At 35.6% G+C, this 57,671-nt stretch carries 34 protein-coding genes (2 of these 34 cut by a window edge); 28 read left to right on the top strand and 6 right to left on the bottom strand.

Going from position 1 to position 57,671, the window contains the following annotated elements:
* From ACNRYB_RS18585 to nagB, 12 genes are all read left to right on the top strand, one after another.
* Window positions 1-564, top strand: partial view of a glycoside hydrolase family 95 protein gene (locus ACNRYB_RS18585; protein WP_473728289.1) — the 3' end only. 1,887 nt of this gene lie to the left of the window's left edge; 564 of the gene's 2,451 nt are visible here — the last part of the coding sequence; its start codon lies off the left edge, out of view; it ends in the stop codon at window positions 562-564.
* Between the two features lie 189 nt (window positions 565-753).
* Complete coding sequence (locus ACNRYB_RS18580; RefSeq protein ID WP_473728288.1) at window positions 754-2,322, top strand: MGH1-like glycoside hydrolase domain-containing protein; 1,569 nt, start codon at window positions 754-756, stop codon at window positions 2,320-2,322.
* 259 nt (window positions 2,323-2,581) lie between these two features.
* Window positions 2,582-5,332, top strand: coding sequence for a glycoside hydrolase family 78 protein (locus ACNRYB_RS18575; RefSeq protein ID WP_473728287.1), 2,751 nt, complete (start codon window positions 2,582-2,584; stop codon window positions 5,330-5,332).
* 143 nt (window positions 5,333-5,475) lie between these two features.
* On the top strand, window positions 5,476-6,621 hold the full coding sequence (locus tag ACNRYB_RS18570) for a sialidase family protein (RefSeq protein ID WP_473728286.1): 1,146 nt from the start codon (window positions 5,476-5,478) through the stop codon (window positions 6,619-6,621).
* A gap of 93 nt (window positions 6,622-6,714) precedes the next feature.
* Complete coding sequence (locus tag ACNRYB_RS18565) at window positions 6,715-7,599, top strand: sugar phosphate isomerase/epimerase family protein (RefSeq protein WP_129746957.1); 885 nt, start codon at window positions 6,715-6,717, stop codon at window positions 7,597-7,599.
* Between the two features lie 201 nt (window positions 7,600-7,800).
* Window positions 7,801-10,530 carry an alpha-d-galacturonidase gene (locus tag ACNRYB_RS18560; RefSeq protein ID WP_473728285.1) on the top strand — a complete coding sequence of 910 codons (2,730 nt, stop codon included), beginning with the start codon at window positions 7,801-7,803 and terminating at the stop codon, window positions 10,528-10,530.
* Window positions 10,531-10,882: 352 nt separating this feature from the next.
* Entirely contained in the window at window positions 10,883-14,404 is a 3,522-nt protein-coding gene (locus ACNRYB_RS18555) for a malectin domain-containing carbohydrate-binding protein (protein ID WP_473728284.1), read from the top strand.
* A gap of 319 nt (window positions 14,405-14,723) precedes the next feature.
* Entirely contained in the window at window positions 14,724-17,132 is a 2,409-nt protein-coding gene (locus ACNRYB_RS18550; protein ID WP_473728283.1) for a glycoside hydrolase family 2 TIM barrel-domain containing protein, read from the top strand.
* 52 nt (window positions 17,133-17,184) lie between these two features.
* Window positions 17,185-17,742, top strand: coding sequence for a YdeI/OmpD-associated family protein (locus tag ACNRYB_RS18545; protein ID WP_473728282.1), 558 nt, complete (start codon window positions 17,185-17,187; stop codon window positions 17,740-17,742).
* A gap of 47 nt (window positions 17,743-17,789) precedes the next feature.
* The gene (locus tag ACNRYB_RS18540) at window positions 17,790-18,434 is read left to right on the top strand and encodes a Pr6Pr family membrane protein (RefSeq protein WP_473728281.1); all 645 of its coding nucleotides are present in this window, start codon (window positions 17,790-17,792) and stop codon (window positions 18,432-18,434) included.
* Window positions 18,435-18,519: 85 nt separating this feature from the next.
* Window positions 18,520-20,613 carry an alpha-L-fucosidase gene (locus ACNRYB_RS18535; RefSeq protein WP_473728280.1) on the top strand — a complete coding sequence of 698 codons (2,094 nt, stop codon included), beginning with the start codon at window positions 18,520-18,522 and terminating at the stop codon, window positions 20,611-20,613.
* Window positions 20,614-21,012: 399 nt separating this feature from the next.
* Complete coding sequence (nagB, locus tag ACNRYB_RS18530) at window positions 21,013-22,926, top strand: glucosamine-6-phosphate deaminase (RefSeq protein ID WP_473728279.1); 1,914 nt, start codon at window positions 21,013-21,015, stop codon at window positions 22,924-22,926.
* Between the two features lie 352 nt (window positions 22,927-23,278).
* Here the strand turns inward: nagB and ACNRYB_RS18525 are convergent, their stop codons facing one another.
* Window positions 23,279-23,995 carry a LytR/AlgR family response regulator transcription factor gene (locus ACNRYB_RS18525; protein ID WP_473728278.1) on the bottom strand — a complete coding sequence of 239 codons (717 nt, stop codon included), beginning with the start codon at window positions 23,993-23,995 and terminating at the stop codon, window positions 23,279-23,281.
* A gap of 72 nt (window positions 23,996-24,067) precedes the next feature.
* Entirely contained in the window at window positions 24,068-25,126 is a 1,059-nt protein-coding gene (locus tag ACNRYB_RS18520; RefSeq protein WP_473728277.1) for a sensor histidine kinase, read from the bottom strand.
* A gap of 130 nt (window positions 25,127-25,256) precedes the next feature.
* Between ACNRYB_RS18520 and ACNRYB_RS18515 the strand changes: the two genes are divergently transcribed.
* From ACNRYB_RS18515 to ACNRYB_RS18445, 15 genes are all read left to right on the top strand, one after another.
* Window positions 25,257-27,497 carry a GH92 family glycosyl hydrolase gene (locus ACNRYB_RS18515; protein WP_473728276.1) on the top strand — a complete coding sequence of 747 codons (2,241 nt, stop codon included), beginning with the start codon at window positions 25,257-25,259 and terminating at the stop codon, window positions 27,495-27,497.
* A gap of 22 nt (window positions 27,498-27,519) precedes the next feature.
* The gene (locus ACNRYB_RS18510) at window positions 27,520-29,397 is read left to right on the top strand and encodes a sodium:solute symporter family protein (protein WP_473728275.1); all 1,878 of its coding nucleotides are present in this window, start codon (window positions 27,520-27,522) and stop codon (window positions 29,395-29,397) included.
* 238 nt (window positions 29,398-29,635) lie between these two features.
* Window positions 29,636-30,601: a glycoside hydrolase family 130 protein gene (locus ACNRYB_RS18505; protein WP_473728274.1), complete on the top strand. Its 966-nt coding sequence runs from the start codon at window positions 29,636-29,638 to the stop codon at window positions 30,599-30,601.
* A gap of 7 nt (window positions 30,602-30,608) precedes the next feature.
* Complete coding sequence (locus ACNRYB_RS18500) at window positions 30,609-31,676, top strand: carbohydrate-binding family 9-like protein (protein ID WP_473728273.1); 1,068 nt, start codon at window positions 30,609-30,611, stop codon at window positions 31,674-31,676.
* Window positions 31,651-32,769, top strand: coding sequence for a putative glycoside hydrolase (locus tag ACNRYB_RS18495; protein WP_473728272.1), 1,119 nt, complete (start codon window positions 31,651-31,653; stop codon window positions 32,767-32,769). Before ACNRYB_RS18500 ends, ACNRYB_RS18495 begins: the two co-directional genes overlap by 26 nt.
* Before the next feature lie 91 nt (window positions 32,770-32,860).
* On the top strand, window positions 32,861-33,883 hold the full coding sequence (locus tag ACNRYB_RS18490) for an isoaspartyl peptidase/L-asparaginase family protein (protein WP_473728271.1): 1,023 nt from the start codon (window positions 32,861-32,863) through the stop codon (window positions 33,881-33,883).
* Between the two features lie 242 nt (window positions 33,884-34,125).
* Window positions 34,126-36,444, top strand: coding sequence for a beta-N-acetylhexosaminidase (locus ACNRYB_RS18485; RefSeq protein WP_473728270.1), 2,319 nt, complete (start codon window positions 34,126-34,128; stop codon window positions 36,442-36,444).
* Between the two features lie 12 nt (window positions 36,445-36,456).
* Window positions 36,457-38,310, top strand: a complete 1,854-nt coding sequence (locus ACNRYB_RS18480) for a glycoside hydrolase family 35 protein (protein WP_473728269.1) — start codon at window positions 36,457-36,459, stop codon at window positions 38,308-38,310.
* A gap of 241 nt (window positions 38,311-38,551) precedes the next feature.
* On the top strand, window positions 38,552-40,036 hold the full coding sequence (locus ACNRYB_RS18475; RefSeq protein WP_343706843.1) for an alpha-L-fucosidase: 1,485 nt from the start codon (window positions 38,552-38,554) through the stop codon (window positions 40,034-40,036).
* 11 nt (window positions 40,037-40,047) lie between these two features.
* Complete coding sequence (locus ACNRYB_RS18470; protein WP_473728268.1) at window positions 40,048-42,288, top strand: GH92 family glycosyl hydrolase; 2,241 nt, start codon at window positions 40,048-40,050, stop codon at window positions 42,286-42,288.
* A gap of 13 nt (window positions 42,289-42,301) precedes the next feature.
* Window positions 42,302-44,962 (top strand): glycoside hydrolase family 3 protein, encoded by a 2,661-nt coding sequence (locus ACNRYB_RS18465; RefSeq protein WP_473728267.1) that lies wholly within the window; start codon window positions 42,302-42,304, stop codon window positions 44,960-44,962.
* Window positions 44,963-45,225: 263 nt separating this feature from the next.
* Complete coding sequence (locus ACNRYB_RS18460; protein ID WP_343706846.1) at window positions 45,226-48,312, top strand: SusC/RagA family TonB-linked outer membrane protein; 3,087 nt, start codon at window positions 45,226-45,228, stop codon at window positions 48,310-48,312.
* 16 nt (window positions 48,313-48,328) lie between these two features.
* Window positions 48,329-49,915 (top strand): SusD/RagB family nutrient-binding outer membrane lipoprotein, encoded by a 1,587-nt coding sequence (locus tag ACNRYB_RS18455; RefSeq protein ID WP_473728266.1) that lies wholly within the window; start codon window positions 48,329-48,331, stop codon window positions 49,913-49,915.
* 313 nt (window positions 49,916-50,228) lie between these two features.
* Window positions 50,229-51,275, top strand: coding sequence for a sialidase family protein (locus ACNRYB_RS18450; protein ID WP_473728265.1), 1,047 nt, complete (start codon window positions 50,229-50,231; stop codon window positions 51,273-51,275).
* A 150-nt stretch (window positions 51,276-51,425) separates the two neighbouring features.
* Complete coding sequence (locus ACNRYB_RS18445; RefSeq protein WP_473728264.1) at window positions 51,426-52,379, top strand: M20/M25/M40 family metallo-hydrolase; 954 nt, start codon at window positions 51,426-51,428, stop codon at window positions 52,377-52,379.
* A 113-nt stretch (window positions 52,380-52,492) separates the two neighbouring features.
* On the opposite strand, the gene ACNRYB_RS18440 is transcribed toward ACNRYB_RS18445, so the two are convergent.
* Window positions 52,493-52,858 carry a winged helix-turn-helix transcriptional regulator gene (locus ACNRYB_RS18440; protein WP_473728263.1) on the bottom strand — a complete coding sequence of 122 codons (366 nt, stop codon included), beginning with the start codon at window positions 52,856-52,858 and terminating at the stop codon, window positions 52,493-52,495.
* 81 nt (window positions 52,859-52,939) lie between these two features.
* On the opposite strand from ACNRYB_RS18440, the gene ACNRYB_RS18435 reads away from it, so the two are divergent.
* On the top strand, window positions 52,940-53,815 hold the full coding sequence (locus ACNRYB_RS18435) for an NmrA family NAD(P)-binding protein (protein ID WP_473728262.1): 876 nt from the start codon (window positions 52,940-52,942) through the stop codon (window positions 53,813-53,815).
* A gap of 170 nt (window positions 53,816-53,985) precedes the next feature.
* Here the strand turns inward: ACNRYB_RS18435 and ACNRYB_RS18430 are convergent, their stop codons facing one another.
* The 3 genes from ACNRYB_RS18430 to ACNRYB_RS18420 all read right to left on the bottom strand — a co-directional run.
* Entirely contained in the window at window positions 53,986-54,978 is a 993-nt protein-coding gene (locus ACNRYB_RS18430; protein WP_473728261.1) for an FAD:protein FMN transferase, read from the bottom strand.
* A gap of 102 nt (window positions 54,979-55,080) precedes the next feature.
* Complete coding sequence (locus ACNRYB_RS18425; protein WP_473728260.1) at window positions 55,081-57,264, bottom strand: PepSY domain-containing protein; 2,184 nt, start codon at window positions 57,262-57,264, stop codon at window positions 55,081-55,083.
* A gap of 131 nt (window positions 57,265-57,395) precedes the next feature.
* Window positions 57,396-57,671 carry the 3' portion of a DUF2271 domain-containing protein gene (locus tag ACNRYB_RS18420; RefSeq protein WP_473728259.1) on the bottom strand. Its footprint extends 207 nt past the window's final position, so 276 of the gene's 483 nt are visible here — the last part of the coding sequence; the start codon falls outside the window, past its right edge; it ends in the stop codon at window positions 57,396-57,398.

The following is a 57,671-nucleotide window of genomic DNA, read 5'->3' as shown; positions in this document are numbered from 1 at the left end:
GGCTGGAAAGTAAATTTATGGGCGAGATTATTAGACGGAAATCATGCTTATAAACTGATTCAAGATCAATTGCATTTGGTAACAGCAGATCAGAGAAAAGGTGGCGGAACGTATCCAAATATGTTAGATGCACATCAGCCATTCCAAATTGACGGTAATTTTGGTTGCACAGCCGGTTTTGCAGAAATGCTGATGCAGAGTCAGGAAGATGCGATTCAGTTATTGCCAGCTCTGCCAACGGTTTGGAAAGACGGAAGCATAAAAGGTTTAGTAGCAAGAGGCGGATTCGTAATCGATATGACCTGGAAAAACAATAAGGTTTCAACGCTTAAAATCTATTCTAAAATAGGAGGAAACTGCCGATTGAAAGTAGAAAATACATTAAGCGGTTCTTCAATCAAAAAAGCAAAAGGGAAAAATTCAAATCCGTTGTTTTATGATGTGGAAGTGAAGAAACCGATTATTTCTAATGAAGCAAAACTGCCTAAAGTTAAATTGCCGAATTACAATATTTATGATGTGAATATGAAAGCAGGGCAGACGTATACTTTTACTGGGAATTAAAATTTTTGAACCATATAAGTGATTTAAGAAAATATAATAGCACGCCATATTTGTCATTTCGACGAAGGAGAAATCTTCGTTAGAAATTCGACAAAGATTGGAGACTCACTTTACGGAGTTACTTGCGGAGATTTCTCCTTCGTCGAAATGACAAGATTGTGTGAAAAGAATAAAATAAAAAACAGAATAATGTTGACAAATTTCAAACATAAAATAATAACACTTTCAATAGTAATTGCTTGTATAAGTAGCGGTTGTAAATCGACTGCGAAGCATTCTCAAAGTAGAAAAGCAGTTATTTTAAAAGAAAAAAACTTCAAACATTATGTGGATTATTTCAACACGATGGAAGATGAAAATTTGAAGTTTGCAATTCCAAACGACAGTGCGTGGACTTGGATGGAAAAGAATATTCCGTTGTTTGAATGTCCACAGCAGAATTTCGAGGAAATTTATTATTTCAGATGGTGGAGCGTTCGTAAACATATTAAAAATACGCCGCAAGGATTTGCGATTACCGAGTTTTTGGTAGACCGTTCTTATGCCGACAAATACAATATGATCAGCTGTGCTTTGGGGCATCATATCAATGAATTCCGATGGGTTCATGATCCGAAATATATTGAGCAGGATGTGAAAATCTGGTATCGAGGAAATGATGGAAAACCGATGAATAAATTGTATAAGTTTAGCAGTTGGACAGCCGATGCTTTATACAATCGTTATTTGGTGAATAAAGATGAAAAGTTCTTATTGGATTTGTACCCGGACATGGTTGCCGATTATGCTGTTTGGGTAAAAGACCGTCAGCGTAAAGATGGTTTGTTTTGGCAACATGATGTAAAGGACGGAATGGAAGAATCCTTAAGTGGTGGACGAAAAGTGCAAAATGCAAGACCAACGATTAACAGTTATATGTACGGAAATGCTGTAGCGATTTCTAAAATGGCTGAAATGAAAGGCGATAAGGTTGCGGAAACCGTATATAAAGCTTTAGCTTCTGTTCTACAACAATCAATACAAACGAAATTATGGAATTCTAAAAGTGAGTTTTTTGAAACTTTAACAGAAAAAGATACATTAGCGCAAGTTCGCGAAGCCATCGGATTTATTCCATGGTATTTTAATCTTCCTGAAAAAGGAAAAGGTTTTGAAAAAGCTTGGGAGCAAATTAAAGATGAAAAAGGATTTTCGGCTCCGTTTGGATTAACAACGGCAGAAAGAAGAAGTCCGAGATTTAGAACACACGGAACAGGAACCTGTGAATGGGACGGTGCAATTTGGCCATTTGCGAGTTCGCAGACGTTAACCGCTTTGGCGAATGTTTTGAATAATTACAATCAGAATTATGTTGGTAAAACCGATTATTTCAAGCAGATGGAATTGTATGTTCAGTCGCAGTATTACAGAGGTAAACCTTATCTTGGCGAATATTTAGACGAAACAACAGGGTATTGGTTAATGGGCGATAGAGAAAGAAGCCGTTATTATAATCATTCGACTTTCAATGATTTGGTGATTACAGGTTTGGTTGGTTTACGTCCGAGAGCAGATGAAAAGATTGAAGTAAATCCGTTGATTCCACAAGAAAAATGGGATTGGTTTTGTTTGGATAATGTTCTGTATCACGGAAATATTATTACCATTCTTTGGGATAAAACAGGAGAAAAATATAAAAAAGGAAAAGGTTTTAGAATCTTTAAAAATGGAAAGGAAATTGCGTTTTCTGAGAAATTAGAGCGAGTTATTTCAGAATAAAATCAATGCTTAACCGTCTTGTTTGTCATTTCGACGTAAGGAGAAATCTCCGTTAGTAGCTCGACAAAGATTGTCGATTTTGATTGTGGAGTTTCTTGCGAAGATTTCTCCTTACGTCGAAATGACAAAAATGAGTACAGAATTTACTCTCGCAGATTTTGGTGATTGGGGAGATTTTAAATTAAAGCAAAAATAATCTGCTCAATCAGCAAAATCTGCGGGAGAAAAAAATAAAGCCAAAAGCTTAAAAAGTAATACCATGAAAAAGTTTTTTTTACATCTTACATTAATCATTTCACTTTTTACCATTTCGGCGAAAGCCCAAACCAAAATCATTGTAAGTGATTTAAAATGCGAAATGCTGACCAATCCGGAAGGAATTGATGTTTTACAGCCAAGATTAAGCTGGAAAATTAAAGCAGATATAAACCATGTAAAACAAACTTCATATCAGATTACTGCTTCATCAAGTTTAGAGAAATTAAATGCAGGAAACGGAGATTTATGGGACAGCGGAAAAGTACTAAGCAACGAATCTATAAATGTAATTTATAACGGAAAAAAGCTAAAAGACAGACAAGACGTTTATTGGAAAGTAACCGTTTTTACCAATAAAGGCGAAGCTCAATCAAAAGAAACAGCGCATTTCAGCATCGGGATTTTGACTTATGCCGATTGGAAATCGACACGATGGATTGGGTATGAAAAATTGTCGAAAGATGACAGCATTTCGCAGTATTCAAAATTGTCAGCACGTTATCTGCGAAAAGAAATCAACCTGAAAAAACAAGTCAAAAGCGCCAAAGTTTATATTATGGGAATGGGCTTGTACGAGTTGTACATTAATGGAAATAAAATTGGCGACCAGGTTTTAGCTCCCATTCCTACAGATTATACCAAAAATATAAAATACAATGTTTTTGACGTGACTTCGCAATTGAAAGAAGGTAAAAATATGCTGGGAACGATTTTAGGAAACGGACGTTTTTTTGCTATGCGCCAAGACTATAAACCCTATAAAATCAAGTCATTTGGTTTGCCGAAAATGGCTCTGCAATTATTTGTAGAATATACCGATGGAAGCAAAGACGTTATCAGAACTGACGATACCTGGAAACTAACAACCGACGGCCCGATTTTGGCTAACAATGAATACGACGGTGAAGAATACGACGCGCGTAAAGAAATGAAAGGCTGGAGCACGACCAATTTTGATGATAAAAACTGGATAAACGCCAGATACGTTCAGGAACCAGGCGGATTCTACGAAGGACAGATGTCGGCGAATATGAAGGTAAAACGTGAAGTAAAACCGATTTCGATCAAACAAACGCCAAAGGGAACTTATATCTTAGATATGGGACAAAATATGGTGGGCTGGTTACAGTTGAAAGTAAAAGGAAACGCTGGCGACAAAATCACAATGAAATTTGCAGAATCTTTACAGCCAGATGGTTCGTTGTATATTGCCAATCTTCGTGATGCGAAAACGACTGATATTTATACGTTAAAAGGAGAAGGCGAAGAAGTTTGGGAACCTCGTTTTATTTTTCACGGATTCAGATTTGTGGAAATCTCAGGATTTAAAACCAAACCAGCTTTAGAAAATTTTGTTGGAAAAGTCGTTTATGACGATATTCAGACCACAGGAACTTTCGATTCTTCAAACCCAATTATGAATCAGATTTTTAAGAATGCTTGGTGGGGAATTAGCGGAAATTATAAAGGAATGCCGATTGATTGTCCGCAAAGAAATGAACGTCAGCCTTGGTTGGGAGATAGAACAACGGGAGCTTACGGAGAAAGTTTCTTATTTGATAATCAGACTTTATATGCAAAATGGTTAGATGATATTAAAAACTCACAAACTATCGATGGTGGAATTCCAGATGTAGCACCAGCTTTCTGGCGTTATTACGGTGACAACGTGACTTGGCCGGGAACGTATATTACAGTTGCAGATATGCTGTATCAGCAATTTGGAGATGCAAAAGTGGTAGAAAAACAATATCCATACATGAAAAAATGGATGGATTATATGGAAGAAAATTATTTGGTTGATGATATTATGACCAAAGATAAATACGGCGATTGGTGTGTTCCTCCAGAATCGTTGGAATTAATTCGTTCGAAAGATCCTTCTCGTTTGACGGATGGCGAATTGATTTCGAGTGCGTTTTATTATCAGCTTTTAAATATCATGAAAAAGTTTGCAGTAATTGCTAATGCAGAAAATGATATTAAACATTATGATGAGTTAGCTTTAAGAATCAAAAAAGCATTCAACGCTAAATATTTCAATGCATCAAAAAATAATTATGCCAATAATACCGTAACAGCTAATTTACTGCCTTTGACTTTCGGAATGGTTCCAGAAGTATTAAAACAAAAGGTTTTCGAAAATCTTGTACATGAAGTAGAAGTTACTAAAAACGGTCATGTAAGTACAGGTGTTATCGGAACGCAGTTTTTAATGCGAACATTAACCAATTTTGGTCGTGGAGATTTGGCTTTCAAATTAGCATCAAACAAAACCTATCCAAGCTGGGGTTATATGGTTGAAAACGGCGCCACAACCATTTGGGAACTTTGGAACGGAAATACTGCAGACCCAGCAATGAATTCGCAAAACCACGTCATGCTTTTAGGTGATTTATTGATTTGGTATTACGAAAATATGGCAGGAATTAAAAGCAATCCTGAAACTCCCGGTTTCAAACAAATCATCATGAAACCAGATTTTAATGCAGGATTGACTTACGTAAATGCGTCATACGAATCAATTTACGGAACAATTAAAAGCGATTGGAAAAAAGATAAAAAAGTATTGGTTTGGAATATTACTATTCCGGCTAATACTTCTGCAATTGTGTATCTTCCTGCGACTAATGTTTCAGCCATTTCAATCAATAAAGAGAAGCTGGATAAGACTTCTTACACTTATTCGGTAGAAAAAAATAAAATAATTGTCACACTTTCGTCAGGAAATTTTGCGATTAACGTTAAATAAGTTGCATTTTAAATAATTCGGGACAGTACAGGATACATTGTTAATTTTTTGGTGTTATTTTTACACTTATTAAATATTTTTACCTAAAAAAATGTCAGGTATGTATTTATAGTCAGAAAAAATAATTCATAATCTAATTAAGAATGAAAATATCAAAATTAGCATTTTTCTTGTTTGGACTTTTCCTTTTAGGAAGTTGTAAATCGGCTTTAGAGAAAAAGACTTGGAAAGAAGGAATTTTAGTAGATCAGTTTATTTACGATAAAGCGCCTTATCCGTCTTGCCACGCCGTTACAATTGTTGAAGCTACAAATGGTGATTTAGTTGCGTCATGGTTTGGGGGAACACACGAAAGGCACCCTGACGTTTGCATTTATGTAGCCATCAAACCAAAAGGAAGCGACACTTGGAACGAAGGTGTAAAAGTTGCCGACGGTGTTATGAAAGACGGACCTAGATTACCAACTTGGAACCCGGTTTTATATCAGATTCCAGGTGGCGATTTAATGTTATTCTACAAAATAGGTCCAAAACCATCAGAATGGTGGGGCGTAATCAGAACTTCATCTGATGGCGGAAAAACTTGGTCTGAAGCAAAAAAAATGCCAGACGGTTTCTTAGGGCCAATCAAAAATAAACCTGTTTTATTAAGTAACGGAACATTATTATGTCCGTCAAGCATTGAAGGCGATGGATGGAGACTTCGTATGGAATCTACTCCAGATTTTGGAAAAACTTGGGTAATGGGCGATACGCTTCCAAGAGGGAAACAAAAAATTAATGCGATTCAGCCAAGTATTTTATTCCACAAAGATGGAAGTATTCAGGCTATCGGAAGAACCAGAAACAGAGCGATTTTCAGCACATTCTCAAAAGATAACGGAAAAACCTGGTCAGCTGTTGAGTTAATCGGACTTCCAAACAACAACTCTGGAACTGATGCTGTAACACTTAAAGACGGCAGACATTTGTTAGTTTACAATCACGTTTTACCTCCAGGAAAAGAAGCTAAAGGTCCAAGAACGCCTTTGAATGTTTCGGTTTCAAAAGACGGAATTCACTGGAATGCTGCTTTAGTTTTAGAAGATTCAAAAATCAGCCAATATTCTTATCCTTCAATGATTCAAAGTTCAGACGGTATGGTTCATATTGTTTACACTTGGAGAAGAGAAAAACTGAAATATGTGAAAATCGATCCAAGTAAATTAGTGGCACTTCCAATCAAAAATGGAATCTGGCCAGGTGAAGAAGGAAAGGTGGTAACGGCAGTAAAAGCGGAAGAAGAGTAAAATAAAGTTCGCCACGAATTTCACTAATTTTCACAAATTTTTTAAAAACTAATTCGTGGAAATTTGTGCAATTCGTGGCAAAAAAATATAACCATGAAATCTAAAAAACATTTATTAATTGCAATGCTTGTCGTTCTAGCAACGACATTCAACAGCTGTGCAACGGCTCAGTCTTCCAATAAAAAGCAAAAATATAAAGTAGCGGTTTGCGATTGGATGATTTTAAAAAGACAAAAATTGGGCGCTTTTGGTTTGGCTGCTGAAATTAAAGCAGACGGAATCGAACTGGATATGGGAGGTTTAGGAAACCGTCCAACTTTCGACAGTAAACTGGGAGATCCTGTAGAAAGACAAAAATTCCTAGACAAATCAAAAGAAACAGGAGTTGGAATTAGTTCGATTGCTATGTCTGGATTTTACGCACAGTCATTTGCCACAAGAGAAATCACGCCAATGATTACGGATTGTATTCAGGCGATGAAAAACATGAAAGTAAAAGTGGCGTATCTTCCATTAGGAACACAAACCGATTTAGTTAAAAATCCGGAATTGCGTCCAGAAGTAATTAAAAGATTGCAATGGGCAGGAAAAGAAGTGGGAAAAATAGGTGGTGTAATTGCGATTGAAACTTCGTTAAGTGCCACAGAAGAGAAAAAACTTTTAGATGAAGTGGGGTCAAAATACATAAAAAGCTCTTTCAATTTTGCGAATGCTTTAGATAATAAAAGAGATATTTCATCAGAATTGAAAATATTAGGAAAGAAATATGTAGCACAAATTCACGCTTCCAACACCGATCAGTTTTGGTTAGAAAATGACAAAGCGATCGACATGCCAAAAATCAAAGCGACATTAGATGAAATGAAATGGAGCGGATGGCTTATTGTAGAACGTTCTCGCGACGTGACACAAGTGCATAATGTAAAAGCCAATTACGGAGCAAATGTGGCTTACTTAAAAAAGATTTTTCAGAATTAATTTTTTTTTTAGCCACAGATTAAAAAGATTTCCACAGATTAAAAAATCATTTTAATCCTTTTAATCTGTGGCAAAAGAATAAAAATAAAATCTGCTTAAATCTGCCTAATCTGCGTGAAAAATTTTTGCACACAGATTTTATATAGATAAAGGAAGAGTTAGCAGATTATTTTTAGAATGAATACCCAAAAACAGCATACCATGAAATATTTACAATTACTCTTTTTATTTTTTTATATCACTTTCGCGACAGCGCAGAACATCACTGTTGTGAGTGATGCAAATTCGCCGAGAGCAAAATTTGGAGCAGAAAAATTATCTGAAACGCTTAAGTCAAAAGGCTTCAGCGTAACTTCTTCTGCTAAATTCAAAAAATCAAAAGATAAAGTAATTGTTATTGGAGAAAAAGGAACCGATTTCTGGAAACAAAATGCTAAAAGCGCTAAGATCAACGACAGCAAATTATCGAAGAAAGAAGGTTTTCAGATTCGTACTCAAAATAATGTAATTTATATTGAAGGAACAGATGCTTCAGGAACTTTATATGGAGCTTTGGAGTTGGCAGATCTTATCAAAAGTTCGGGTCAGCTTCCGTCAGAAATTAATATTGACGATAGTCCAGAAATGGTTTTAAGAGGAGCCTGTATCGGAATGCAGAAACCAGTTTATCTTCCAGGACGTGACGTTTACGAATATCCGTATACACCAGGAACCTTTCCGTGGTTTTATGATAAAGCCTTATGGATAAAATACCTAGACATGTTGGTGCAAAACCGCATGAACTCTTTGTATTTATGGAACGGACATCCGTTTGCTTCTTTAGTAAAACTAAAAGAATATCCATTTGCGGTTGAAGTGAGTGACGAAGATTTCAAAAAGAACGAAGAAATCTATAAATTCCTAACAGTTGAGGCAAACAAACGCGGAATCTGGGTAATTCAGATGTTCTATAATATTCTTGTTTCTAAACCTTTTGCAGAACATTATAATATTAAAACGCAAGATCGTTCGAGACCAATTACACCTTTATTATCAGATTATACGAGAAAGTCTATTGCGGCTTTTATCGAAAAATATCCAAACGTTGGATTGATGGTTTGTTTGGGAGAAGCAATCAATACAGTTGATGATGACGTGGAATGGTTTACCAAAACTATTATTCCGGGTGTTCGCGATGGTTTACAAGCACTAGGAAAAACAGAAGAACCGCCAATTATTCTTCGTTCTCATGATACAGACGGACCTTTGGTTATGGAAAAATCACTTCCGTTATACAAAAACTTATATACAGAAAGTAAATATACAGGAGAATCTTTAACGACGTACACTCCAGGTGGCCCTTGGGGAGAAACGCACAAACAGTTGAGTGCTCTAAAATCGATTCATATTGAGAATGTTCACATTTTGGCAAACTTAGAACCTTTTAGATATGGTTCGCCAGATTTTATTCAGAAAACGGTAAAAGCAATGCACAGCGTTCACGGTGCAAATGCATTGCACTTATATCCGCAAGCTTCATATTGGGATTGGCCATATTCGGCAGATAAAACAAAATCAGGAGAACGTTTATTAGAAATGGATCGTGACTGGATTTGGTATAAAACTTGGGCAAGATATGCTTGGGACAGCAAAAGAGATCGAAATGAAGAAGTTAAATTTTGGGATAATGATTTAGCCTTGAAATTCGGAACGACTCAAGAAGCTGCAAATAACATTTTAAAAGCTTACGAAGAAACAGGTGAAATTGCCCCAAAAACATTAAGACGTTTCGGAATTACAGAAGGAAACCGTCAGACTTTGTTGTTAGGAATGTTTGAAAGTCAGTTGGTAAATCCATCAAAATGGAGAGTTTATCCGGGATTCCACGAATCATGCGGGCCAGCAGGCGAATTGCTTTTAGAATATGCTAAAAAAGAATGGAACAAAGAACCACATTCTGGCGAACTTCCAACACAAATTATTGCCGAAATTACGGAGCACGGAAGATTGGCAGTTGAAGCAATAGACAAAGCCGAAGCCAGAGTAACCAAAGATAAAGAAGAATTTGCACGTCTTAAAAATGACATTCATGCCTACAAAGCGTTTGCCGATTTCTTCTCAGAAAAAGTAAAAGCAGCTTTATTGGTTTTAAGATACAGTTATTCCAACGACATTGCCGATTTAGACAAAGCAATGCCTCATTTAGAGAAAAGCATCGAGCATTACGAATTATTGGTTAACTTGACAAAAGATACTTATTATTATGCGAATAGTATGCAGACTGCTCAGCGCCGAATCCCGATTGGAGGAGACGACGGAAACAACAAAACTTGGGCAGAATTATTGCCTCATTACGAGCGTGAATTAGCTAATTTTAAAAGAAATTTAGAAAAGCTAAAAGCATCAAAAGATGGTAAAATTGAAACCAAAGAAGGAAAACCTTGGAAAACGGCAGAAGTAACTTTTATTGACGAAAAACCGGGAACTTATTTAGTAAAAACTGGAACAAAAGTGTATGGAACAGATATTTCTGAATTGACGAAAATTGCTCCTGAACTTCAAAACTTAAGAGGATATTCGTTTGTAGAAAATGAGCAAAACGAAAAAGGAACGCATTTGAAGTTTAGAAATACAAAAGCCGTTAAATTAGTGGTGGGCTATTTCAATTCAGATCAGAAGCGATTTTTATTACCGCCGAGTTTGGAAACTGATGCAGCTGGAAATGCTCACGGTCAAGCCGAAGTTATTCTGGCAAGTGCAATGAATTTAAAAGATTTGCCTCGTGTAAACATTCATACGTATACTTTCCAGCCGGGCGAGAATAAATTGGATTTAGGAAAAGGTAAAGTGTTGATTTTAGGTTTTATAGATGCAGATCAAGCCATAACACCGCGTGATGTTGGATATATAGATGCAGGAGAAAAAGCAGCTATTGACTGGTTGTTTTATTAATATTTTGGGCGTGTCCCTCCGAGTCGGGCTTTCGGCTAAATTCCCGATTAACAAAAACTACGGCTAAAAAGCCTTGTTTTTCTAAATCGGGAGATACCGCCTCAATCCCTCACGCGGACTCGTAGTTAATTTAGACCTAACATGTTTTTAAAATCTGTTAGTTTTAATTGAAAATATAAACACAATCTTGTCATCCCGAGGAACGAGGGATCTTCGCAAGAAACTCTACAAAGATTGGCGACATTTCTATACGGAGTTACTTGTGAAGATTTCTCCCTTCGGTCGAAATGACAAAAAGAAGGTTAAATAAAAACTTAAACAACCTTATAATCACTTATATGGTTTTAAAAATATGAATAGAATAGTTTTTTTTATTTTTTGTTTTTTTTCAAGTCTTTGCTTTGTTTGGAGTCAGAGCAAAGATTCAGGGAAGTTTCGTAAAGAGATTTCGCTGAATTCATCTTGGGAAACCATAATGTTGGAAAATCTTCCGCTGAAAGAAGAAGATTTTGTAGAAAATCCAAAAACTGGTTCCAATTGGCAAAAGGTTAGTGTGCCTCACAATTGGGATCAGTATTATGGTTTCAGAAGAACAAAACATGGAAATTTGCACGGTACTGCTTGGTACAAAAAAACATTAAAACTCGACAAAACTGCTGCTGGAAAAAGACTTTTTTTGTTTTTTGAAGGCGTTAGTTCTTACGGAACAGTTTGGGTAAACGGCAAAAAAGTAGGAGAACACAAGGGCGGAAGAACTACTTTTACTTTAGACATTACCAAAGCGGTTTCTTTCGATGCAGCAAATATCATTTTAGTAAAAGCTTCTCATCCGTCATTTATTGCCGATTTACCTTGGGTTTGCGGAGGCTGTTCAGGAGAATGGGGATTTTCGGAAGGCTCTCAGCCAATGGGAATTTTCAGGCCTGTCACTTTAGTTGTTACGAATGATGTCAGAATTCAGCCGTTTGGTGTTCATATTTGGAATGACAAATCGGTTTCTAAACAAAAAGCGATTCTTCATACTACAACTGAGATTAAGAATTACAGTACTTTACCACGAAGTTTAACTATCGAAAATATTCTTTTGGATGCTTCAGGAAAGAAAGTTGTTATGATTAAAAGCGATAACAAAATCAATTCGGGAGAAACAAAAGAAATAGCACAGACGCTTCCTGAGATTCAGAATCCGAAATTATGGTCGCCATCCAATCCGTATTTGTATAAATTGGTTACTTCGGTTTATGAAAATGGAAAAATAATTGATAAGTTAACAACTCCTTATGGAATTCGTTGGGTAAGCTGGCCAGTAAGCCGTGATGGAAAAGACAATCGTTTTTTCATCAATGACGAACCTGTATTTATAAACGGAGTTTGCGAATACGAACATTTGATAGGAAAAAGCCATTCGTTTTCAGATGAAATGATTCATTCTCGAATTGAGCAAATAAAAGCTGGCGGATTTAATGCTTTTAGAGAAGCGCATCAGCCTCACAATTTATTATATCAAAAAGAATTAGACGAAAACGGAATCTTATTTTGGAGCCAGTTTTCAGCACATATTTGGTACGATACACCTGAATTTAAAGAAAATTTTAAAACCTTATTGCGAGAGTGGATTAAAGAACGCAGAAATAGTCCGTCTGTCGTAATGTGGGGATTGCAGAATGAAAGTACAATTCCAAAGGAATTTGCGGAAGAATGCACACAGATAATTCGTGAAATGGATCCGTTATCGGCGTCGCAGAGAATCGTAACGACTTGTAATGGTGGAGAAGGAACAGACTGGAACGTAGTTCAAAACTGGTCGGGTACGTATGGCGGTGATCCGTTGAAGTATCATTTAGAAATGACAACTCAACTATTAAACGGAGAATATGGCGCTTGGCGTTCAGCCGATTTACATACCGAAGGTGAGTTTGATCAAAAAGGAACTTTAAGCGAAAACCGTTTTTCTCAGCTAATGGAAGTCAAAGTGCGAGAAGCTGAATCAGTTCGAGATAAAATTGCTGGTCAGTTCAACTGGCTTTTTGCTTCGCATGAAAATCCGGGACGTGTACAAAACGGAGAAGGATTTAGAGATATTGACAAAGTTGGACCAGTAAATTATAAAGGCCTTTTTACGATTTGGGGCGAACCTTTGGATGCGTTTTATATGTATCGTGCGAATTATGTTTCGAACAAAACCAATCCAATGGTTTATATCGTTTCACACACTTGGCCAAGCCGTTGGGAAAAACCGGGAATCAAAGACGGAATCGATATTTATTCGAATTGTGATGAAGTGGAATTGTTTAATGACGTCAATAAAGTTTCACTTGGAAAACTAAAAAATCCGGGAATCGGACAGCATTTTCAGTTCAATAATGTCAATATTCAGTATAATGTTTTATATGCCGTTGGTTATGTAAACGGAAAAGCGGTTGCTAAAGATTATATTGTTTTAAATAATTTGCCTAAAGCACCCAATTTTGAAACTTTAGTTGGGGATAAAAACGATATTTTAAAACCGAATAAAAGTTACAATTATCTTTATAGAGTTAACTGCGGAGGTTCTGAATTGACAGATAGTTCAGGAAATATTTGGTCGACAGACAGGCATAAAAGCGGACAAAATACTTGGGGTTCATTATCATGGACCGATAATTTTGAGAAACTTCCAGACTTTTTTGCAAGTCAAAGAAAAACTTTCGATCCGATAAATGGTACAAAAGATCCTGAGTTGTTTCAAAGTTTTAGATACGGTGTTGATAAACTGCGTTATGAATTTCCTGCACCAGACGGAGAATATTTAGTAGAACTTTATTTCACAGAACCGTGGTACGGAACTGGTGGAGGTTTAGACTGCAAAGGCTGGCGTTTGTTTGATGTTGCCATCAATGATAATGTCGTTTTAAAAGATTTTGATATTTGGGCAGAAGCTGGACACGATAATGCTTTAAAGAAAACGTTTGTAGTAAAAAGCGTAAACGGAAAAATTGTAATTTCATTTCCAAATGTAAAAGCTTCGCAGGCGATTATTTCTGCGATTGCGATTGCTACGAAAGATAAAAACAGTAAACCTGTTACAGAATCTCCAAGCAATATTCAGAATGTAAGTTTAGATTCTAAAGATTTTAAAATTGGTTCTTGGTTAGATATTAATTCGAAACAATATTTAAATTCAGAAGTGAGTTTTACCGAATTGCCTTCAGAAGTTTTTGGCGCAGAATATTTACAGTTTTCAGCCAATTCAAAAAATAAAGGTTCATTTACAGCAAAAGAAGAATCGACGATTTATGTTTTAGTTGATAGTAAAACAAAAACGTCAAACGGACTTTTGGATTATAGAAAAACAGAAGAAAAAGCGAAAAACAGTAACGGAATTTTATTTGACGTTTTCACTAAAAAAGTAAACAAAGGTGAGAAGGTTCTTTTTGATAATGGAGAAACAATCTCTACCATTGTGGTCGTTCCAACTTATGATATGGGTGAAAAAGACGATTCTAGACCAGTCGTAATTATCGAAGCAGAAAAAACAAAAACAACTGGAACTGGAATCGAAAAAGGAAATTTCAAAAAAGCAGATTATATTGAGTTCACAAAAAAGACAAATAATAGCATCGAGTTTGAAGTAAAACCGGGCGTTGCGGGAATTTATTTAATGCGTTTCCGTTTTATGAATCGAAATGAAACGCCTTTAAAAGTGAAATTCAAAATGGAAGATGCGTACGGAATTTTAATGCGAAATGATACGATTGAGTTTTTTCCTTCGCCTGAAAAATGGAAGATTTTGAATACGACGTCTGGAGGTTATATTAATGCAGGAACATATAAAATTACTTTGGAAGGTGATGATTTGAAAGGATTAATGTTGGATAATTTTGAGTTTCAATAGGTTTTTGAGAGGCACAAAGGCACAAAGGCACAAAGGTTTCTTTGATAATGGATTGGTTTGTCAGGCTGAGCGAAGTCGAAGTCCACGCAAAGTAATCCCTCAAAGCTTGATAGCGCTTAGTTTGTCATTTCGAGGAACGAGAAATCTCCGCAAGAAGCTCGACATAGTTTGTCATTTCGACCTAAGGGAGAAATCACACAAGAAGCTCAACAAAGATTGACGATTAACATTACGGAGTTACTCGCGGAGATTTTTCCTTCGTCGAAATGACAAGATTGGGGAAATACTGAATTTTAAAAAATGATTATTTAAATATATTATGATTTTAAAAAAGATAATAATTGCTTTAACAATACTATTTTCAGCATCCATTTTTGCGCAAAAACAAGTCAGAATTGTAGAAGATTTCAACAAAAATTGGAACTTTAAATTAGGAGATTATCCAGAAGCAATAAATGCAAATTTCAATACTTCGGATTGGAGAACGTTGCAATTACCACACGATTGGAGTATTGAAGGCGCATTTGATAAAGATGCAAAAACCAAACAAGCGCAAGGATTTTTACCTGCAGGAAAAGGTTGGTATCGTAAAACTTTTACTATTCCGGCGAGTTGGAAAAGCAAAACAGTTTCAATTGAATTTGATGGTGTTTTTAAGAATAGCGAAGTTTTAATAAACGGTAAATCATTGGGAGTTCGTCCAAATGGCTATATTTCTTTTGGTTACGATTTGTCTCCGTATTTAAATTATGGACAAGCTAATATTATCGCTGTTAAAGTTGACAATGATGCTCAGCCAAATTCAAGATGGTATACAGGTTCTGGAATTTACAGAAATGTGAGATTGGTGGCAAGTGAAAAATTACACGTTGGAAAATGGGGAACTTTTGTAACTACGCCCGAAGTTTCTACAAAGAAATCAAAAGTACATTTAGAAGTTACAATTGATAATGATAATGATACTGCGAGAGAATTTACATTGGTTACGTCTATTTTAGATGCTAAGAATAAAGAAGTGGCAAATAAGATTTCTATAGAGAAAATCGGAGCGAAAACATTTGAAACTAAAGTGCATAATCTTGATGTTCTAAAAGCACAATTATGGAATACTGAAAATCCGTATTTGTATAAAGTTGTCACAAAAATCTATGATAAATCGGTCTTAGTTGATAATTATGAAACGCCGCTCGGATTTCGTTTTTTTAATTTCGATTCAGAAAAAGGATTTTCTTTAAATGGTATTCCTACTAAAATATACGGGGTTTGTCTTCATCATGATAATGGCGCTTTAGGAGCGGTTGAAAATATTCATGCGGTTAGAAGAAAACTGACTTTGATGAAAGAAATGGGAGCAAACGCTATTAGAATGTCACATAATCCGCATTCTTTGGAAATGATGCAATTGTGCGACGAAATGGGATTCATCGTTCAGGATGAAGCTTTTGATGTTTGGAAAAAGAAAAAGGTTACTAATGACTACCATAAAGATTGGGACGAATGGCACAAACAGGATTTAGAAGATTTTATCAAAAGAGATCGCAATCATCCGTCGGTGATGATGTGGAGTATTGGAAACGAAATCAGAGAACAATTTGATTCGACTGGAATTGCGATTACCAGAGAATTGGCTAAAATTGTAAAAACATTAGATACGACACGTCCTGTAACTTCAGCTTTGACTGAAAATGTAATCGAAAAGAATTTTATTTATCAATCTGGAGCTTTAGATCTTTTAGGTTTCAATTACAAGCATGAAGATTATAAAGATTTTCCAACGAAATTTAAAGGACAAAAAATCTTGTCTTCAGAAAGTGTTTCGGCTCTAGAAACGCGTGGACATTACGACCAATCGGATGTTATAAAAGCTTGGCCAACAAAACACGGCGCTCCGTTTGACGGAAATGTAGATTGGACGGTTTCGGCTTACGATCAGGTAAAATCGTATTGGGGTGCAACGCACGAAGAAAACTGGAAAACAATTAAAAGTCAGGATTTCATGGCGGGGACTTTTATTTGGACAGGATTTGATTATATCGGCGAACCAGATCCGTATCCGTATCCTGCGAGAAGTTCATATTTTGGAATCGTAGATTTAGCTGGTCTTCCAAAAGATGTGTATTATATGTACCAAAGTGAATGGTCGAAGAAAACGGTTTTGCATATTTTACCGCATTGGAACTGGACAAAAGATCAGGAAATTAACGTTTGGGCTTATTACAATAATGCAGATGAAGTGGAATTATTCTTAAACGGAAAATCACTTGGAACAAAATCAAAACAAAATGATGATTTGCATATTTCATGGAAAGTGAAGTTCGAGCCTGGAACTTTAAAAGCAGTTTCAAGAAAGAATGGGAAAGTGGTTTTAGAAAAGGAAATCAAAACTGCGGGACAAGCTTCTAAAATTGATTTAAAAGTTGATAAACCATCAATTAAAAATGATACTTACGATTTGGTTTACGTAACCGTTTCAATGCTTGATAAAGATGGAAACTTAGTGCCAAACGCAATGGATTTAGTCAATTTTGAAGTAACTGGCGGAGGAAAATTAGTTGGAGTTGATAATGGATATCAAGCCAACTTGGAATCGTTTAAAGCCAATTCCTGTAAGTTGTTTAATGGGAAATGTGTTGTGATTATTCAGTCTAATGGGAAGAAAGAAAATATTCAGTTGAAAGCAACAACTGCTGGTTTACAGGCCTCAACGATTAAAGTTAAAGTGAATTAATCTCGCAATCCCTGGATTGCCATATTCTTTATACATTTATAAAAAAAATGAAATGACTCCAACTTTCTTCGCAAATCAATCAGAATTTAGAAAATGGCTTGAGAAAAATCATCAAAAAGAAAAAGAGCTTTTAGTTGGTTTTTATAAAGTTACGAGCGGAAAGCCTTCTATAACTTGGCCAGAATCTGTAGATCAGGCGCTTTGTTTTGGTTGGATTGATGGTGTTCGAAAATCTATTGATAAAGAAAGTTATACCATTCGTTTTACTCCGAGAAAACCTTCTAGCATTTGGAGTGCGATTAATATTCAGAAAATGGAAGATTTGACTAAAGCTGGATTAATGACAGATGCGGGCTTGAAAGCTTTTAGTTTTAGAACCGAAAATAAGTCTAAGATTTATTCGCACGAAAAAGAGCCAGTTCCGCTTTTAGAATCTTATGAAAAAGAGTTTAAAAGCAATAAAGTCGCTTGGGAGTTTTTTGAAAAACAAGCACCTTCATACAAGAAAGTGATGATTCATTGGATTATGAGTGCTAAACAGGAAAAAACACAGTTGTCACGACTTGAAAAAACTATTTTAGAAAGTGAAAAACAGAAAAGGGTCATGTAAATCTTTAGAATAAAATTGCTTAACTTAGGAAACTGACTTTGAATAATATGGAAAAAGAAAATACCACAATAATTAAAGGAGAGATTTTGCTGGGTATTATTTTTGCCCTCGAATTGTACGCCTTGCCAATGCAATTTTATTTATTATTACAAGGTGATGGATTTACTTTTTTTAGCGCTGCAGTTCGCTTTTTTAGTTTTTTTACCATTACAACAAATTCTATAGTTTTCATTTGTTCTGCCATGTTGTTATTTGGTGGAAAAAACACTATGAATGCTTTTTTTCGAAAATGTACAACTGTTACCGCAATCACAGTTTATATTTTGATTGTTGGAATTGTTTTCAATTTACTTCTCCGTTCCATTGTCGATCTGCAAGGGCATCATCGCATAGTGAGCGAAATTTTTCATGTCATTGTTCCCATTTTATTTTTCTTTTATTGGCTTTTTTTCGTTAGTCCAGAGAGAATCTCTTTTAAAACGATTTGGTTTTGGCTTTTATACCCAATCATTTACATGATTTATACCGTATTTCATGGTTTTATTTCCAATTTTTACCCTTATCCATTTATTGATGTTACAAAACTAGGATTGCAAACTGCGCTTATAAACGGGGTTTTTGTTCTAATTGCTTTTGTGGTTTTGTCTGTGATTTTGATTTCGATTTCGAAAATGAGAACCAAAACGGTTTAAAAATTGCTGTTGGTCGAAATTCTAAACAATAGATTTCAATTTATACTACATTTATGCTGTATAGACTATTTTAAAGCAACCAGCAATGAAAAAAATATTCCTTTCCTTATTTCTTTTTGGTGTAATTTCTAATGCTTCAAGTCAGGAATTTGCAAACGCGCCCAAACCTTTTGGACCAGTTCCGACGAAAAAGCAAATTGATTGGCAGGAAATGGAATTTTATGCTTTTGTGCATTTCTCATTAAATACATTTACCAATAAAGAATGGGGTTACGGTGACGAATCGCCTGAGCTTTTTAATCCTTCGCAGTTAGATGTTCGTCAATGGGCGCGTGTGGTAAAAGAGGCGGGAATGAAAGGAATTATTTTGGTTGCTAAACATCATGATGGATTTTGTCTTTGGCCTTCGGCTTACACAGAACGTTCTGTAAAGAATTCACCTTGGGAAAATGGAAAAGGAGATTTGGTAAAAGAATTGGCAGCAGCTTGTAAAGAATATGATTTAAAATTAGGGTTATACCTTTCGCCTTGGGATCGAAATCATCCGCAATATGGAAAACCTGAATATATCACCTATTTCAGAAATCAATTAAAAGAATTATTGACCAATTACGGAGATGTTTTCGAAATGTGGTTTGATGGCGCAAATGGTGGCGATGGCTATTATGGGGGCGCAAACGAAACTAGAAAAATCAATACACTTACGTATTATAATTGGGATGAAACGTACAAATTAATTTACGATATCGCACCAAAAACTTTAGTTTGGGGAGTTGGACCATCTGAAGCAAGATGGATTGGAAATGAAGAAGGACGTGCAGGAAAAACCAATTGGTCGCTGCTTCGCCAGAAAGATGAATTGGCTGGAAAAGTGCATTATACCGAATTTATGTCTGGTCACGAAGATGGCGAAAAATGGGTTCCGGGTGAAGCCGATGTTTCTATCAGACCAGGATGGTTTTATCATTCAGTAGAGGATGATAAAGTGCGTTCGCTTGACGAAATGGTGGATATCTATTATGAATCGATTGGACGTAATGCGACTTTATTATTAAACCTTCCAGTTGATAGACGCGGTTTGGTTCATGAAAATGATGAAGCAAGATTAAAAGAACTCGTTGCTACAATTAAAGCCGATTTCAAAACAGAATTATTGGCAGGAACTCAGGTTCAGGCTTCAAACATTCGTGGAAACGATTCTAATTTTGGTCCGCAAAATGTTATCGACGGAAATAAGGATACCTATTGGGCAACAGATGATAAAGTAAAAGAGGCTTCGGTTGAATTTACTTTTAAAAAGCCTACGACAATCAATAGAGTTTTACTTCAAGAATATATAAAACTTGGCCAGCGTGTAAAAGCATTTTCTATTGAAGCAAAAGTGGACGGAAAATGGGAAACTATTGCTAACGAAACTACAATTGGTTACAAAAGAATTTTGCGTTTGAATCGAGTTATGGCTTCAGCACTTAGAGTTAATATTCTGGATGCAAAAGCTGGATTTGTAATCAGTACAATTGAGGCTTACAATGCACCAACTTTTGTAAAAGAACCGCAGATTTTTAGAGATAAAAATGGTTTGGTTACTATTAAATCGGAAGAAGGAAATGCCATCTATTACACTTTGGATGGAAAAGTGGCTACTGAAAAAAGTACTTTGTATAAAGCGCCATTCATATATAATAAGGAAGTAGAAATTAAGGCTATTTCAAGAAATATTAAAGAGAAAATCAACAGTGGCATAAAGTCGGCAAAATATGGGGTTTCTAAAGAAAAATGGAAAATAACTTCGGTTTCGAGCGGTGACAGCAAATCTGTAGAACGAATAATTGATGGAAATCCAGACACAGATTGGGGATTTGGAAATGATGAAAACAAGTTGCCGCAAACTGTTGTTATAGATATGGGAGAATTGATTAGTATTAAAGGTTTTACCTATACGCCGCAACAGGTTGGTAACAATTTAAATTTGATTTCAAATTATGAATTGTACACAAGTGTAGACAGTTTTTATTGGGACAAACAATCAGAAGGAGAGTTTTCGAATATTAAGCATAACCCAATTGAACAAGTTAAAAGTTTTTCTCCAGTTAAAGCAAGATTTTTGAAATTTGTTGCTACAGCTGCTGTCGGAAAAGGGCAAACTGTTTCGATTGCCGAAATTGGAGTTGTTGAATAAATATAGATTCACAGAAACATTTCATTCCATAGGAATGTTTCGTCGGTAGAACCAGATTTGTGTTGCGATTATACGTTCCGTAGGAACGTTTGATTAATAAAACGGGGTCCATTTCTATGAAATCAGGTGTTCCTAGGGAACAACACAATGCTAAACAATATTTTTTTTCTACCGACGAGATATTACTACGGAATATTAAAACATAACTCGTTTGCAGAAGTGAATAAAATAAATCTGCGATTATCCGTGTTTTCGCAAAGTGAATCTGTTTTATCCGCATACTATTTCATTCCTATTTTGTTTTCTGCCGAACGGCAATCGTTATTAGTCGAATTTTTGGTAATAACAGATAAGAGAATTCTACTTTTATCTTGCGTTAATTAAAATAGCAATAACGGCATGATTAAAGAAGATATAGGTTTTAGAGAAGCAGGAAAATTTGAAGAGACTCGTTTTGAGAAAATTCATAACGTTATTTTCGAATCGTCTCAGGAAGCTTCTTTATTGGTCGCTCGTGAAATTGCTAATTTAATTCAAAGAAAAAATGAGCTAAACGAACCTTGCGTTTTAGGTTTGGCGACTGGATCTTCTCCTATCAAAGTTTACGAAGAACTGGTTAGAATGCACAAAGAGGAGGGGCTTAGCTTTGCTGGTGTCGTGACCTTTAATTTGGATGAATATTATCCAATGGATAAAAATGATATTCAGAGTTATTATCATTTTATGCATGAGCATTTATTCAATCACGTAAATATTCATCCAGAAAATATCAATATTCCAGACGGGCAGGTAAGCGCTGAAGATTTGCAGCAATATTGTATAGATTATGAGATGAAAATCATCTCTTACGGAGGATTAGATTTTCAGCTTTTAGGAATAGGAAGAACGGGACATATCGGGTTTAATGAACCTGGTTCTCACGTGAATTCAGGAACAAGAAGCATTACATTAGATCATATTACAAGAGTTGACGCTGCTTCTTCTTTTTTAGGAATTGATAATGTTCCGAGAAAAGCCATTACCATGGGAATTGGAACGGTTAGAAATGCAAAAAGAATTGTTTTACTAGGATGGGGAATCAGTAAAGCAGGAATTATAAAAAAAACAATCGAAGGAGAAATTTCTTCGCAAGTACCAGCTACGTATTTACAAGAGCATCACAACACAACATTTGTTCTGGATACGGAAGCTTCATCTGAATTGACAAGAGTGAAAACGCCTTGGCTAGTAAAGTCTTGTGTTTGGACAGATGAATTAAAATTAAAAGCGGTGGCTTGGTTAAGTGAGTTGACTAAAAAGCCGTTTTTGAAACTGACTGATAAAGATTATAACGACAATGGGATGTCAAGTCTTTTAACGGAAGAAGGAACTGCATACGATTTGAACATTAAGATGTTTAATAAAATGCAGCAAACCATCACAGGCTGGCCAGGCGGAAAACCAAATGCTGATGATACGTATAGACCAGAACGTTCTGTGCCAGAAAAGAAAAGAGTAATTATTTTCAGTCCGCATCCAGATGATGATGTGATTTCGATGGGAGGTACTTTTGACCGTTTGATAGAGCAGGGACACGATGTTCATGTGGCGTATCAAACCTCTGGAAATATTGCGGTTTCTAATGAAGAAGCATTGAAGTTTGCTGAAATTTCTAAAGCATTGAATCCTGATTCTAGAATGTCTGATAAAATAATCGAATTCCTTCAGAACAGAACTGGAAATGAGATTGATTCATTAGAGGTTAGAAAATTAAAAGGATTAATTAGAAGAAGTGAGTCTTTCGGAGCAACTCGCTATTTAGGTTTGCCAGATTCTAATGTTCACTTTTTAGACCTTCCGTTTTATGAAACAGGAACAGTTAAAAAGAATAATCTTTCGGATGCAGATATCGACATTATTTTTGATATTATTGAAAGAATAAAACCGCATCAAATTTATGCCGCAGGGGATTTAGCAGATCCGCACGGAACTCATAAAGTGTGTTTAGACATTTTATTTGAAGCTTTGAAAAGATTAAAACACAAAGACTTTATGAATGATTGTTGGGTTTGGCTTTATAGAGGCGCTTGGCATGAATGGGAATCGTACCAAATTGACATGGCAGTACCAATGAGTCCTGACCAGGTTTTAAAGAAACGACATGCTATTTTTTATCACCAGTCTCAAAAAGACGGCGTTATGTTTCAAGGTGATGACAGCAGAGAGTTTTGGGTGCGAGTTGAAGACAGAAACAGATTGACTGCAGAAAAATATCACAGCTTAGGATTAGCAGATTATTCGGCTATTGAGGCGTTTAAACGTTATCATTTCTAAGTACTTTTATGCAGCAATGAAGATAATAGACTATTTCATGGTTTATTTTGGTTAGTTACCTATAATTGAGAGAAAATGCGGTCGTGGTTGGCCGCATTTTCGTTTTTAAAGTGTTTTTTACCGCGAAGTTTTTTTTACCGTAAAGTGCGCAAAGTTTTTTACCGCAAAGTGCATAAAGGATACGCAAAGTTCGCAAAGATTTTTTTGCTTAATCTTAAAGGAAGAAATAAAAAAGTTCACAAAGCCTAATCAATAAGCTTTGTGAACTTTTTTATTCTCATTTTTTACACAATCTAAAAATACAATCTTTGCGAACTTTGCGTAAATCTTAGCACTCTTTGCGGTTAAATCACTAAATAGAGGAATTTAAGATTTTTTGTTTTACTTCATCTATATAAGATCTTCCTATAACGTATCTAAGTCCTTCAATTTCAATGCTATTTCCTTCTACGGCATCAATTTTGTCAATTGCAATCGTGTAGGATCTATGGATTCTGATAAAATCTCTTTCTGGCAATAAACTTGTAAAATCAGATAAAGTGCTGTGTATGATAAACTTTCCTGAAGTAGTGCTGATTTTTAAATAGTCTTTTAAACTTTCGATAACTAATATTTCGTTCAGGAAAATCTTCTTCATTTTTTTCTTGTCGATTTTAACGAAGATAAACGGATTTTCTTTGCTGTTTTCCTGAGGTAATTTGCTTGTGGTATTGTTAAGCCGTTTATTGATTTTATTTACGGCTTTCATTAATCTTGGAAACTCAATAGGTTTTACCAGATAATCTAAAACGTCAAGCTCGTATGTTTCAATCGCAAACTGATCGTATGCACTTGTAATAATAAGCAAAGGCGGATTTTCTAAGCTTTTAATAAAATTAATACCGTCTAAAACAGGCATATTAATGTCTAGAAAAATTACATCAATGGTATTGTTTTTTAAGAAATTTAATCCTTCAATAGAATTACTAAAGGTGTTTACTAGTTCTAAATCTTCAATCTGTTCAATATAATTTTTAATAACGTTTATTGCCAATGGCTCATCATCGATAATTAAACACTTTATTTTCATTTGTAAATACTATTTTAGGCCGATATTTGGTTTTTTGTAGGTATAGTTTTCTAAACCGATAAAAGCTAGGGCTTAAGTGACTTTTATAACTAGTTTAACGACAAAAATATTCTTTTTATTTTTAAATGAAAGCTTATAGTCATTTTTATTATATCCTAATTCAAGTCTTTTTTTTACGTTTTCAATACCTATACCACTTGCCTTGTTAAAATTATCTTTATGTACGGTAAATTCGGGCATTGGGTTTGAAATTGTAAAATGTAGATAATCGCCTTTTATCTTAAACCTGATATCAATGAGAACATTGCCGGTGTTTTTATTGACACCGTGTTTGAAGGCATTTTCGACGAAAGTCAAAAGTAAAACTGGGGAAATTTCTTTATCATGAATATCTCCAGAAATGGACATATCAACTTCTAAACGTTCTCCGTTTCTAATTCTTTCCAAATCAAGATAATTCTGGATGCACATAATCTCATTTTCGAGAGTTTGTTTTTTGCCTTTTGTTTCATAAAGCATATAACGCATTAGCTCAGAAAGTTTTAAAACTATTTTAGGCGTTTTGTTTGATTTTTCTACAGAAAGAGAATAAATATTATTTAAAGTATTGAAGAAAAAGTGTGGAGAAATCTGTGATTTCAAAAACAATAATTCGGTTTCCAACTGTGACTTCTCAAGATCGGTTACACGTCTTTGTTCTTTTAAGAAATCCAAAGTGATTTTAATTGCTGTCACAAAAGTCATTACATACAATTCGCCCATCATCATATCGATAGTATAATTGAGCGTTAGCGTGTTAATGGTTTGCGGACCTTCGGGCCAAACATCGTGTGTGATCAGTAAATATGTTAGATTAAATTTTAGGACGACCATCACAAAAATTGCCGACAATACAGTTACTATATATAGGAAGTATTTTTTTTTGTAAACCAAATGAGGCATCAAAACCAAAATATTCAAATAACACAATGCCATGTGAATAGGAAAACCAAGCAAAGTAGTTTTTAAAGAATAAACATAATCGTTAAAATAACTTCCCCATCGGAATGTGTTAAACACAAAATACGTCAGCCAAAAGTAAACATGATAGCGTATAGGTAAACTATAAGGTTTGTTGGAGTTGAAAATCATAATCGTAGAAAAAAATGTCGTTTGTTACTATTTTTTGATGTTTAGGGCTGTTTAAATGTCGTCCGTCTAAAAATATTTTGGTAAAAATTGAATTTATCTAAATTTAAAGTTAAATTAATATTGTTTTGATATGAGGAAAATTACTCTGCTTTCTTTAACGGTAATTTTTACTGCAAGTTGCAAAATAAATGTAGATAAAAATACGCATCACAAAAGTTTTGCAGCAAATTATGTAGATCCTTTTATAGGTACTGGAGGCCACGGACATACGTATCCGGGCGCAACAGTTCCGTTTGGGATGCTGCAAGTTAGTCCAGATAATGGAGTTTCTAGCTGGGACTGGTGTTCAGGCTATCATTATTCTGACTCGATAGTTTCTGGATTTAGTCATTTACACTTAAGCGGAACAGGAATCGGTGATTTGGCAGATATTTTATTTATGCCGACAAACAAAAAATTAGATTTAACCGCCAAAGCCGCTTCACGCGATTTCCTTCCGTATAAATCAAAATATAATCATGTTAACGAAAAAGCAACACCGGGTTCTTACCAAGTTTTTCTTGAGGATCCTAAGATCAATGTAGAATTAACTTCTACGCAAAGAACCGCATACCATAAATATACCTTTAATAATAACGACACACAATCTGTTGTTGTCGATTTAGGTTTTGCTATTAATTGGGATAAAGCGACAAAAACAGCCATTACGGTTGAAGACGAAACCACGATTAGCGGTTATCGTTTCAGTACGGGTTGGGCCAAAAATCAGAAAGTATTTTTTGTAGCGAAGTTTTCTAAACCAATTACAGAATCTATTTTCACTGCTGATAAAAAAGTAGTTTCTGGTCAAAACGCTGAAGGCGAAAACACTGCTTTACAATTGTTTTTCGATTCTAAAAACTCTAAAGAATTAGGTGTAAAAGTGGCACTTTCTTCTGTAAGTGTTGAAAATGCCAAAGATAATTTGGATGCTGAAGGCCATAGCTTTGAAAAAGCAAAATCGGACGCCACTTTAGAGTGGAACAAAGCTTTGAGCAAAATTAAAGTTGAAACTCCGATAGATTCTCTAAAAACGATTTTCTACACTGCTTTATATCACGCGCAAGTAGCACCAGTAACATACAGCGATAAAAACGGTCAGTTTAGAAGAGAAGACGATAAAATTGTTACCGCTAAAGAGTATACCGCTTATTCTACATTATCACTTTGGGACACATTTAGAGCGGAAAATCCATTGTTGACGATATTAGAACCAACGAAAGTTTCAGATTTGATTAACTCGATGTTAGCGTATTATGAAACTAAAAAAATACTTCCGGTTTGGACCTTATATGCTAATGAAACCAACACAATGACAGGATATCATTCGATTCCAGTTATTGCAGATGCTTATTTAAAAGGCATTAAAGGTTTTGATGCTGAAAAAGCTTTTGAGGCGATGAAAGCAACGATGATGCAAGATGAACGCGGATTGAATTTTTATAAAAAATACGGATACATTCCGTACAACTTATTAGACGAATCAGTTACGATTACTTTAGAATATGCTTACGATGATTGGTGTGTAGCTCAAATGGCGAAAGCATTAGGCAAAACTGCTGATTATGAGTTTTTCTCTAAACGTGCTAAAGCTTACGAATATTTATTTGATGCCAAATCTGGTTTCATGAGAGGAAAATCCGAAGATGGAAAATCTTGGAACGAACCTTTCGACCCAAAACATTCCAACCACAGAGAACATACTGATTACACTGAAGGAAATGCTTGGCAGCACAGCTGGTTTGTGCCTCATAATGTTGATGATTTTATTAAGCTTCACGGAGGAAATGCCACTTTCACAAAACGCTTAGAACAATTATTCACGGAGAGTTCTGAAATTACAGGAAATAATGTTTCGGCAGATATTTCTGGTTTAATCGGACAATATGCTCACGGAAACGAACCAAGCCATCATATTGCTTATATGTTTAACCACGCGGGACAGCCTTGGAGAACGCAATATTGGGTTCGTCATATTTTAGATACGCAATACAATACGACAGCAAACGGTTTGAGTGGAAACGAAGATTGCGGTCAAATGTCAGCTTGGTATGTATTCAGCTCAATGGGATTATATCCAATGAATCCAGCTTCTGGAGAATACGAAATTGGAAGTCCGATTTTTGAGAAATCAACTTTAAATCTTCCAAATGGAAAAACTTTTGTAATCGAAGCAGAAAATGTTTCAGACAAAAATTTCTATATCCAATCGGCTACTTTAAACGGAAAGGCATTTAATAAAACAGCCATTTCTCACCAAGAAATATTAAATGGCGGTGTGCTTCATTTTGTAATGGGAGCACAGCCAAACCAAAACTGGGGTCTAAACTAACTAATTCAAAATAAATAATTTAATGAACATAATAGACGTATCAATCATTTTAATCTATATCGTACTCTCGGTCGGTATTGGAATCTGGATTTCAAGAAAAGCATCAAAAGGCCTTGACGATTATTTCCTTGGCGGGAAATCAATCAAATGGTATTTTTTAGGATTGAGCAATGGCTCAGGAATGTTTGATGTTTCAGGTACTTCCTGGATGATTGGAGTTTTGTTTTTATATGGTGTAAAAAGTTTCATGTTTATGTGGCTTTGGCCAATATGGAATCAGATTTTTGTCATGATGTTCCTCGCCATTTGGATTAGACGATCAAAAGTAATGACGGGCTCCGAATGGATTTTAACTCGTTTTGGAAGCGACAAAGCAGGAAAAGCTTCCCATATTATTGTAGCGATTTTTGCAATCATTTCTACAATTGGCTTCATCGCTTATTTCTTTGTTGGAATCGGAAAATTTGTAACGATCATTCTTCCTTGGGATTTAACAGTTCATTTGAACGGCGGTGTATTCTTAACTTCAGAACAGGCTTATGCTTTGTTAATCATTTTCTTAACTACAATTTATACGGTTAAAGGCGGAATGTTTTCTGTTGTGGCAACAGAGGTTGTGCAATATTTAATTATGATTGTAGCTGGAGTTTTAATCGCTGGTTATGCATTCATTAATTATACTGATATTCAGATCAATTCAGTTATTACGCCAGAATGGAAGAATGTTTTCTTCGGATGGGAATTTGAAACCCAATGGAGCGATAAATTCGAAACTTTCAATAGATTAATTGATACTGAAGGTTACAAAATGTTCGGTGCTTTCATCGGAATGACTTTATTCAAAGGGTTCTTTGCCAGCGTTGCAGGACCAACTCCAAGTTACGATTTACAGCGTGTTCTTTCTACAAAATCGGTGAAAGAAGCGGCTTATATGAGTGGTTTTACCAACTTGATTTTATTCATTCCTAGATATTTATTAATTACGGGAATTGTAGTGATTGCTTTAGTGAACTTAGCTCCAGAATTAAATGCAAACGTTAATCTTACTGGAGCAGATTTAGAATTGTTGATGCCAAAAGTGGTTAATCTTTATATTCCAGTTGGTATTAAAGGAATTCTTCTTGCAGGTTTATTGGCAGCGTTCATGTCTGGATTCTCTGCTTTCGTAAATGCAGGGCCAGCTTATATCGTAAATGATATTTATAAAAAATATTTCAAGCCAGTAGCTTCAAACAAACATTATATTAAAGTAAGTCAGATTTCTTCTTTCTTAGTTGTTGGTTTAGGAGTTTTCATGGGGTTCTTTGCTGATTCTATCAACTCATTGACACTTTGGATTACAAGTGCTCTTTACGGAGGTTACGTTGCCGCAAACTTCTTAAAATGGATTTGGTGGCGTTTTAATGGATGGGGTTATTTCTGGGGAATGGTCGGCGGATTAATCGCAGCTTCTCTTCAGTTCGTTTTAGATCAAAATAAAGGAAATTTAGCAGTGGGTACATTCTTGCATGATCTTTCGCAAGTGCCATCGATTTACTTGTTCCCATTAATTTTCGGAATGTCAATTTTAGGTTGTCTTTTAGGAACTTACCTAAGTAAACCGACGGATATGGAAGTTCTAAAATCGTTCTACAGCAACGTTAGACCGTGGGGATTCTGGAATCCAGTTTACAAACAATTAAAAGCGGAAGATCAGTCTTTCCAAAAAAATAATGATTTCTATTTAGATATGATGAATTGTGTAATTGGAATTATCTGGCAGTCAAGCATGATTCTGCTTCCGATTTATTTCATCATTAGAGATTATCCAAAAGCTGGTGTGGCTTTAGCGGTTTTCTTGGTTACAACTACGGTATTGAAATTTACTTGGCTGGATAGAGTTAGGAAGATTGAAGAGTAGAGACTTTGTAGAGGCAAGAATAAAGAAGCAAGATTAAAGAAGCAAGATTAAAGAAGCAAGATTTTAGAGTAGAGAATTTCTCCAAAGTTTGTCATTTCGACGAAGGAGAAATCTCCACGAGTAACTCTACAAAGATTGGCGACATATATTACGGAGCTTCTAGTGTGATCCTTCCTTCGTCAGGATGACAAAAAAGACGAATAAAAAACAAAAAACTAATAAATAAAAAAAAACAAAAATGAGTACTATTCCTTGGCAAGACAGACCCGAAAACAGTAAAGATGTAATGTGGAGATATTCTGAGAATCCAATTATCGACAGATATTCGATTCCTTCATCAAACAGTATATTTAATAGTGCAGTTGTACCTTTTGGAGACGGATATGCTGGGGTTTTCAGATGTGATAATAAAGCGGTTCAGATGAATATTTTTGCTGGTTTCAGTAAAGATGGAATAAATTGGGACATCAATCACGAACCAATCGTAATGCAGTCTGGTAATACAGAAATGATAGAATCTGCTTATAAATACGATCCGCGTGTAGTTTGGATTGAAGATCGTTACTGGATTACTTGGTGTAATGGTTACAACGGACCAACAATTGGTATTGGTTATACTTTCGACTTTAAAGAATTTTTCCAATGCGAAAATGCCTTTTTACCATTCAACAGAAATGGAGTTTTATTTCCACAAAAAATTAACGGTAAATATGCGATGTTAAGCCGTCCAAGTGATAACGGACACACACCATTTGGAGATATCTGGATTAGCTACAGCCCGGATATGAAGTATTGGGGAGAACACAGATTGGTGATGAAACCAAGTCCGTTTGAGCAAAGTGCTTGGCAGTGTACAAAAGTGGGAGCAGGACCAATTCCGATTTTAACTGACGAAGGATGGTTAATGATTTACCACGGAGTTATTAATACTTGCAACGGTTTCCGTTATGCAATGGGTTCAGCGCTTTTAGATACTGATTCTCCAGACCAAGTAAAATACAGAACACAGCCTTATTTATTAGGGCCTGCAGAAACTTATGAAATGGTCGGAGATGTACCAAACGTAGTTTTCCCATGTGCGGCTTTACACGATATTGAAGAAGATAAATTGGCAGTTTACTACGGTGCGGCAGATACTCACGTAGCAATCGCTTTCGGAAAATTAAGTGAAGTAATTCAGTTTACAAAAGAAAATAGTTTATAATATAAAGATGCATAGTAGAAGTAAATTATTGTCCCTAGCCGTTTTTCTTGTTGGTTTGATGGGTTATGCGCAATCTGAGAAGCAGGTTAGCCCAAAAAATTATATTGCGTATAAAACTTCAAAAGAAATTGTTATTGACGGCGATGAAGCAGACAAAGCTTGGGAAAAAGCATCTTGGACAACACCTTTTGTCGACATAGAAGGTGTTGAGACTCCAAAATATAAAACTCAGGTTAAAATGCTCTGGGACGATAATTACTACTATATTCTGGCGAAAATAGAAGAGCCTCACGTTTGGGCAAATCTAAGACAGCGTGATACTATTATTTTCTACAATAATGATTTTGAAGTTTTTATCGATCCAGATAATGATACGCACAATTATTATGAATTGGAAATTAATGCTCTGAACACCGCTTGGGATTTATTTATCAATAAACCGTATCGCGAAAAAAATACTGTTCTAAACGATTGGAATATCGACGGGTTGAAATCGGCGGTAAAAGTTGATGGAACTTTAAATAATGCTTCAGACATAGATAAAGGCTGGACATTAGAAATTGCCATTCCGTGGTCGGTTTATAAAACATCCTATTTCGATAATATTGTTCCGAAAGATAAATTCTGGAAAGTCAATTTTTCTAGAGTGAATTGGCAGCATTCAGTTGTTGATGGAAAATATGAACGCAAAAAAGATTCAGAAGGAAAGTTTCTCCCAGAATACAATTGGGTTTGGTCGCCTATGGGAGTGATAAATATGCATGAGCCCGAAAAATGGGCTTATGTATACTTCTCTTCAAAAGAAAGCGACGATAAATTTACAATTCCACAAGAAGAAAAAGTAAAGTGGGAACTGTATACTTTATATCGTGCTCAAAAGAGATATTTCGATAAAAATAAATCTTGGGCAAAATCATTACAAAGTATCAGCTCGAAAAATATAATTGTTGACGGAAAGACTTTAAAACCAGTTTTAGAAAATCATTCATCAGGATTTAATATCTTGGTAAAAAGTCCTTTTTCAAACAAAACCTTAATAATTAAAGAAGATGGTAAAATTATTACGAACGAATAACTTACAAAAGCTGTCAAAAGTTTTAGTTTTTGCGCTTTCGCTGAGTTTATTCTCGTGCGGACAAAAAGAAAATAAAGATCAGGAAAACGGAAAATTCACTTTTGGAGTTTGGACGACTGCTGATGCCAAAAAATCGGATACAGATTATTCGAAAGAATTCAAAAAATACAAAGACGGCGGAATCGACGAAGTTTTAATCAACACGCAAACAGATCCGAAACTATTAGCAAGATTAGTTCCGCTTGCAACAAAAGAAGGACTAAAAGTTCACGCTTGGATTATGGCAATGAATCGTCCAAATGATTCAGTTGCCTTACAGCATTCAGATTGGTATCAAGTAAGCAAAGAAGGAAAATCTTGTTTCGATAATCGCCCTTATGTAGATTATTACCAATGGCTTTGTCCAACTAAAGAAGAATCTAGAAATCACGTTTTAGGTTTAGTTGAAGGTTTAGCAAAAGTAGAAGGAATCGAAAGCGTACATTTAGATTACATTCGTTTCCCAGATATTTTCCTGCCAATCAGTTTATTGCCAAAATACAACTTGGTTCAAGATGTAGAATTGCCACAATTTGATTTCTGCTATTGCGATGCTTGCGTAAGCAAATTCGAAAAAGAACATCACAAAAATCCAAAAAACAGCCACAATACTTCAATTGATATGGAATGGAAAAATTTCAGATTAAATGCAGTAAAAGCGGTGGTTGACGATGCTTATAAAATTGCTCACAAACACAATAAAAAATTGACTGCAGCAGTATTTCCTTATCCTGAAATGGCAGATCATATGGTGCGCCAGCGCTGGGATAAATGGAATATTGACGAAGTATATCCAATGATTTATCATAGTTTTTATGATGAAGAAATTGACTGGGTTGGTTACGCGACCAAACAAGGTGTAGCCGATTTAGAAGGAAAACCAACAAAAATTAATACGGGAATTTATATTCCGGGATTAAAATCGGATGCAGAATTAAAAGAAGCGATTTTGCTAGCTAAGAAAAATGGCGCAACTGGAGTTTCATTTTTTGACGGAAATGCTTTATCAGATAGTAATTTAAAGACGATAAAAGAGGTAAAAGCGGCGTTATAGTCGATTTTACTGGGATTAAAAATTATTACTGATTAAATTAGCAACATCAACAACATTTTGTTTTTGAAAGTTGAATTAAAACCAAAAAGACATGTCAAATAGAAGAGATTTTATTAAGAAAACGACTTTAGGCACATTAGCCATAAGTTCTGTTTTGGGCGTAAGCGGATTTGCTGCAAATCATGAAAGTGAACCAGAAGTAGAATCAAAAGAAAAAAAACAGACCAAACCGATTATCATCTCGACATGGAATCACGGTTTGCCTGCTAATAAAGAATCTTGGAAAAACTTAAAAGAAGGAAAATCAGCATTAGACGCAATTGAAGCTGGAATGAAAATACCTGAAGCAGATCCAAATGTTCGCAGTGTTGGTTATGGAGGATATCCAGATCGCGAAGGGAAAGTAACTCTTGATGCCTGTATTATGGATCACAACAGTAATTGTGGATCTGTTTGTTTTTTGCAGGGAATTATGCACCCAATTTCTGTAGCAAAAAGAGTGTTGCAAAATACGCCTCACGTTATGTTGGCTGGACAAGGAGCATTGCAGTTTGCTTTGTCTGAAGGTTTTAAAGAAGAAAATTTATTGACTCCAGAATCTGAAAAAGACTGGAAAAAATGGCTGGAAGATTCAAAATACAAACCAGTTATTAATATAGAAAATCACGATACCATAAGCATGCTAATGTTAGACCAAGAGGGCAATCTTTCGGGCGGATGTACCACGAGCGGTGCAGCTTGGAAAATGCACGGACGCGTCGGTGACTCCCCAATAATCGGCGCGGGTCTTTTCTTGGATAACGAAGTGGGTGCGGCGGCGGCAACTGGTTTGGGGGAAGCTGTTATTAGAACTGCAGGAAGCGCAATGGTTGTCGAATTAATGCGTCAGGGTAAATCTCCTTACGATGCTTGTAAAGAAATTACAGAACGTATTTACAACAAACATAAAAACCACAAAGACATGGAATACCTGCAAGTTGGTTTTATTGCTTTGAATAAAAATGGTGAATACGCAGGTTACAGCCTAAGATCAGGATTTAATTACGCCGTTTCTGATGATGTGAAAGGCCACAGAATGGAAGACGCGAAATTTAAAATGTCTTGGGATAAATAATTATCACGTTTAGAACTTTGTTAAAGGTTAAATCTTTGACAAAGTTTTTCGACAGTATTGACATTTCGACTTAAGGAGAAATCTTCGAAAGTAGCTCCACAAAGATTAGTGAATTAGTATGAGGAAGCCCTAGTATGGTTTCTCCTTACGTCGAAATGACAAACAAAAACAAAAAAAATGTTGAAAGACAAAATATATCAATATCAATTTAAAATTACACCTTCTTTAAAATAATTTAGAATATGAGAATTATAAAATCTTATTTGATTATCGGTTTTCTTGTCCTTGTAACTTCTACGTACGCACAGAAAGTTTACACGGAAAGTGATATTCATATCATTCCAAAACCGAGTCAGACTCTTATTAAAACAGGTGTTTTTGAATTTACAAAAGATACAAAGTTTGTAGTAAACGGTGATTTCCAAAAAGATGCTGCAAATGTTTTGGCTTCTAAATTTGAAGTTGCTGCGGGATGGAAACCAGAAGTTACTACAAAAGCTCCTGCAAGTAATTATGTTTTATTGAAAACAGATGCAAACTTAAAAAATGAAGCTTACGTTTTAGATGTAAATCCGACTAATATTGTTATTTCTGCTAAAGGGAATAATGGATTTTTATACGCTTTAGAAAGCATCAGACAGTTACTTCCTGAAGCAATCGAAAGTAAATATGCGATCACTTCTGCAAAATGGCAGATTCCAAGCTTAACAATTAATGATGAACCACGTTTCAAATGGAGAGGTTTAATGCTGGATTTATCTCGTCATTTTTTCGATAAAAATTATATTCTGGCTACAATCGATCGTTTAGCAATGCACAAAATGAATGTTTTACATTTGCATTTAGTTGATGATCAAGGCTGGAGAATCGAAATTAAAAAATATCCAAAGCTAACAGAAGTTGGTGCTTGGAGAGTAGATCAGGAAAATACAAGCTGGAATGCCAGATTAACGACTAATCCTGACGAAAAAGGAACTTATGGCGGATTTTTTACGCAAGATGAATTAAGAGAAATTGTAAAATATGCTTCAACCAAAGGAATCGAAATTATTCCTGAAATTGAAATGCCAGCTCACGTTAGCAGTGCTATTGCGGCTTATCCAGAATTGGCTTGTTTCAATCAGAGAATTGGTGTTCCGTCGGGTGGAGTTTGGCCTTTGACTGATATTTATTGTGCAGGAAAAGAATCGACTTTTGAATTTTTACAAAATGTAATTGACGAAGTAATTACCATTTTTCCTTCAAAATACATTCATATTGGGGGTGATGAAGCGACTAAAACGAATTGGGCAAAATGTCCAAACTGCCAAAAAAGAATTAAAGATGAGCATTTAAAAAGTGTTGACGAATTACAAAGCTATTTTGTAAAACGTATGGAAAAATACATCAATTCAAAAGGTAAAAGAGTTATCGGCTGGGATGAAATTTTAGAAGGCGGTTTGGCTCCAGATGCAACAGTAATGAGCTGGAGAGGAATGAAAGGCGGTATCGAAGCGGCAGATCAAGGCCACGATGTGATTATGACACCAGAAACACCTTGTTATTTCAACTTTTATCAAGGGCCACAAAACGAAGAACCTTTAGCTTTTGATGCTTATAATCCGTTAAGCGAAGTTTACAAATTTGATCCTGTAGTTAATACAATGACGCCACAGGAAGCTGGACATGTTCTAGGCGGACAAGCTAATTTATGGGCAGAATATATTACGGGACCAAAAGATTCTGAATATATGATTTTCCCGAGATTAGCGGCTTTATCAGAAACATTATGGAGTCCGAAAGAAAAGCGCAATTGGAATGATTTTACATCAAGATTATTCTCAATGTTCAAACGTTACGATTATCAAGGATTAAATTATGCGAAAAGCGCATATTTAGTAACCGCTTCTTCTACAGCTGATTTAGGGAATAAACAAATCAAAGTAGAGTTGAAAAATGAGTTTCCTAATCCAGATATCCGCTACGTTTTAGGAGATAAAAATATAGATCATCACGCAGTAAAATATGTTGCTCCAATTGAAATTAAAGAAACTACCATTTTAAAAGCTTCTTTATTTCAAGATGACAAGCCAGTAGGAAAAACTTACACTGACACTATTGTTTTCCACAAAGGATTTGCAAAAAAAGTGAAATACTTAACGCCTTTCAACCAGAGTTATAAAGGAGATGCTAATACAATGGTAAATGCCATTCGCGGAAGCAAAAATTTCCATGACGGACAATGGCAGGCTTGGTTGGTTAATGATATGGAATTGGTAATTGATCTTGAAAAAGTAGAAAGTATTGAACAAGTATCTGTAGGAGCTTTAGAAAGCCAAGGCGCAGGAGTTAATTTCCCAATTCAAGTGAAAGTATTGATTTCTACTGATGGAATTAAATATACGCAAGTTGGAAAAATTACACGCCCGTATGCAGCAAATCCGGTTCCTGAATTGAAGGATTTCAAAATCAATTTCCAAAAACAAAATGCACGTTTTGTGAAAGTAATCGGTGGTAACTTAAAGAAAAGTCCGAAAGGAGAAAGTTCTTGGTTGTTTGTGGATGAGATTTTGGTGAATTAAATATTTTAAAAAATGAATAAGATATTATTTAAGCTTGGAGTAGTATTGATTTGCTTGATGCCTTTTTTTACTAAGGCGCAAACAAAAGGATTTTCTATATCTAATGGAGAATTTCAAAAAGATGGGAAAATTGTAAAAATACATTCAGGAGAAATGCACTATGAGCGTATTCCTAAAGAGTATTGGAGACATCGATTGCAAATGCTTAAAGCAATGGGATTGAATACCGTGGCAACTTATGTGTTTTGGAATTATCACGAAATTGAGCCAGGTGTATGGGATTTTAAAACTGGAAATAGAGATTTGGCAGAATTTTTACGTATTGCTAAAAGTGAAGGATTATACGTAATTCTTAGACCAGGCCCTTATGCATGTGGTGAATGGGAATTTGGAGGATATCCTTGGTGGCTGCAAAATAATCCAGATTTGGTAATTCGTACCAATAACAAAGCATTTTTAGACGCTTGTAAATCGTATCTGGAACATTTATATGCGGTGGTAAAAGGAAATTTTGCTAACCAGGGAGGGCCAATTATTATGGTTCAGGCGGAAAATGAATTTGGTTCTTATGTTTCTCAAAGAACCGATATTAGTGCCGAAGATCATAAAGCATACAAAACTGCCATTTACAACATGCTTAAAGAAACTGGGTTTCCAGAGCCTTTTTTCACTTCTGACGGTAGTTGGTTGTTTGAAGGTGGCGCTGTTGAAGGCGTGTTGCCAACTGCCAATGGAGAATCAAATATAGAGAATTTAAAGAAACAAGTCGATAAATATCATAAAGGGCAAGGGCCTTACATGGTTGCAGAGTTTTATTCTGGCTGGTTGGATCATTGGGCAGAACCATTTATTAAAATTGGATCTGAAGAGGTTGCGACTCAAACTAAAAAGTACCTTGATGCAGGTGTTTCTTTTAACTATTATATGGTACACGGCGGTACTAATTTTGGATTTACTTCTGGAGCAAATTATAATGAAGAAAGCGATATTCAGCCGGATATTACAAGCTATGATTATGATGCACCTATTAGCGAAGCAGGTTGGGCAACACCAAAATTTATGGCTATTCGTGAAGTAATGCAAAAATATTCTAAAACAAAATTAGCGCCGATTCCAGAGAAAATACCAGTTGTAAAATATCCTAATCAGCCTGTTAAATCAAGTATGGATGTTTTGAGTTGGATTAAAAAAGAAAAACCAGTTGTAAATGACCAGCCATTAACATTTGAAAAATTAGGTCAAGGAAATGGATATGTTTTGTATCGAAAAAGATTTACGCAGCCAATTTCTTCTGGCAAATTGAAAATTGAGGGATTGAGAGACTTTGCTACCGTTTATGTAAATGGAGTTAAGGTGGGTGAATTGAATAGAGTTTTCAAAAATTACGAGTTGACGATTTCTATTCCTTTTAACGGTGTTTTAGAAATTCTGGTTGAAAATATGGGACGTATTAATTACGGAGCCGAAATAGTGCATAATACTAAAGGTATTATTTCTCCAGTATTCATTAATGAATATGAAATTAGTGGTGGATGGGAAATGTATAAAATGCCTATGAATGAAGTTCCAGCTGTTAAAAATGAAACGGTAAAATCTGGACGCCCAGTTTTATATGAAGCTACAGTAAACATTGATAAACCAGCCGATACTTTTCTTGATATGGCCAATTGGGGAAAAGGAATTGTATTTGTTAACGGACACAATCTTGGGCGCTACTGGAAAGTTGGGCCGCAACAAACACTTTACGTGCCAGGCTGTTGGTTGAAAGCGGGTGAGAATAAATTTGTTGTATTGGAGCAGCTTAATGAAAATGCTCAAACAGAATTAACTTTTACAGATCAACCGATACTTGAAAAATTAAATTAAGATTAACCCGTTGGGGTTAAATTAAAACACATAGAGACATAGATTTTATACTCAAAAAGAGAGAATGGAAGAAACAAGTTTCCACACATAGCTAAACTATGTGCATTTAAACTAGTGAAACGCCTTTTTTAGGTTTGGTTAAACTATGTTTCTATGTGTTGAAAATAATTTTACCCAACGAGTTAAGATTACCTATTAAACCAGAAAAACAAAGAATAATAAATTATAAATTAGATTAAAGATGAAAAAAGGAATATTCATAATCGCCCTTTTATTTTCAGCTCAGATATTCGCACAGGCGATTTATGAAGATGAAAGATACGTACCAGAAACAGATCCGTTAGTTTTAAAGAACTTAGACGAATGGCAAGGCAAAAAATTTGGTTTGCTAATGCACTGGGGAACTTACAGCCAATGGGGTATTGTAGAATCTTGGTCTATCTGCCCTGAAGATTACGGATGGTGTGAACGTAAAAAAGGAAGTAATCCATCTAACTATAATGATTATATTAAAGATTATGAAGGTTTAAGAAAGACTTTTAATCCTGTAAAATTTGATCCTGCAAAATGGGCTAAAGCGGCTAAATATGCTGGAATGAAATACATGGTTTTTACCACCAAACACCATGACGGATTCAATATGTATGATACGAAATATTCTGATTATAAGATTACGAGCAAAGATGTTCCTTTTCATACCAACCCTAAAGCAGACGTTTTAAAAGAAATTTTCAACTCTTTTAGAGGCGAAGGCATTTCAACTGGAGCTTATTTTTCTAAACCAGACTGGCATAACGAAAACTACTGGGATCCTTATTTTCCTCCTTTCGACAGAAACGTAAATTACGATCCGTCATTATACCCAGAAAAATGGCAGAAATATGTTGATTTCACGCACAACCAAATCTTAGAGATTCTTTCTAATTACGGTAAAGTAGATATCTTATGGTTAGATGGAGGATGGGTTAGAAAAAGAGACCAAGTGAACATCAAAGAAAACTATGACGAGAAATTTACTGAAAACGAATCTAAAAACGGTTTCATCAAACACAGAGTAGTTGATCAAGATCCTAAAATGGATGAATTGGTTGTAAAAGCGCGTCAAAAACAACCAGGTTTGATTGTTGTGGATAGAGCGGTTCACGGTAAAAACCAAAACTACTTAACTCCAGAAGGACGTGTTCCTGCTAAAACATTGCCTTATCCTTGGGAGTCTTGTATCCCTGCAGGCGGAGGATGGTCTTATTCTCCAGGTGCTCAATACATGACTGGACGTCAAGGAATTCACTTATTGATTGATATTGTTGCGAAAGGCGGAAACTTATTATTAAACGTTGCGCCAAGTCCAGAAGGAGAATGGGATAAAGGCGCTTACGATTTATTGCAAGCTTATGGTGATTGGATGAAAGTAAACAGCACAGCGATTTACAACACAAAACCAATCGAACCTTACAAAGAAGAAAACATTTGTTTTACACAAAATAAAGCAGGAAATGTATTTGCATTTTATTTAGCTAAAGAAGGAGAAGATAAAATTCCTGCTGAAGTTACAGTAAAAGCTATCAGTCCTAAAAAAGGAACAAAAATTACAATGTTGGGTTCTAAAACTTCTTTAAAATGGACCAAAGAAGGAAACGGATTTAAAGTAGTAATTCCAGAAAGCTTAAGAAATAATCTTCCAGCGAAAGAAGCTTGGACTTTAAAAATTGAAGCGATCAACAGATAAAAATGAAACCTATGGTTTTAAATACAAACAAATTTCAAACAGCATGTATTTTTTGCATGCTGTTTTTTAGCATTACGATTTTTGCGCAGGAACCTGCCGATTTCGTGAATCCGTTTATAGGTACTTCCAATTATGGCGCTGCTTATCCGGGACCAATAGCACCACGTGGTATGGCAAGTATTAGTCCGTTTAATGTGGCTGGAGTAAAAAATACTCCAATGGAAAAAGACAGTCAATGGCTTTCTAATCCGTATGTGAATGAGAATACTTTTTTGACTGGATTTTCTCAAGTTAATTTAAGTGGAGTTGGCTGTCCAGATTTGGGTGTTATTTTATTGATGCCGACAACTGGAAATGTAGAAATCAATCATCTAAAATACGGCTCGACTTATTCTAATGAAGTTGCTAAAGCGGCGTATTACAGCGTAAACATAGACAAGTACAAAGTAAAAGGCGAATTTACCACTTCAAAACGAGTAGGAGTGAGCAGATTCACTTTCCCGAAAGGGCAATCTAATATTTTATTAAATCTTGGATTGGGATTAACAAATGAAGAAGGCGCCATGATAAAAGTGGTTTCTTCTACAGAAATTGAAGGAATGCGTTCAGTTGGTTCGTTCTGTTACAATAGTCCAGAAGATGCTTACCCAGTTTATTTTGTGGCTCAATTTTCTAAACCTGCCCATAAATTTGGAGTTTGGAAAAAACCTGCAAAATACAACGGTGTTGAAGCGCAATGGATGGGTTACAACGGAAAAGCAAGAATAATGGAAAATACCATTAAAACTGTAGTAGGTGACAGTATTGGAAGTTATTTTACGTATAAATTCGAGAAACAAGAAACGGTTGAAGTGAAGATTGGAATTTCGTATGTAAGTATCGAAAATGCCCGTGAAAACTTAGCAAAAGAAGTGGGTAACAGATCTTTTGACGCAATTTACAAAGAGACCTATAACGAATGGAACGAAGAATTGTCTAAAATTTTGGTTGAAGGCGGTACAAAAGAGGATAATACGATTTTCTACACAGCTTTGTATCACACTTTAATTCATCCCAATACTTTAAATGATATTAACGGACAATATCCCGTAATCAAAAGAACTAAAATTGCTAAAACCGATGACACCCGTTATACCGTATTTTCTTTATGGGATACGTACCGAAATGTGCATCCGTTGATGTCTTTGGTTTATCCAAAACAGCAATCGGATATGATAAAAAGCATGTTGACTATGTTTGATGAAAACGGCTGGTTACCCAAATGGGAACTGAATTCGACTGAAACTTTTACCATGGTTGGAGATCCTGCAAGTATTGTAATTACAGATAGTTATATGAGAGGAATTCGTGATTATGATATTAATAAAGCCTATTATGCGATGTTGAAAGGCGCAGATAATATTGAAAATAATCCGCTTCGTCCGGGATTGAGAGATTATATTAAAAAAGGATATTTGACAACCGACAATAAAGGCCCAGTTTCGACGACTCAGGAATACAATATTTCAGATTATTCTATTTCGCTTATGGCCAACGAATTTGGGGACAAAGACAATGTAAAACGTTTTAAAGAACGTTCATTATCCTACAGAAAATTATTCGATAAAAATTTAAATCTGCTTCGTCCAAGAACGCCAGACGGAAAATGGTACGAACCTTTTGACCCAAATTCAGGAGCCAATTTTGAAGAAAATGTTGGTTTTATTGAAGGAAATGCTTGGCAATACGCTTTTATGGTTCCTCATGACATTGTAGGATTAAAGAAATTAATGGGCGGTGATATACCATTTTCGGCTCAATTGCAGAAAATCTTCGACACTAAACAATTTGATATGGCAAATGAGCCAGACATTGCCAATCCGTATTTGTTTAATTATGTGAAAGGCGAAGAATATAAAGCTCAGGACATGGTAAAGAAATTGGTTCGCGAATATTTCAAAAATGAGCCAAAAGGATTGCCGGGGAATGATGATACCGGAACAATGTCGGCTTGGTTGGTGTATTCGATGATGGGAATTTATCCAATATCTCCTGGAGATCCGATTTATACGATTACGACGCCGATGTTTCATAGAGTAACAATCAAATTAGATCCTAGATATTATAAAAAAGAAAACATCGTAATTGAAAGACAAGAAAATAACGGTGGAAAAATCAATTCGATTGAACTAAACGGAAAATCACTTAATACCTTTTTTATTTCGCACGATGCTTTTGTGAACGGAACAAAACTTAAAGTGATTCAAAACTAAACACAACACAACTATGTTACAATTAAGAATGAAGAAAACGGCCATTATTTTTGTAATGGCTGTTGGTTTTTTAAACCAGACCCAAGCCCAGAAAAAGTATTTGTATCAAGATGCCAAAGCGCCTGTTGAAGACAGAGTAAAAGACTTATTAAGCCGTATGACGCTTGAAGAAAAAGTGCGTCAGATGGATATGTACAGAGGAGATTTTTTTAAAGATAAAGAAGATTTTGCTAAATCTAAATCGGCAGAAAAAATCGGGAAATTAGGAATCGGAGCGATTCATGATCTTTATCCGCGTTCAGCGAAAATGATTAATGATTTGCAAACCAATGTAATCAAAGGAAACCGTTGGGGAATTCCGGCGCTAATTATGTGCGAGATGCTTCACGGATATTTAGATGAAGGAAGTACCGCTTTCCCAATGAATATTGGTCTTGGTGCAACTTGGGATATTGCAACAATGGACAAAGTGGGTAAAGTTATTGGTATGGAAGCTAGATCTCATGGAGTTCATTTTGGTTTTGGACCAAACTTAGATTTGGGACGCGAACCAAGATGGGGACGTGTTGCAGAAACTTTTGGTGAGGATGCATTCTTGAATAGCGAAATTGGTTTGGCTTTCATCAAAGGAATGCAGGGAGACGATTTAAAATCGGATCGTTCTATTATTGCCGAACCAAAACACTTTGCCGTTCACGGTATTCCGCAAGCGGGAGGAAATTCTTCTCCGATTTTAGTTGGAGAACGTTCAGCAAGAGAAGATCATTTGCCATCTTTCGAAAAAGCATTTACAAAAGGTGGTGCTTTAGGAACAATGTGCGCATATTCTGAGTTAGACGGAATTCCTTGTGCAGCCAATCATTGGTTATTGACAGATGTTTTAAGAAACGAATGGGGTTTTAAAGGATTGGTAGTTTCAGATTTAGGAGCTATTAAATACATTCAAACGACTCACAAAGTGGCTGATTCTCCAAAAGATGCTATTAGAGAAGCGGTTTCAGCGGGTGTAGATATGCAGTTTTATGATTTTTCAAACGAATTCTGGCAAAATACTGTTATTGAATTGGTAAATGAAAAGAAATTGACAATGGAAAACATCGACCGTGCGGCGGGAGCAGTTTTACGTTTGAAATTCTTATTAGGATTATTTGAAAATCCGTACACAGATAAAAACTTGATTAAAGAGCGTTTTCATACTCCAGAAAATCAAGCTGTTGCTTTAGAAGCGGCGCAGAAATCAATGGTTTTATTGAAAAACGATAACAATACTTTGCCTTTAAGTAAAAACTTAAAAAACATTGCGGTTATCGGACCAAATGCAAATGCTTCAAGATTGGGAGGTTATGCTCCTAAAAACAGTGTCGGAATGACGGTTTATGAAGGAGTTAAAGAATTGGTTGGTAAAACAGCTAATGTTGTTTATGAAGAAGGCGTTCCATTGATCGTAAAAGGACAAATTATTCCATCTAAATATTTATTTACTCCAGACGAATCTCAAAACGGATTAAAAGGTGAATATTTCAATAACAGAAACTTAGAAGGAACTCCAGCTTTGACTCGTATTGACAGCCAATTAGAGTTTGACTGGCCTTGGGCGCCTGGAGATGGTGTGAATGTGGATGATTTTTCTATTAGATGGACAGGATTTTTAAAATCAGATCAAGCTCTTGACGGTTGGTTAGGTTTAAGTTCTGACGACGGAATCAGAATGTATATTGATGATCAATTGGTTATCGACAACTGGACAAAAGGGGCAACAAGTATGGTTACGGTTCCTAAAAATATCGAAAAAGGTAAAAAGTATAAAGTCCGCATTGAAATGTGGGAAGGAGGCTGGGGAGCCAGAGCTCATTTCCGTTGGAATTTAGAAAAAGTAAACTTACAGCCAGCAATCGATGCTGCTAAAAAAGCAGATGTTGCGATTGTAGTTTTAGGAGAATCTAACGAATTGGTAGAAGAAAATAGAGATGTAGCTTCTTTAGACTTATTCGGAATTCAACAGCAATTAATTGAAGAAATTCAAAAAACAGGAACTCCTGTAGTTTGTGTATTATTAAACGGTCGTCCGCTTTCTACAAACTGGATTGCTGAAAACATTCCTGCAGTTCTAGAAGGTTGGTTCCCAGGTGAATTAGGAGGAAGAGCAGTGGCTGATGTTTTATTTGGAGATTATAACCCAGGAGGAAGATTGCCAATCACAGTTCCAAAATCAGTTGGGCAGTTACCTATATATTATAACCAAAAGCCGTCTGCGATTCATAAATATGTAGCAGAAAGCGAACATCCTTTATATACATTCGGTTACGGATTGAGTTATACGAAGTTTGAATATTCTAATTTAAAACTGAATACTACTGAAATTAAACCAAACGGAGAAGTAAAAGTATCTGTTGATGTTAAAAATGTTGGAGACAGAGACGGAGACGAAGTAGTTCAATTGTATATTAATGATGTTTACAGCAGTACAACTACACCAGAAAAAACACTAAAAGGGTTCAAAAGATTGAACATCAAAAAAGGCGAAACAAAAAATGTTGAATTTACACTTACACCAGACGAGCTATCTCTTTGGAACAGAGAAATGAAGCGCGTTGTAGAGCCCGGAGATTTCGAAGTGATGGTCGGCGGAAATTCGACCGATTTGCTTAAAACTAAATTCAAGGTTTTGAACTAAAAACCCAAAAACGCCGAAGATTTTTCGGCGTTTTTGCTTTAAAAAAATGAATACAATTATAAAAGGCTAAAATCTATTCGATAATAGTGTTTTCGCCTTTTTTTATAAGGCAGAGTAGGATTACAAATGAAAACGTTTTCTTTCAATAAAACACTAAAGATTTACCAACACCTTTTCAAAATTGTCATTTGTCGAAATTATATTTTGTTAACAGAATGTATTCTTAAGTTTAACATGTTATTAACTCTAAAAAAACAACTAATATGATTAAAAACGTACTAAAATTACTGTTGGTCATATGCCTTTTCGGGTTTCAAAGCCTACAAGCGCAGACAACAGTAAAAGGAACGATAACAGATGCTCAAAGCGGGATTCCGATTCCTGGAGCAAATATTATTGTTAAAGGAACTAAAACAAGTGCTTCATCAGATTTTGATGGTAAATACAGCATTAGCGTTCCTAATCAATCAGCAGTTTTAGTTTTTACCTATGTAGGATCTGCTACAAAGGAAGTTGCTGTGGGATCTCAATCTACAATTAATGTAACTCTTGGCCCAGATACGCAGCAGCTAGGAGAGGTAGTGGTTACGGCTCTTGGTATTAAGAGAGAGAAAAAAGCGATTACGTATTCTGCACAAAACGTTTCTGTAGATGAGTTATCAGAAGCAAGATCATTAAACGTTGCCAACTCACTTTCTGGTAAAGTTGCAGGTCTTAACTTCTCTACTACTTCAAATGGTGTTGGTTCTTCTTCTAGAATTACTTTAAGAGGTAACAGATCTCTTAACGGAAACAACCAGCCTCTTTATGTAGTAGATGGTGTGCCAATTAGTAACGGAACAACAACAACTAACCCTGATATTGATACAGGAGGAACTACACAGCCAGATGGTATCTCTAACATTAACCCAGAAGATATTGCTTCGATGACTGTTCTTAAAGGACCATCTGCAGCGGCTCTTTACGGTTCTAGAGCATCAAATGGTGTAATTGTTATTACAACTAAATCTGGTAAATCTGGAAAAACTTCAGTTTCGTTATCGTCTAACTTTATGGCTTCTTCAGCTTATAATTTGATGAATTTACAAAACGAGTACGGTCAAGGAACAAACGGAAATTATGTTTCTAACTCAAGCTCAAGCTGGGGAGCACCTTTAGACGGACGCCAGGTATCTGCTTGGCAGTTGGTTCGTAATCCAAACTATGCTGGACCAGCTACACAAAGCTATTCCCCACAGCCAAACAACGTTATTGATTTCTACAAAACAGGTTATAACTTGGCAAACACTTTGACAGTTACTGCTGGTAACGAAAAAGCGCAAGGTTATTTCTCTTATACTAACACTCGTGCTGAAGGTATTGTTGGAGGAAACCAAATGGACAGACATAATCTTAACTTAAGATTGACAAGCAAAATTTCTGATAAATTATCATTGGATGTAAAAACAAACTACATTGTTCAAGATATCGATAACTTATTGAGAACAGGTGAAGAGTCTATCGGAACATCTGCTTATTTATTGCCTCGTAGTATCGCTTACAACGATTACAAAGATTTCGAATATTTTGATGCTGCAGGACAAAGACAAGTAAACTATTTCCTTGATGAAACTGGAGCGCCAGGTGGAAACCCATTCTGGTCTGCTTTAAGAGATGATGCTCGTACAGATAAAAGAAATAGATTTATTGGTTTAGCTTCTCTTAAATATGAGTTTACAAAAACGTTAAGCTTGCAAGGTAGAGCTGGTTTAGACCAAATGACAAACAAAAACGTAAGAAACAGATACGCAACTGCAGCTTTCAACAGCAATTTAGGTTCTTATAGCGAGTCTTATGAAACAGTAAGCGAATTAAACGTAGATGCTTTGCTGTCTTACAATGAAAAATTCGGAGATTTCTCTGTAGGTCTTAATGCTGGTGCGAGTTCATTGCAGCAAAACAGTTCAGCTTTGAATTCTGGAGGTGTTTTAAGTAAAAGAAATTTCTTTGCATTATCAAACGTTCAGACAGTTCAATCTACTTCTACAGCTTCAGAAAAAAGAATTAATTCTGTTTACGGATTTGGTCAAATTGGTTTCAGAAACTATTTATTCTTAGATTTAACAGCTAGAAATGACTGGTCTTCTACATTGCCAACAGATTATTTCTACCCATCTTTTGGACTTTCAGCAGTTGTTTCTGATATGGTTACATTGCCAGAAGTAATTAGTTTTGCTAAAGTAAGAGCTTCTTACGCACAAGTTGGTAATGATACAGATCCTTATCAGACACAACAGAGATATTCATACATCGGAGGAAACGGTGGTATGTTATACGGACAAAGCACAAAAGCAAATCCAAACTTAAAACCAGAGATTTCTTCTTCTTCTGAGTTTGGTGCCGATGTTAGATTTTTCAACAACCGTTTAGGTTTAGATTTCACATACTTTAAAACGTTAACGAACAACCAAATTTTCTATATCAACACTCCTGAGTCTTCTGGATATTCTAGAGCAATCGTAAACGGTGGAGATATCGAGAATAAAGGTATTGAGTTCACGCTTACTGCTACGCCAGTTCAAACAGAAAACTTTTCTTGGGATATTACAGCAAACTACGCTTCTTATAAGTCAAAAGTAAAATCTATCTTTGAAGGAAGAGATGAATTAGTTCTTGGTGAAGGACGTTTAGTGAGAAGTAAAGTGGTTCAAGGTGGAGAATATGGTGATTTATACATCAAAGGTTTCCAAAGAAATGATGCTGGACAAATCATTGTTAACAGTGCTGGTATTCCATTAGCTACAAATGGTTTTGATGTTCGCGCTGGTAACTTTAATCCAGATTGGACTGCAGGTTTCAAAAACAACTTCAAATACAAAGATTTCTCTTTAAGCTTCTTAGTAGATTTCAGAATCGGTGGTGAAGTGATTTCATACACTCAAGCTAGACAAGCTGGTTTAGGGGTTAGTGACATTACATTAGCAGGAAGAAATGGCGGAATTATTGTTGATGGGGTGGTTGCTAACGGAAACGGAACTTACTCTCCAAACACGACAAGCATCAATGCTGAGCAATACTGGACAGCAATCGGTCAAAGAACTCCAATTGCAGAACCATTTGTTTATGATGCTACAAACATCAGATTAAGAGAGCTTGTTTTTGGTTACTCAATGCCAAAACGTTTATTAGGTAATTCAGGATTTACTAGCATCGATTTCTCATTAGTAGGTAGAAACTTGTTCTTCTTCTTAAACAAAGCGAAGTACTTTGACCCAGAAGCGGGAGCAGGTACAGGAAACCTACAAGGGATAGAATCTTTCAACATTCCTTCAACGAGAGATTATGGAGTTAATGTTAAATTCGGATTTTAATTAAAAAAGAGATATCATGAAATATAGTTTTAAAATAAAAACACTAGGACTTGCTATAGCGATGCTGTCTACTTTTTCTAGTTGTACAAAAGACTTCGACGAAATAAATACAGATCCTAATTCGCTTACAGAAAGTCAATTAGATCCAACGTTGGCAGGTCCAGCATTTGCATCTGCACTTTATGCAGGTATCCACAATGGATCTTATTCGTCTCCAGGAGTAGATGATCAAGGTACTTGGGGTATCGCGACAGGTATTTTATCGTCAACTTTTATCCACTACTTGAACTGTGGGTATGGAACAGAAAGAAATGCTTTCGTAAACGGATACGAAGGTAGAGGATGGACAAGATTTTACACCGTTGCAGCTCCAGCTTTAGCAAATGCCTTTAAAGCATCTGAAGGAAATGCAGAAGCGACTGCAGTATTAAAAATCTGGAAAGTTTTCATGTACAATCAAATGGTTGATGCTTACGGACCAATTCCTTACACTGAAGCAGGAAACGGAAAAGAAAAAGTTCCTTACGACAGCGTAGAATTTATCTATGCAGATTTCTTTAAATTATTGGACGAAGCAAATGCGACACTAACTTCTACTTCTGCAACTTCAGTTGCTTCTCTTGCCCCAAATGATAGAGTTTATGCAGGAAGTGTTGACAAATGGAGAATCTTTGGAAACAGTATGAGATTACGTTTGGCTTTAAGAATTTCTGATAAAGAACCTGCAACTGCAAAAACTCAAGCTGAAGCCGCAGTAGCTGCTGGAGTTATGCAGACAAACGATCAGAGCGCATTCTTTAAAGCAAGTAACATTACACCAAACAACTTAAACATGATCGTAAATAGCTGGGGTTATGTAATGACAGCTTCTATGGAAAGTATCTTAGTAGGTTACAACGATCCGCGTTTATCAAAATGGTTTGCCCCAGTTTCTACAGGTGCTTATAGAGGAAATCCAGTTGGAGGTCTAGAAGATCAATTTGGAACTACGGAGTTCTCTAAATTTAACAATGATGTTTTAGGAAATGGTGCAGCTAATACACTTAGCGAAACTAAAAATATTGAAATCTTTATGGCTTCTGAAAACTACTTAAGTAGAGCAGAAGGAGCTTTAAATGGATGGAACATGGGCGGAGATGCTAAGACTTTGTATGAAACAGGTATTAGATTATCTCTTGCACAATGGGGAATCACAGATGCTACTGCAGTTAATGCTTACATCAATGGTTCTACATTGCCTACATTGCCAAACATTTTGACTTTATATCCAACTTTAGATTTACAAGATATTCCAGTTAAATTGCCAGTTGCATGGTCTGCATCTACTGCTGATCAAAGAACTCAGATCGCGGTTCAGAAATACTTAGCCATTTTCCCAGAATCTTGGGAAGCTTGGGCAGATTTACGTAGAAGCGATGCTAAAGTAATTTATCCAGTTTTAAATACGGATAATCCAGATGCAGGAGTTGGTAAATCTTTAATGAAAAGAATTATTTACACAACAAATGAGTACTCATCAAACAAAGAAGCTGTAGATGGCGGAGTTGCTAAATTAGGAGGTCCAGATTCAGGTGGAACAAGACTTTGGTGGGACACAAAATAATTAATTTGGTAAAGTAAAAGATCAATCGATTTGTTACTTGAGCAGAAGGAGAGGTAACTCTCCTTTTGTTTTTTATGAAGACTAGTGAATTTTTGCCCCAACTTTAATTCATAATTAGCAATTTCCCTTTGTGTGAAAGTGAGCAAGTTTAATTTTAACACATAGAAACATAGGTTCTGTGTCTAAAAAGAAAAGCAAAGAGAAAAATATTTCTTTCACATAGCTATGTGTTAGAAACTAGTTTCTTTCTTTATTCTTTTTCGTAAAAACAAAAATTCTATGTTTCTATGTGTTTAATAATTTCAAAATAAAAATGATTGTAAAGACAAAATATACTGTTGTGGCGTTATTGGCTTTATTTCTTTTTTCTAATGGAATAAAAGCGCAGATAAAAGCTGTAAATATCGAAAGCAGTTATATTGCAGACCCGCCTGTTACAACCAATAGCCATGCCTCAACTTTGGTGGAATACAAGCCAAACGAAATTTTAGCGGCTTGGTTTGGCGGAAAATACGAAGGTGCAAAAGATGTCGGAATTTACATTTCGGCCTATAAAGACAAAAAATGGTCTGCGCCTAAAGAACTGATTCAGCCCTTAATTAAAAACGGAGACACACTGCCATGCTGGAATCCAGTTTTGTTTAAAAGCAAAAGCCAGAATTTGTATTTGTTCTATAAAATTGGAAAAAATCCGAGGGAATGGTTTGGCGCTATGATGGTTTCAAAAGATAACGGAACAACTTGGGGAGAACCAAAATATCTTCCAGACGGAATTTTAGGACCAATCCGAAATAAACCAATCGAAACCACAGCAGGCGTAATTTTGTGCGGAAGCAGTACAGAAAGCGTCAACACAGACGAATGGCGTGTGCATGTGGAAGAATATACAGAAGCAACAGATTCTTGGAAGAAAATAGCAGTAGAAAACAATCAAAACTTTGATGTTATTCAGCCAACATTTTTGATTCATGGTAAAAGCGATATTCAGATGCTGTCTCGAAGCAAGCATAATAAAGTGGTTTCTAGCTGGTCGGGAGATAATGGTAAAAGCTGGATTAGAACCAATACCATAAACGTCATCAATTCTAATTCTGGTATTGATGCTTTAACGGTAAACAAAAATCTGTTTCTATTGGTAAATAATCCGCTTCCAATAGGTAAAGATTGGTTTAATGGACGAAATATTCTAGATGTTGAATATTCTAAAGATGGTTTAAACTGGACGAAACTATTTGATCTGGAAAAACAGGAAAAAGGAGAGTTCAGCTATCCAGCCATAATCCAGACCGCAGACAAGAGAATACACGTTTTGTATACTTATGATCGAAAATATATTAAACATACTTCTTTTGATTTATAAGATAATAGAACGCTGATAAAACGGATTCACTTCGTGAAAACGCTGATTTTTACGGATTTTTTTATTATGTTTTTGTATAATATTTGTGTGTATCCGCGTTTTTGCAAAGCAAATCCGTTTCATCCGCGTCTCATTTATAGATAATTAAATATGAAATTAAAACTTCTTTTTACAACTGCATTTTTTTGCTGCACTTTCGTGAATGCACAAATGGCTAAGACCTTTTACAAACATGACAAATATCTTTCATCTGATAAATTGGAAGGACGTTTTGTGGGAACTAAAGGAAATAACGACGCCGCTGCATATATCAAAAAGTATTTTAAGAAATATGGATTACAGCAATTCAATGATAGTTATTATCAGCCTTTCAAAGTATTTGTCAAAGAAGGAATCAATAAAATGAAATCGGATAGTGTGGTAACACAAAACGTTGTAGGCTATATTGAAGGTTCAGATCCTAATTTGAAAAACGAATACATTGTAATCGGTGCGCATTACGATCACTGGGGCTGGGGCGGACAAGGTTCTGGAAGTAAAAAGAAAGAAGCTTTTGCCATTCATAACGGTGCAGATGATAATGCGTCTGGAGTTTCGGCTTTATTGTGCATTTTAGAAGAAATTTCAGGACAAAAAGTAAAGCCAAAAAGAAGCATCATTTTTATTTCGTTTAGCGGAGAAGAAGAAGGATTATTGGGTTCAAAGTATTTTATTAATCATCTCCCAGTTCCAAAAGAAGCTGTAAAAGTAATGCTCAATATGGATATGGTCGGAAGATTGAATGATAAAAAAGAACTTTATATGGGCGGAGCAGGAACTTTTCCGAATGGAGTTGAATTAATGAAAAAACTGCAAGAAAACTCAGGACTAAATCCTGTTATTCACGCAGGAGATGTAGGCGGTTCAGATCATGTTTCTTTTTACAAAGAATCCATTTCAGCTGTTGGTTTTCATACAGGCGGACATCCGCAATACCACACGCCAGACGATGATATTGAACTTATTAATTCAGATGGAGGAGCATTGGTGTCAAAATATATTTATAATGCCCTCACACAAATTGCTAATTATGAAGAAGCTTTGATTTTTATTAAACAGAATTAAACAAAGCATTATTCCATACAATAAATTAAGTCGACTAGTGAAATTAATGCCTGTTCAATTTCACATAAAAAGTTAAGTTAATTAGTTTTTGTTTTTTAAAAAGGCGGTGTCTATTAAATGTTATAGACGCCGTCTTTCATTTTAAAAGCCCATGAAGCCATGGCATCAATTACGGGCAGCAAGCCGGTTCCTGCACTGCTCAATTTATAAGTGACAAACGGAGGAACAACAGGTTTTGCTTCGCGAATAACCAATCCGTCTGCTTCTAGCTGTTTTAAATGCTGAATGAGCATTTTTTCTGTTACAGCTGGAATAGCTCTTTTTAATTCGCTATAACGTTTATCTCCAGTTGATAAATGATATAAAATAATAGGTTTCCAGTAGCCTCCAATTTTTTCCATCACAAAAGTCACGGGACATTTTTCCAACGCATACTGCTTGTTTTCCTGAATAGTAGACGATTCTTTAATTGCGGTCATAATACATACTTTAGGGTAAGTACTTGTATAAAAGTAAGTACAAAAATACCTTTGTCTTGTTAAATAAAAAAACATTTAAAGATGAAAATTATAATCTCAGGTTCATTAGGAAACATAGGAAAGCCATTAACGGCACAATTAGTACAATCAGGTCACGATGTAACCGTTATCAGCAGTAATGCAGATAGAAAATCTGCCATTGAAGAATTAGGCGCAAAAGCCGCAATTGGATCGGTTAATGATGCCGATTTTCTTTCTGAAATTTTTGCCAGTGCTGATGCTCTATTTGCCATGACACCTCCGAATATGGGCGGAGTAAATATTGTGAAGAATACTACAGATGCTGGTGCCGCTTTCGCGAAAGCAATCCAAACAGCCAAGATTAAGAGAGTAGTGATGCTAAGCAGCATTGGAGCCGATTTGCCAACAGGAAACGGACCAATTGCAGGATTGCATAATATCGAGAAGATTTACGAAAAATTAGACACTTCAATTACCTTTTTAAGAGCAGGATATTTCTATATTAATTTCTTTAATGATATCCCGATGATAAAAGGAGCAGGGATTATGGGGGCTAATTTCCCAGCGTCAAACCGTATTCCGTTAGTGCATCCAGAAGATATTGCAAACGCAGCTGCCGAAGAATTACAAAAAAGTACAGAAGGTAAAAACATCCGTTACATTATAAGTGATGTAAAAACGCCTTCAGAAATTGTAAAAGCATTTGGAACTGCTATTGGAAAACCAGAGCTTCCGTGGATTGAATTTACAGACGAACAATATTTTGGCGGAATGACTCAAGCCGGAGTTCCAGAAGAAATGGCAGGTTTATATACCGAAATGGGAACTGGATTAAGAAACGAAACCATTGCAGCCGATTTTTTAAAGAATGATGGAAATGCAACAGGTAAAATCAAATTAGAAGATTTTGCAAAAGAATTTGCTTCAAAATTCTAATTGCAAAAAAAATCAAGAGAGGAATTTTTCGCACACTGTTTACGCAAAGTATTCTATTGCTAATGTAGTTAAAATAATCTCCTAATGTCAATAGCTATCGGGAGCTAAGAGTAAAAACTTATTTATGAATTGCCTCCAGCTTTAGCTGGAAGTAATTCATAAATCACGATTCATAACTTATACGGAAAGTTTTTAGACTTAACTATTTTTCCTTTATCCGTAATCAGAACACAGCTGTAATCGGGAAATTTTTGAAGTAAAAGCAAACCTTCTTTCTGACCTAAAACCATCATAGAAGTGCTTAATCCGTTAGCGGTTTCGGCGTTTGGACCAAAGACTGTTACACTGCACAAACCAGTTGCAGGATAACCCGTTGCTGGATTTATAATATGTGAATATCTTTTTCCGTTAAAAACTACAAATTTTTCATAACTGCCAGAAGTTGTGACAGCACCTTCTTTAAGCGGAATTGCAGCTAAAATCTTTTCAGGCTTAAACGGATTTGTTATCCCGATTTTCCAATCTTTTCCGTTAGACTGTTTGCCCCAAGTGCTCATGTCTCCCGAGCCATTTATAATTCCGGCTTGAACCCCTTTTGCAATCATCATGGCGCGGCATTTATCAGTTGCATAACCTTCTCCTAAAGCGCCAAAACCAATTTTCATTCCTTTCAATTTCAAGAAAATAGTCGATTCTGTGCTGTCTAGGATAATGTTTTTGTAGCCGACTTTCTCAACCGATTTTTTTATGGCTTCCGCCGAAGGCATTTCGGTCATCGAACCGTCAAATTTCCAGATTCTGTCCATTGCTGCAAAACTGATGTCAAAACCACCATTTGTAATTTCAGAAAGTTTGATGGCTCTTTTAGTCAACTCAAAAACTTCTCGATCGACTTTTACAGGTTTTATTCCAGCATTCTGATTGATTTCAGAAACCTGAGTAGTAGGTTTCCAATCGGAGATTAAATATTCAATTCTAGTGATTTCAGCAATAACTTCATCTATATTTTTTTCCGCAGAAAGCGAATCTTTATCTACAATAGAAATATCAAAACGTCCGCCCATTAAGAGAGTCGTTCTTTTTCGTAATACTTGAGAATGTGCTGATAAACAGCAAACAATTACAAAAAACAATGAAATTTTATAGTATAATAATTTATGCATGATAATCTAGTCAAAAGTTGAAAGTCAAAAGTTAAAAGTTGAAAATCAGAAAATCAGCAATCAACAATCAACAATCAACAATCTACAATCTAAAATCTAAAATCAATAACAGTCCGTCAAAAATTGTTTATTGGCTTTGTATTCAGAGAGCGTTTTTAATCCTTTTGTTTTGCACAATTCACTTAAAATATTCTCAACATCTTTCTGCATTGCCAGTGAACCGCAAATCATAATGACACCATCTTTTTTCAATACATTCACGAAGAAATTGGCATCTCTTTTAATCAAATCCATTACATAAATATGTTCTGCTTCACGCGATAGCGCCACATGAAAATTATCCAAATATTCTTTCTGGATCATAATGTCAGCAAATTTTCTGTAAGCCATTAACGTTGGCGTTACCATTCTGAATCCGCTGTAAAGATGAAGCTCTTGTTTTGCTTTATTCTGTTCGATCATTCCTAAGAAAGGAGCAATTCCTGTTCCGTTAGAAATAAAAGCCACTTTAGAAGCTTTTTTCGGAAGATGAAAAGCAGGATTTTTAACAATCTGTGCTTTAATTATATTTCCAGGTTCTAAAGCATTCAAAAATCCTGAACCCAATCCGTTTGGATGTAATTTTACAACAAGCTGAATATTGCCAGAATGATTTCCGATAGAGTAGAGGCGCTCTCTAGAATCGTTGGCAGGATAAATTGCCAGTAAATCGCCTGAGCTAAATTTAGTTCTAGCATTAGATTTTAAAGTCAGAATAAAAGTATGCTCGGTTTCAGAAATTGGTGTTTTATCTAAAACCATAAATTTTTGCAGACCTTTTGGAACGTGGTTATATATTGACGGAGTCGTCGCCAACGGAATGCCCGTTTTTTCGCTCCATAATTTTACCCATTCTACAAATTCAACAGCCGATTTGTCATTGACCGTTTTCAAATCCAAATAACGATCTGCCCATTTTTGTTTTCCTAAAAGCTGATCTATTTCTATAGCAAACTGGCAAAAATCGGGATATGATTTTGAACCAAAACCAACTACAGAAAAATTAATGTTCTGTTCTTGATTTTGTTTTTCTATTAATGCTTTGAATTGCGTTCCGTTTGAAGGCGCATCTCCCAAACCGTGAGTTGACGTAAAAACGATAATATGTTCTGCTTTCGGATAAACTGAAAATTTATTCAATTCGCTAACAAAAACTCTTTGCCCATGATCAATTAATTGTTTCTGAATCGCATTAGCAAATCGGAACGTGCTTCCGTTTTCTGAACCTACTAAAAGTATAAAAGTACTTTCGTTTGCTTTAAATTTATTTTTAATTCGGCTTGACCTTCTTTTTAAAGTAATGGCAAAACCCGAATAGATAAAGAATAAAATATTAATGCAGGCAATTGCTAAAATAACAGCCCAGATTCCGTTAATTCTTCCTGTATGAAGATCAAGACTTAATGCCGCAAATTGCGCCGTCATTGGCGATAGTTTTTCAGAAATTACAGCTCCTGTAACCTGATTTACTTCAATTTCTCTGTCTTTTAATTCAATGATATAATATTCTTCAGGATCATCTGTAAAAGGAAATTCTATTTTCTTTACATCAGATAATAAAGTGGTATTGAAAATTGAAACTGTTTTAGCTTTTTCTGAAAGTTCTGTTTTTACAGGTTTTGCTTTTTCTTCGCCCATAAAAAAGTTGAATCTTTCCAGAGATAAAAAAGTTCCCGTTAATGCAATAATCAAAATCGGAATTAAAGCCAATCTTCCTAAAAGAACATGATAGTATTGAGCAAAATATTCTTTGATTATTTTAGAAAAGAAATTTCGAATGCCGCGCTGTCTTTTCAAAACTAGAACAAAACCCGAAATGGCTATTAATAACAAGCAAAAAGAAATTACGCCCACAAAAAAACGTCCTGCTTCATGAAGAAATAGTGAACGGTGCAAACTCGTAATCCAGTTTATGAATTCGGTTTTCTTTGCAGGAGTTCCTAATGCTTTTCCTGTTTTTGGATTAATGTATGCTTTAACGTCGTTTCCGTTTGCATCAATGGCTTGAAGCGTTACAAACTGATTGTAATCTACACTCAATTCTGTAATTTCAGAATACTCTTTCTTTAAAATTGATAGCGTTTCGCCTAGCGTTATTTCATTAAAATTTTCAGCTTTATACGGAAGTGTTTTTTCCTGAACTGCATCGACCGCCAGAATAATTCCGGTTACCGAAGCCAAAAGCAAAAAAATAGAAGAAAATAAGGCTAGAGCCAAGTGTGCGTAACGCCAAAAAGAAAGAGTCATGGAGTGTATTCTATTATAAAACGTTTAAAGCTTTGTCAAAGTTTACAACAATGACAAAGCTCAGATTTTAAATCTAAGCACAAAAATAAAATTTGTGCTCATTATAAGGTTAAAAAATAATGTGCTTAAGATTATATTTTGTTTAATCTTACATATTTAATGTAGCCTTTACCATCTGTTTTTTCAGCCAGACCTTCTGTCGTAAGGGGAACTTCAAGATCGCTTACGTAGTATTTCTGATCTTCTACAGCCGATTCAAATCGCAATTTATATCCTTTGTTTATTTTAGAATTCTCAATTTCGATTGTAGTTACACTGCGGTCACCACCTGTTACAGAAGCACCAGTTTTGGCACTAATATCTTCATTTTTCTTTGAGTGGAATTTATTCCATTCTTTTAATGATTT

This window comes from Flavobacterium sp. CR10 (assembly GCF_055814415.1).
Note: the sequence above shows the minus strand (reverse complement) of the source record. Positions and strands in the feature narration are given on the sequence as shown.

Bases quoted from the DNA above. Each gene is read 5' to 3' on its own strand.
- ACNRYB_RS18580 (WP_473728288.1), top strand. From the start codon at position 754: ATGTTGACAAATTTCAAACATAAAATAATAACACTTTCAATAGTAATT.
- ACNRYB_RS18575 (WP_473728287.1), top strand. From the start codon at position 2,582: ATGAAAAAGTTTTTTTTACATCTTACATTAATCATTTCACTTTTTACC.
- ACNRYB_RS18570 (WP_473728286.1), top strand. From the start codon at position 5,476: ATGAAAATATCAAAATTAGCATTTTTCTTGTTTGGACTTTTCCTTTTA.
- ACNRYB_RS18565 (WP_129746957.1), top strand. From the start codon at position 6,715: ATGAAATCTAAAAAACATTTATTAATTGCAATGCTTGTCGTTCTAGCA.
- ACNRYB_RS18560 (WP_473728285.1), top strand. From the start codon at position 7,801: ATGAAATATTTACAATTACTCTTTTTATTTTTTTATATCACTTTCGCG.
- ACNRYB_RS18555 (WP_473728284.1), top strand. From the start codon at position 10,883: ATGAATAGAATAGTTTTTTTTATTTTTTGTTTTTTTTCAAGTCTTTGC.
- ACNRYB_RS18550 (WP_473728283.1), top strand. From the start codon at position 14,724: ATGATTTTAAAAAAGATAATAATTGCTTTAACAATACTATTTTCAGCA.
- ACNRYB_RS18545 (WP_473728282.1), top strand. From the start codon at position 17,185: ATGACTCCAACTTTCTTCGCAAATCAATCAGAATTTAGAAAATGGCTT.
- ACNRYB_RS18540 (WP_473728281.1), top strand. From the start codon at position 17,790: ATGGAAAAAGAAAATACCACAATAATTAAAGGAGAGATTTTGCTGGGT.
- ACNRYB_RS18535 (WP_473728280.1), top strand. From the start codon at position 18,520: ATGAAAAAAATATTCCTTTCCTTATTTCTTTTTGGTGTAATTTCTAAT.
- nagB (WP_473728279.1), top strand. From the start codon at position 21,013: ATGATTAAAGAAGATATAGGTTTTAGAGAAGCAGGAAAATTTGAAGAG.
- ACNRYB_RS18525 (WP_473728278.1), bottom strand. From the start codon at position 23,995: ATGAAAATAAAGTGTTTAATTATCGATGATGAGCCATTGGCAATAAAC.
- ACNRYB_RS18520 (WP_473728277.1), bottom strand. From the start codon at position 25,126: ATGATTTTCAACTCCAACAAACCTTATAGTTTACCTATACGCTATCAT.
- ACNRYB_RS18515 (WP_473728276.1), top strand. From the start codon at position 25,257: ATGAGGAAAATTACTCTGCTTTCTTTAACGGTAATTTTTACTGCAAGT.
- ACNRYB_RS18510 (WP_473728275.1), top strand. From the start codon at position 27,520: ATGAACATAATAGACGTATCAATCATTTTAATCTATATCGTACTCTCG.
- ACNRYB_RS18505 (WP_473728274.1), top strand. From the start codon at position 29,636: ATGAGTACTATTCCTTGGCAAGACAGACCCGAAAACAGTAAAGATGTA.
- ACNRYB_RS18500 (WP_473728273.1), top strand. From the start codon at position 30,609: ATGCATAGTAGAAGTAAATTATTGTCCCTAGCCGTTTTTCTTGTTGGT.
- ACNRYB_RS18495 (WP_473728272.1), top strand. From the start codon at position 31,651: ATGGTAAAATTATTACGAACGAATAACTTACAAAAGCTGTCAAAAGTT.
- ACNRYB_RS18490 (WP_473728271.1), top strand. From the start codon at position 32,861: ATGTCAAATAGAAGAGATTTTATTAAGAAAACGACTTTAGGCACATTA.
- ACNRYB_RS18485 (WP_473728270.1), top strand. From the start codon at position 34,126: ATGAGAATTATAAAATCTTATTTGATTATCGGTTTTCTTGTCCTTGTA.
- ACNRYB_RS18480 (WP_473728269.1), top strand. From the start codon at position 36,457: ATGAATAAGATATTATTTAAGCTTGGAGTAGTATTGATTTGCTTGATG.
- ACNRYB_RS18475 (WP_343706843.1), top strand. From the start codon at position 38,552: ATGAAAAAAGGAATATTCATAATCGCCCTTTTATTTTCAGCTCAGATA.
- ACNRYB_RS18470 (WP_473728268.1), top strand. From the start codon at position 40,048: ATGGTTTTAAATACAAACAAATTTCAAACAGCATGTATTTTTTGCATG.
- ACNRYB_RS18465 (WP_473728267.1), top strand. From the start codon at position 42,302: ATGTTACAATTAAGAATGAAGAAAACGGCCATTATTTTTGTAATGGCT.
- ACNRYB_RS18460 (WP_343706846.1), top strand. From the start codon at position 45,226: ATGATTAAAAACGTACTAAAATTACTGTTGGTCATATGCCTTTTCGGG.
- ACNRYB_RS18455 (WP_473728266.1), top strand. From the start codon at position 48,329: ATGAAATATAGTTTTAAAATAAAAACACTAGGACTTGCTATAGCGATG.
- ACNRYB_RS18450 (WP_473728265.1), top strand. From the start codon at position 50,229: ATGATTGTAAAGACAAAATATACTGTTGTGGCGTTATTGGCTTTATTT.
- ACNRYB_RS18445 (WP_473728264.1), top strand. From the start codon at position 51,426: ATGAAATTAAAACTTCTTTTTACAACTGCATTTTTTTGCTGCACTTTC.
- ACNRYB_RS18440 (WP_473728263.1), bottom strand. From the start codon at position 52,858: ATGACCGCAATTAAAGAATCGTCTACTATTCAGGAAAACAAGCAGTAT.
- ACNRYB_RS18435 (WP_473728262.1), top strand. From the start codon at position 52,940: ATGAAAATTATAATCTCAGGTTCATTAGGAAACATAGGAAAGCCATTA.
- ACNRYB_RS18430 (WP_473728261.1), bottom strand. From the start codon at position 54,978: ATGCATAAATTATTATACTATAAAATTTCATTGTTTTTTGTAATTGTT.
- ACNRYB_RS18425 (WP_473728260.1), bottom strand. From the start codon at position 57,264: ATGACTCTTTCTTTTTGGCGTTACGCACACTTGGCTCTAGCCTTATTT.